Source organism: Labilibaculum euxinicum, assembly GCF_963678175.1.
GTDB lineage: Bacteria > Bacteroidota > Bacteroidia > Bacteroidales > Marinifilaceae > Labilibaculum > Labilibaculum euxinus.
The window spans coordinates 288,357-346,027 of record NZ_OY782756.1; the positions used below are offsets into that span (position 1 = coordinate 288,357).

Here is a 57,671-nt window from a genome sequence, read left to right on the forward strand (position 1 = left end):
GGCTCCACTGGTGCCATCTAAAATTTACAAGCAGAGAATTTACTTGTTCTTCAATAACATCTTCGAAAGAAATAGGGTCAGTTCCACTCAATCCAGATTTTAGATTACTTTTTAAGTTTGATACTTCGTGAAATTCATCGTATTTTACAGCAAACTGGTCTATAACATTAGTTAAAACCGGATTAAAATTGCTTTTATTTAGTTTATTGTCAGAATAAAACAAAACAGCAGGCGTAGAAACATCCTCCAGTGTATGCAATAAAACATAGCCCTTAGGTTTAAAACATATTAATTTTAAAACCGTTTCGTCATCAGCATTTTTAATTTGATAAATTGTATCTATATTTTGCAATGACAATATACTTCTTGTATTTTTTGTTTTAGAACTGTTTTCAACAAAGGTTTCATTAACAAAACCAATAGCATTTTCTATTCTCTGGTCGTTACCAGAATCTAATTTTTCATTTACAACAGTAGTATCCATTTCTTTTTCGCAGGAAAAAAGAAAAAATAATAACGAAATAAATAATGTAATTTTTCTCATAATCATTTAATTTGTAGTTTTTATTTACAGTTAGCAATATAATTTATACGATCATTTAAAATTAACCATAATATCACAATATGAAAACATATATCACTTTTTTATTGGCATTTTTTTTATTCTCACAAGCAAATCTCTTTGCTCAGAAAAACAGGCTTAATAAAGAGGGAGAAAAGGAAGGCAGATGGGAAGAATATTTCAAAGATGGAAAGCTAGCTGCCACTGGAGCATATAAAAATGGAAAAAAAAAAGGAAAGTGGACAGAATACACGAATTGGGATAGAAGCTTCTGCAAGCTAAAGTATAAAGACGGAAAAAAACAAGGAGAGCAAATTTGGTACAGGAACCGGGAATTGTATAAAACCCGTTTAAAACTTAAAAAAGTCGGTAAAAGAGCAAGTAAAGTAAGATTTGAAAATGGAAGGAAAGAGGGGAAATGGAAAGATTATTTTATAAGCGGAAAGTTATGGGGCAAAGGGAAGTATAAAAACGGAAAAAAAGAAGGACAAGAGAGCTGGTATTGGGAGAATGGAAACACAAATAGAAAGGGAACATATAAGGATGGCAAACAAGAAGGTGAATGGCACTGGTACTCCAAAAACGGAAAGCTAGAGGAAAAGGGGACTTACAAAAATGGTGTGAGAGAAGGAGAATGGACTACCTATAATGAAGATGGAAGTGTGAATCAAAAAGCCATGTTTAAAAATGGTCGTACAAAAGATGAATATCCTATAGAGGTCATTAATACAGATAACACAAACCCCTAAAATGTAAAATGGGAGAGTGTTCACGAAATAGTTTGATGTTTTTTTAGTAGAATGGCCTTCCCTTGCTGCAGAAAAGTGCATCCGGTTTGTCAAACGGACATTTCCAGTACAAGAAAAGCCCGTACTGTTGATCGAAGGGGGTTTTCTACAATTGGAAAATAACATTTGAATGGTCGTACGCTGTTTTTTACCAAATGAAAAGCTCACCGGATGAGTGGAACGGCATTTTACTGCACCCGAAAAGCCTTCTTTTTAGTCGAACGGCATTTCCCGGATTCTGGAAGTACGAACCGATCAGACGAGTATAATTTTTCAGACTACGAAAAGGGGGCTTGTGTGCCCTTACAAATAATCTGACAACAGGAAGTAAGCCGGTTTCAAATTTTCAGTCATCTAAAGCCAGGGATTGCAATAAATAGGTGAATATCTTCAAATCTGTCTTTCCATTATCTGTAAAGCCGTATATTTGTATCACTTATTAAATAGTAAATCAGAAATAAAAATGTTGAAAATCTATCACAATCCGCGTTGTTCCAAAAGTAGAGCAGGTTTAAAATATTTACAAGACAAAGGCTTGGAACCTGAAATTCGTTTGTATCTAAAAGATGAGTTTACCGAAGCCGAACTTGCTGATGTATTGATGAGAATGGCTAAACAACCTTGGGAAATTATCCGCACTCACGAAAAATTATACAAAACCGATTTTAAAGGGAAAAATTTTAACGCCGATGAGTGGATCAAAATCTTAATTGAATATCCAAACCTGATTCAACGCCCTATTGTTGTAAAAGACCACAAAGCAATATTCGCTGTGCCTGCTGAAAATGTAGAAGAGATTTTGTAGTTGCTTTCTTATGATTTCTGATTCATTAGTCAAATTTAGATCATGAAATACCGGATAGAGTCCGACACAATGGGAGAAGTTAAAGTTCCTGCCGACAAATACTGGGGAGCGCAAACGCAGCGTTCTCTTGAGAATTTTCAGATAGGCCCCATAGCTTCTATGCCTATTGAGCTGATCAGAGCCTATGCTTATCTGAAAAAAGCGGCAGCCTTTACAAATCACCAGTTGGGAGTGTTAAATGCTGATAAGAAGGAAATTATTCAAGAGTATGTGATGAAATCTGCAGGGGCGAACTCGATGAACATTTTCCTTTGGTTATTTGGCAAACCGGATCCGGCACACAAACCCACATGAATGTAAACGAAGTAATTTCCAATAGAGCTCAGGTACTTATGGGCTTACAAATAGGAACAGAAAGTGCATTCGTTCACCCCAATGATGATGTCAACAAATCACAATCATCCAATGATACATTTCCAACGGCAATGAATATTGCCGGTCTTAAAAAATTACAGGAGCACACCATTCCTTCCATTGAAAATCTTAGAAATGCTTTGGCCCGCCATTCCCATGCAATGAAAGATGTTGTGAAAATAGGAAGAACTCACTTAATGGATGCAACGCCATTAAGTCTTGGACAAGAGTTTTCCGGATATGTTTCGCAATTAGATCATGCAGCAAAGGCAATCCGAAACAGTCTGGAGCATTTAAGCGAAATTGCTCTTGGAGGTTCTGCGGTGGGCACAGGCATCAATACCCCGCACATGTATGCTGAAGTAGTGGCTGATTATATTTCTGAATTTACCAATTTACCTTTTACATCAGCAAAAAATAAATTTGAGGCCATCGCCTCTCACGATGCAATTGTTGAATCGCATGGTGCATTAAAACAAGCGGCTGTTTCGCTGCTGAAAATTGCCAACGATATTCGCTTGATGGCATCAGGACCGCGTTCGGGAATTGGTGAACTCATTCTCCCTGCCAACGAACCCGGATCTTCAATCATGCCGGGAAAAGTAAATCCCACACAGGTGGAAGCACTAAGCATGGTTTGTGCACAGGTAATGGGTAACGATACAACAATTACCATTGCTGGATCAAGCGGCCATTTCGAGCTAAATGTTTTTAAACCGGTAATCATTTACAACTTTTTACAATCGGCTCAATTGCTGGGCGATGCCTGTAATTCCTTTGCCAAAAACTGCGTGGAAGGAATTCTCTCCAACAAGGAACGAATCAGACAACATTTAGACAATTCACTAATGTTGGTAACCGCTCTAAACACTCATATAGGATATAAAAAATCAGCCGAAATTGCTAAAAAAGCCTATTCTGAAAACAAAAGTCTGCGCCAGGCTGCTCTTGAACTTGGCTACGTAAGCAATGAGGAATTTGACAAGTGGGTGGATCCAAACAAAATGATTCACCCTGATAAAGAATAATTAACAAAAGAAATTTTTCACCCCATGCTAATTTCAACAATCACTAATAAGATGAAGTTTTTAGGAAAAATATATTTGATCGTAGTATCCCTGATATCCAGTGCCTGCGATCCTTTTCAAACCGAAATCGGAACCGAAGTATCCTTATACGAAAGCTTGGAAAAACAAGAATTCGCCTTTCCGGATACCTTAAAAGTAATGACCTGGAACATTAAATTTGGTGGTGGAAGAATCGATTTCTTTTTCGATTGTCATGGCGACCGGGTTATTATGGAAAAATCAGAAGTGCTGGATAATATGAGCGTTCTTTCTGAAAAAATCCGTGAAGTAAACCCCGATATCCTGTTTATTCAGGAAGCCGATGTGAATGCAAAACGAAGTGCTTTTGTTGATCAGGTTCAATATCTGCTTGACAATACCGATTTTAATTATGCAGCTTACGCCTCACAATGGAAAGCCAAGTACATCCCCAGCGACGGCATCGGAAAAATGGATTCGGGCAATGCCATTTTATCCAAATGGAAATTTACCAATGCAAAACGAACTCCTCTGCCTCTTATTCAATCGCAAAATTTCATTGTTCGTTATTTTTATCTCAAACGAAATATTCTGGAAATAAATCTGGAGCACAAGGGTGAAGAAATTAAACTTTTAACAACTCATCTGTCGGCCTATGCCAAAGATGACACCAAGAAAATACAATTGAAAGTTTTGAAGACTTACGTCGATTCTATTAACCTGAAAGGACAAACATTCATTTTAGGCGGCGATTTTAACTCTCTTCCTCCGTTTAGTAAGCAAACCAGCAATTTCGACGATTCTGCATGCACCGACGGCGATTTTGAAGCGGATAATTACAGCTCCGAAACAGAATGGATGATGCCTTTTTACGAAAGTTATAAAGCGGCAATTCCTTTGGAAGAATTTAAACAGAACAATTCGAAACATTTTTCGCACACAACAGATAAAAACGGGTACTGGAACCGAAAGGTAGATTACTTGTTTACCAATGGTCACTTTGTTCAAAATAGCGGAAATACACTTCAACAATGGATGCAAGTATCCGATCATGCCCCTATTGTTGTGAATTATAAATTATGAGTCAGAAATTATTAATGGGTAAGTCATAAGATCTTAACTCATTATTTACTTCCAGCTTTTTCCATTTTTACTTGACCGGAAATCCTATTTTATTAATAATTCCTAATTCGAACGTGTTTTAAAAGTATGATTAAGAACATTTTTAAAACCTTCCTTAAATGATAAAAAGGCCTTATTTTTAGGCTCTAATTTTTAAACAGTTACAGTTATGGCAGATAATAAACTTTTTAGTGACTTTGCTCCTCAATCTACACAAGAGTGGATTGACAAAATCACTAAAGATCTTAAAGGTGCTGACTTTGATAGAAAGTTGGTTTGGAGAACTAATGAAGGATTCAATGTGCAGCCTTTCTACAGACTGGAGAACATGGAAGACAAAGCCTTCATGAATACCTATCCTGGAGATTTTCCTTATGTTCGTGGTAATAAAAAAGACAATAACGACTGGTTGGTTCGTCAGGATATTATTGTAGAAAACGTAAAAGCAGCTAACGAAAAAGCTCTTGATGTTCTGAACAAAGGTATCGACTCAATTGGATTCGTATTGAATTGGAAAGACCTAAGCAAAGATGAATTAGCAACTTTGTTGGATGGTATTTTTCTGGATTGTGTTGAAATCAACTTCGAAAAATCTCACGGTTCTGTTGAATTAATTAAAAACCTACAGGCAATTGCAACTGAAAAAGGTATCGCTCTTGATAAATTAAATGGCGGGGTTTCTATCGATATTCTTTCAGGATTCAGTACTGTTGGTAACTTCTGTCAGTCAGAAGAAAGTTCTTTTAATTATTTAAAAGAAGCTATCGAAGCAGCAAAAACTCTTCCTAACTATAAAGTTGTTGCAGTAGGCGGAAGTCTTTTCAACAACTCAGGATCTTCAATTGTTGAAGAATTAGGTTTCTCTTTAGCTGCTGGAGCTGAATATCTAAGCAAAATGATTGATGCAGGTCTTTCAGTTGATGAGGTAGCTCCAAAAATCCGTTTCAATTTTGCAACCAGCTCTAAATATTTTATGGAGATTGCCAAATTGAGAGCCGGACGTATGGTATGGGCAAACATCGTGAAAGCATTTGGTGCTTCAAACGAAGAAGTTTGCAAAATGAATGTTCATGGTGAAACTTCAGAATGGAACAAAACTGTTTACGATCCTTATGTGAACATGCTGCGTACTCAAACAGAATCAATGTCGGCTGTTTTAGGTGGTCTTGATTCATTTACAGTAAAACCTTTCGATTCTGCATTTGCTGAATCTTCTGTTTTCTCTGAGAGAATTGCCCGCAACCAACAATTATTACTAAAAGAAGAATCGCACCTGGCTAAGATTGCTGATCCGGCTGCAGGTTCATACTATATTGAATCATTAACTGAATCAATTGCTGACGAAGCCTGGAAACTATTCCTGACTGTTGAAGACAAAGGTGGATACCTGGAAGCCTTCAAAGCAGGATTCGTTCAATCTACAATCAAAGCAACTGCACAGAAACGTGATTTCCAAATTGCTACACGCCAGGAGAATTTCTTAGGAACCAACCAATTCCCAAATTTTGGAGAAGTATTGGACGCTCTTCCTGAAGCTGTTCTTGCTCCTGCAGATAAAACTGCAGCGAATGCTGTTTGCGAAACTCTTAAACCATATCGTGGTGCTCAGGCTTTCGAAACTCTTCGTAACAAAACAGATATTTACAGCAAAACAAATGGTCGTCCTAAAGTGATGATGTTCCCTATCGGAAACTTAAACATGCGTAAAGCCCGTGCTCAGTTTGCTTGTAACTTCTTTGCTTGTGCCGGATTTGATGTTGAAGATCACAACGGTTTTAAATCAGTAGAAGAAGGTGTAAAATTCGTAACAGAAAAAGGCGCGAAGATTGTTGTTGTTTGCAGCTCTGATGATGAGTATGCAACTATCGTTCCTGAAGTTTACGAAGCTCTTAAAGGAAAAGCTGTTACCGTTGTTGCAGGTGCTCCGGCATGTGCTGATGAACTAAAAGCTAAGGGTGTTGAGAACTTTATTAACGTGAAGTCGAACGTTCTTGAAACTTTGAAACAATACCAAGCCAAGTTAGGAATTAAATAGATTTGAGATATGAGACGTGAGATCTTAGATCTCACAAAATATTAAAAATCAATATTAGATTACTAAAAATTGATTCAGGATTCTAAATCTAAGGTGTAAATCATCTCATATATAAAATCTTGTATCTAAAATCTAAAAAGAAATGAAACCAAATTTTAAAGATATAAATATCAAGTCATCTTCAAGATCAACTGCTACTTCTCAGGAGTGGGAAAAAGAAAACGGCATTGAAAAATCGTGGATGACACCAGAACAAATTCCTGTTAAAACAGCTTTTAACAAGGAAGATTTAGAAGGTATGGAGCACCTTAACTATGTTTCAGGTTTACCTCCATTCCTACGTGGACCTTATTCAGCGATGTATCCTTTACGTCCATGGACAGTTCGTCAGTACGCAGGTTTCTCTACTGCTGAAGAATCAAATGCATTCTACCGTCGTAACCTTGCTGCTGGTCAGAAAGGTCTTTCTGTAGCATTCGATTTAGCTACTCACCGTGGTTATGATTCAGATCATCCACGTGTGATTGGTGATGTGGGTAAAGCAGGGGTTGCTATCGACTCTATTTTGGATATGGAGATCCTTTTCGATCAAATTCCATTGGATCAAATGTCAGTATCAATGACAATGAACGGAGCAGTACTTCCAGTATTGGCTTTTTACATTGTTGCAGGTTTAGAGCAAGGTGCTAAACTGGAAGAACTTTCAGGTACTATCCAAAACGATATCCTAAAAGAATTCATGGTGCGTAACACATACATTTACCCACCAGATTTCTCAATGAAAATTATTGCTGATATTTTCGAATTTACCTCGAATTTCATGCCTAAGTTCAACTCCATTTCTATCTCTGGATACCACATGCAGGAAGCAGGTGCTACCGCTGATATCGAGTTGGCTTATACTCTTGCTGATGGTTTGGAGTACTTGAAAAAAGGTGTTGCTGCAGGTATGGATGTTGATACATTCGCTCCTCGCTTGTCTTTCTTCTGGGCGATCGGAATGAATCACTTCATGGAGATTGCTAAAATGAGAGCTGGTCGTTTACTATGGTCTAAGATTGTAAAACAATTCAATCCTAAGAATCCTAAGTCGATGGCATTGCGTACTCACTCGCAAACTTCAGGTTGGTCGTTAACCGAACAAGATCCATTCAACAATGTTGGACGTACTTGTATCGAAGCAATGGCTGCTGCATTAGGTCACACTCAATCTCTTCATACCAATGCATTGGATGAGGCAATCGCATTGCCAACTGACTTCTCTGCACGTATTGCCCGTAATACTCAGATTTTCATTCAGGATGAAACTACAATCTGTAAAGCTGTTGATCCTTGGGCTGGTTCTTACTACGTTGAGTCATTAACTCAGGAATTAGTAAACAAAGCCTGGTCTCACATCGAAGAAGTTGAGAAATTAGGTGGAATGGCGAAAGCGATCGAATCCGGTATTCCAAAACTTCGTATCGAAGAAGCTGCTGCACGTACTCAAGCTAAAATTGATGCGAACACTCAAACTATTGTAGGTACCAACAAATATCGTTTGGAGAAAGAAGATCCATTGGATATTTTGGAAGTAGATAACACTGCTGTACGTATTGCTCAAATTGAACGTTTGGCTAAGCTTCGTGCTAACCGTGACGATAAAGCTGTTCAAGCTGCTCTTGAAGCCATCACCGCTTGTGCAAACGGAGGTGAAGGTAACTTATTGGATCTTGCTGTTAAAGCGGCACAATTACGTGCTTCTCTTGGTGAGATTTCAGATGCATGTGAAAAAGTTTGTGGTAGGTATAAAGCTGTAATTAGAACCGTGTCAGGAGTATATTCATCAGAATCAGGACAAGATGCTGATTTCGCTATAGCGAAAGAAAAAGCAAATCAATTTGCAGAAATGACAGGACGCCGTCCTCGTATCATGATTGCAAAAATGGGACAAGATGGTCATGACCGTGGTGGTAAAGTTGTTGCTACCGGTTTTGCAGATATAGGATTCGACGTTGATATGGGACCTTTGTTCCAGACTCCGGAAGAATCTGCTAAGCAAGCTGTAGAAAATGATGTACACATCGTTGGTGTTTCTTCATTAGCTGCTGGTCACAAAACTTTAGTTCCTGCAGTTATCGCGGAATTGAAAAAATTGGGCCGCGAAGATATCATGGTTACTGCAGGTGGTGTTATTCCAGCTCAGGATTACGATTTCTTATACGAAGCTGGTGTTGTTGGTGTATTTGGTCCTGGTACCAAAGTATCAAAATGTGCTATCCAAATGTTGGATATCCTAATTGAGCAATACAAAGACTAGTTCTTTTATTATCATTATATTTAAAGACAGGAATCATGTTCCTGTCTTTTTTTTGTGCTAAATTTTAGCTTAAATTAAAACTTCAAACTTTATGAAAAGACCAGCCATTCTTCTTTTTCTCTCATTAATAATTTTGAATATTTCTGCACAAAACCAAACCAAAGAAGATTCCCGAATCAAGATGAAGATTCTTTTCGGACAACTGACTTTAGATGCATTTAACATAGATATTTGTTCCCCTTGGTACACTCCGGAGCACGATTCTTATCTGCCGGACACAACGATTCTAAATGAGCTTCGGGAACAAAATCTAACAGATATATCAATTCACCTGATTATCGGTTCATGGTGTCACGACAGTCATAGAGAAGTACCTCGTTTCATCAAAATACTGGAAGAAATAAATTTTCCGTTCGATCAATTAAATATGAATGCTTTAGACTCCGGCAAATCTTCACCGGATTTTGATGCAAAAGCCAATAAGGTTACCAATGTTCCAACGGCTATCATCTACCGAAATAGCAAGGAAATTGGTAGGATTATCGAAAGTCCGAAAAAATCTTTGGAAAAAGATCTTTTACTAATAATCTCAAAAAATTAGTACCTTTATGCTTTAGACTAATCAACTCAATCATGGAACAAGAGCGCACAAATGCCGGACAAACGTTAGGAATAATTGGATTAATACTTGGTATTATAACTTTCATGATAGGATTTATTCCCTGTGTAGGAATTATTGCAATTGTACCTGGAATTATTGCGATCGTCTTAAGTGCAGTCGGACTAAGTCAGGCAAACAAAGATAATGGTGCTCGTGGAATTAATATTGCGGCTTTAATCGTTTCTATTATCGGGGTTTTAGTTGCATCGCTTTGGCTGATATTTGTTGTTGGTATTGCTAACCTAAGCGAAGATCAAATAGAAGGTTTTGTAGAAGACGCAATCGAAGAAGTGATTGATGAGTCTACTCAAAATGCTGACTTACAAGATGCCCTGCAAGAGCTGGAAGAACAACTTGATGAAGTTTGTGTGGATTCAATTCATATTAAAACAGACAGCATCAACATCGAAATAAAAATTGATAATGAGTAATTCTCAATATTCGGCTAAACAGAATTACAAAATAATTAACCTCTCTTTAGCCGGAATTATTCTTTGCATTTTTATTTATTCTGCTCTGTTTTCTCCTAAAGAATGCAATCATCCCATACCTTCTTTTTACACCCAAATTACAAACGAAATAAGTCCGTCTACCGGTCTGTCACGAAGCTTCTCTGCAATTGTGCGAGGTGATCTTCCACTGGCTAAGACATTCAATCCTTACGGCTTACATATTTTTCTTTTTTTTGCCTTTCAGTTTATTTTTAGAGTCTTATCATTTTCTTTGATTAACGATAAATTTCCGTTGATAAAACCTACTATTTTAATGGATATCACACTGTCCCTAATAGGCTTTTATCTGGCCTTCAGACCATTAATCCTTTTCACTTTAAAACTTTTTCAAAAGTCCATCGTAAACTACGGGTGAGTTAATCTTTATTAAACAAATCCTTACACTATGTCAGCACTACTTGTGATTGTATTCCTCGCACTTCTGACCAGTATTATGGTTTTACATATCCACAATGAACTCAATCTTTCCAAAAGGATTAATCGAGCCGGATATTTTGTGCAGGAATTAATGGATCAACATGGCATTAAGCATCTTGATCTGGAAAAGAAATTTGAAACTTCGACTCTTACCACACAGCTTCGTGTACTGGAGTATTATTTGCACTCACTCAATTCATCCTACAAGGATTTTGGAACCAAAAAAACGATCTTTCAAAGGATAATAACTATCGAGCAGACTTTGGCAAATTACGGATACCAAAGCGAATTCAGTGTTATATAATATCAGTAAGCGAAAAACATTTGTCAACTTTTACACCTTTTGGAGTTTGCACCAAACTGCAACACTCGTTTATTATATCGTGCTGAAAAAATAAGATATAATTATTCTCCACTGCCTCCTTCAGAAAAACCTCCTTCTCATGCAAAGATGCCTTTGGATTTAAATCGTAGCTGGCCAACCATTTTACAGGAACATTAGCCGTTGTAGGAATAAAATCTCCGGCAAACACAATGGTAAAGTTTTCATTTTTAATAATAGAAACCATCAGACCTGGGGTATGACCATTAACCAACCTCACTTCGAAATTAGGAAACAACTCTCCTTCTTTCTCTACAAACTTCAATTTTCCAGCCTCCTTTATTGGAACAATATTTTCCTGAAAATAGGCATCTGCTTCACGAATATTTGGATTTCTGAGATTGTCCCATTGTAATTTACTCACCCAATGTGTGGCATTCGGAAAAACCAGTTCGAAACCATCTCCCTTTTCATTATGCTTTACGGCACCACCACAATGATCGAAATGCAAATGAGTAAAAACCACATCTGTAATATCTGTTGGCTGAAAACCAATATTCGCAAGAGAAGACAATAAATCAGCCTCTCCATTCAAATGATGATGTTTAAAAAATTCAGCACTTTGCTTATCTCCGGTACCATTATCGATTAGTATTTTTCGCTCCCCATCAACAACAAGCATGCTTCTCATTGCACAATTGCACAAATTATCTTCATCGCTTGGGTATTTTCGACTCCAAAGAAGTTTTGGAACCACACTGAACATAGCACCTCCATCGCACTTAAAATTGCCTGTTTCTATATTATATATTTCCATTATTTTTAAGTAAATATGTTATCTTTAATCTTGAATTGCACTGTAAATACAGCTTTACAGACCTATTCATTCAATACAGATCAAAAATACAATTTTTAAAAGCGAATACCAATGAGAGTACATTTTATAGCAATTGGCGGCAGCGCCATGCACAATCTTGCAATAGCATTGCATTTAAAAGGTTTTACTGTTTCAGGTTCTGATGACGAAATTTTTAACCCCTCAAAATCACGTTTGGAAAAACACAATATACTGCCAAAAGAATGGGGCTGGTTTCCTGAAAAAATAAATACTGATCTCGACGCTATTATTCTTGGAATGCACGCCCGTATTGATAATCCGGAACTTTTAAAAGCTCAGGAATTAGGCTTAAAAATCTTCTCTTATCCGGAATACATTTACGAACAAACAAAAGACAAAACCAGAATTGTAATTGGTGGCAGCCATGGAAAAACAACTACAACATCAATGGTTATGCATGTTCTTAAAGAAAATGATATTGATTTTGATTATATGGTAGGTGCTCAAATTGAAGGCTTCGAAACCATGGTTAAGTTGACCAAAGAAGCTAAAATCGCAATCTTCGAAGGTGATGAGTATTTGTCTTCTCCAATTGACCGAAGACCAAAATTTCATCTGTACCATCCACATATCGCATTAATTACCGGCGTAGCCTGGGATCACATCAATGTTTTTCCAACTTTTGAAAACTATGTTGAGCAGTTCGAGATATTCACAAATCTTATTCAGCCCAATGGGAGTTTAATCTATTTTGAAGAGGACGAGCACATTCAAAAAATTCTCACTAAAAGAAGAGATGATGTAAACTACATTCCATACAATACACATCCATTCAGACTGGAAAACAACCAAACCATTTTAACTACAGATGATAACGAATTTGCTCTTGAAATATTTGGGGAGCATAATTTACAAAACCTTATGGGTGCTTATCATATCTGTAAAAGTATTGGAATAAAAGACCTTGATTTTTACCAATCGATTCAAAATTTTTCCGGAGCCGCCCGTCGCCTGCAAAAGTTGGCTGAAAGCGATAACTGCAGTGTGTTTCAGGATTTTGCTCATTCTCCTTCTAAATTAAAGGCAACAACCGAAGCTGTAAAAAAGCAATATCAGAATAGAAAATTGATTGCTTGTATGGAACTTCATACTTTCAGTAGCCTGAAGAAAGAATTTCTACCTCATTATAAAAATACAATGAGTATGGCTGATCAGGCTTTTGTGTATTTTGATCCGAAAACAATTGAACACAAAAAACTGGAACCAATAACCAGCAAACAGGTAGAAGAAGCGTTTGGAGGAACTAATCTTAAAGTATATATTAATTCAGATCAACTAATCTCAGATTTACTTTCAATAGATTTTAAGAATACAAATGTTTTATTGATGAGTTCGGGAAACTTTACAGGTGTAAACCTCCCTCATCTTGCCGAAAACATTATAGTAAATACATAATAAGCTAAAGTGCACTATTTCAAATCTCTTTATGTTGCCGAAAGATAAATTAATACTATTTTTACGGTATGATGAACCCCAAAGTCAGGACTGTTATGCTTTGTAAGCTTAAATATTTTTTTTTAATTCTTCTGATTTTCCCAACAACTGCTGTGTTGGGCGAAACTCAGGTTCAAATTCAGAAGGCCGAAGAGTTATTAAAAAGTACTGAAGGTGGTAAAAGAATTGGTTTACTTAAAGAACTATCGCGTTTATATATTGATATAGATCCTGACAAAAGTATCGACTACGCAAAAGAAGTTGTCATTCTCAACTCTGCAGATCCTGCTGAAAAATCAGCTTCATTATATGATCTGGGAAATTTATATCGTCGGATTAACAATTTTAGACTGGCGCTCGATTGCCACAAACAGGCTCTGGAAATCCGAAAAACGATTAATGACCTGAAAGGAACTGCCAGTTCGTTGAATAACATTGGAGAAATATATAAAATACTCTATAAATACGACGAAGCCCTGATTCATCTTAACCGGTCGCTTGAAATAAGGGAGAAAAATGGAACTCAAAAAGAAGTTGCTTACACTTTAAATAATATCGGAAGTGTTTTTTGGCTAAAAAAGGATTACGCCAACTCCTTAGAATTTTATCTTAAATCTCTGGAAATAAGATCTGATTTAGGCGACAAATCGGACATCTCATCCTCTCTCAACAATCTCGGGAATGTGTATAAGAATCTTAATAAACCAAACAAAGCACTCGATTATTACACCAAAGCTCTTGAAATTAGAGAAGAAATAGGCGACAAAACCCTTATTGCATTTTCGCTAAATGATATTGGAGGAATATATTGGAGATTAAGCAATTTCAATGAATCTTTGGCCAACTACAACAGATCTCTTGAAATAAGAAAAGAAATAGGAAATAAAATATTTATTGCCGCTACTCTCAAAAATATAGGAACGGTATACAAGGATCTAAATGAATTGGATTTTTCTTTAAAGAACTACAATGAAGCCTTAAAAATTTACGATGAGATTAATGATCAAAAGGAACAGGCAAATGTCTTTTCGTTAATTGGGAATCTATACGAAAGCTATAATAATTTCGACAAGAGTCTGGAATATCATAAAATATCACTTAGTCTTCACCGCAGAATAGGAAATAACAAAGGAATAGCATATTCCTCGAACAGCATTGGAGAAATATTAATGAAATATTACCAAAGCGAGGAAGCCAAAGACTATTTGCTTTCAGCATTTGATCATGCTAATCTGTGCAAAGACAGAAGCCTGCAAAAAATTGCATCGGAGAATTTGTTCGAGTATTTCTCGAACCAAGGAGATTATAAGAAAGCATTGGAATACTTCCGTGAATACTCGAGTACCCAATACGACAGTATTATAGATCAGATTGATAAAGATAAAATATCTGAATTTGAGGCTAATTATCAGATTTCGAAAAATAAAGATGAAATCAAGAGCTTAAAAGCTTACAATCGTCAGCAAACCATCGTAATCTATCTTTTTATAGCCTTAATAATACTTGCAGGAATAATAGGTTATGTCGCAAACAAGAACATCAAAATTAGAAAGGAAGCTACGCAAGCCTTAACAGAAAAGAATGATGAACTGGAAGAAATGAACTCCAGATTAAAAGAGACTGAAGTGACACTTAAAGATTTGAATCTTACTAAGGACAAAATATTCAATATTATTTCTAACGATTTACGAACCCCTTTTATTGATATGAAGCTTATGAGTTCAAAACTTCTTGATAGTTTTGATCAGGCTAAAATTGAAGAACAAAAGCATTTATCGAAAAATATCAGAGACTTGTCTTTCCAAACTTATGATCTTGTTGAAAATATTTTACTATGGTCAGCCTCTCAGTCCGGAAAAACAAAATTTTCACCTCGCCTTTTTAATGTGAAAGAACTTTTAGATTATAGTTTAACAAAGCTTTCAGAACAACTTGTTGAGAAAAATGTTAAGATTATTTTTAATTTAGACAGTACCTCCAAAGCATACGCAGACACAGCAGCTATCTGCGAAGTATTTAAAAATCTGCTCTCCAATGCAATAAAATTCTCCTATCGTGAAGGGAAAATTACGATTTCGGCCCGGGAAAAGAAATATTGGGTAGAATTGGATATTTCTGATGAAGGAGTGGGAATGAGTAAAACCAATCTTCACAAAATATTCCGTTTGGATAATAATTACCTTGCATTAGGAACTGCCCAGGAAAAAGGTGCTGGAATTGGCTTGTTGCTTTGTAAAGAATACGTTGAGAAAAATGGCGGAAAGATATGGGCAGATAGTGAAGAAGGAAAAGGAAGTAGTTTTTACATTACCATTCCTAAATCAGATAAATTAATGGGCTCCGTTCCTAAAATAGAAGATCAATAAGCGAAGTACAACTCCACCAATACAAACCTGTATTTCTTAAATCCCTAAGGTCTAATTTGTAATTTACCGACCGAACTTCAATTAATTAAATGTTGATTTATTTTTTAAGAACGAACAAAATGCAAAACGAGACCTCATGTGAAGCCTCGTTTATTTTAATCAGAATATCTGAACTATATTAGTATTTTTTAGCAACAAAATGGTAGTGACTACCAAATCTTTCGAAAGCTGCCTGATCCAATTCTTCTCTAAAATTAGGATGTGCAACAGAAATAATAGCTTTAGCTCTTTGTTGTAATGTTTTTCCAAACAAATTAACTGCTCCATGCTCAGTTACAAACCATCTCATGTTGTTACGGGTAGTTACAACACCAGATCCCTGAAGTAGAGTTGGAGTGATTTTTGAAACTCCTTTTCCAGTAACAGAAGGCATTGCAATAATTGGCACACCACCTTCTGAAGCAGAAGCACCACGTGTAAAGTCAATCTGTCCGCCAACACCAGAGTAGTGTCTTGTTCCAATTGAATCGGCACAAACCTGACCTGTAATATCAATAGATAATGCAGAATTAATTGCACATACTTTAGGATTTTGCTTGATGATACCAACACCATTAGTATAAGCAACATCCATCATTAAAACTCCGGGATTATCATCAACAAAATCGTAAAGCTCCTTTGTTCCCATTAAGAAACCAGCAACAATCTTACCCTTATCTAATTTCTTGTTCATTCCGTTAACAACACCGCTGTAAACCAAAGGAAGAAGACCATCAGCAAACATTTCAGTGTGCACACCAAGATTCTTGTGATTGCCTAATTGAGCTAAAACCGCATTTGGAATACCACCAATACCCATCTGAAGACAAGCTCCATCAGGAATTAAACCTGCAACATTTTTACCAATCTGAATATCCATATCACATAATGGTGCATTATGGTGCTCTATTAGTGGAGTATTATCCTCACAAAACACATCAAAATACCTCAAAGGCATCAAGGCATCACCGAATGCACGAGGCACATTAGGATTGATTACCGCAACAACAGTATCTGCTGTTTCAACAGCTGCTTTTGTAGCATCAACAGAGGTACCCAATGATACATATCCATGCTTATCCGGCACACTTACCTGAACCACGGCTACGTTCACTTTCAAAATCCCTTCACGAATCAACTGCTGCGTTTCGCTCAAAAACACAGGGATATAATCGGCATAACCTGCCTGTGTTTGCTTCCGTACGTTGGCACCAACAAACAATGACTCCAAATTAAAGATACCTTCAAATTCTGCGTCTGCATAAGGAGCCGGACCTTCTGTATGGAGGTGCTGTATTGCCACATCGTAAATTTCGCCATTACGACCCCTTTCACACATTGCATTTATAAACTTCTGCGGAGCCAAAGCTACGGAATGTAAATGTACTCTATCCCCAGATTTAATCACCTTCGCTGCTTCCTCAAAAGAAACTATTTTGATCTCTTTGTGCATCTTTTAATCGATTTTATGATGTTTTTTAATAATTCCTAAATCGCCGACTAAAGTAGTATATTTTTTGAGTCCAATTTCTGCTATTCAGCATTAATGCTACAAAACATATCTGCATTATCGGTTCATAACTAAGCTTTTGCGATTCAATTTCCAGAAATAATTGAGAATAAAATCAGTACCACTTAAATGGAATTTAAAAATGTATCTTGGAACAGGTGACAAATTCTTACAGGAGTAGTTAAAACGCAGAATCACATAAAAAAAGAAGCCGGAAATAAATTTCCGGCTGCAAAACCCAAACATCTAATAAAACTTAAATAACAAAAACTATCAAACTATTATTTTTGTAACCCTATTATTTCGCAAAGTATGCTACTTTAGCTCTTTATAACTTTCTGCCGAAATAAAAAATAACTGTTGTTTTATATTAGTACTACCAAATGTAGTGTACTTTTCATCATCTATCAAATCAATAATGCTTATAATCCGATAGATAATCTTTATATTTGAGCTTAAATCCAAATTCAATAAACATGATTACAATTACCCAGTTGGAATATATCGTTGCAGTTGATACATACCGTCATTTTGCCACTGCTGCTGATAAGTGCTTTATTACACAGCCTACGCTTAGTATGCAAATTAAAAAATTAGAAGAATTTCTGGACATTACTATATTTGACCGCAGCAAACAACCAATCATCCCAACTGATGTTGGTAAATCTATTATAGAGCAAGCCCGAATCATTTTAGGGGATACAAAAAAAATCAACGACATTATACATGATCATAAAAATACAATTGTAGGAAGTCTTAAAATAGGTATCATTCCAACCCTTGCTCCATTCCTCCTACCCATGTTTATTGGAGACTATATCCGAAATTACCCTGCTCTTAAAGTGGAAGTGGAAGAAATGGTATCTGAAGATATAATAATGAGTTTAAAAAAAGACAAAATAGATGTCGGCATATTTGTGACTCCAGCCAAGGAAGATAAAATAAATGAAAAGCCACTGTTTTACGAAGAGATGATGATTTATGCACACAAAGATCATGAGCTTCTTAAAAAATCAGTTATTGAGGTAAAAGATATTGCCACTCCGGAAATATGGATGCTTGGTGATGGTCACTGTTTTCGAAATCAGGTCATCAACCTTTGTGAAATGCACGATTTGCAGCATCAGGAATTGCCTTTCGAATTTGAGAGTAATTCTTTAGAAACTTTAATGAAAATTGTGGATAAAGAAGGTGGTTTTACATTGATTCCTGAATTAGCCACTCAATATTTACCCAAAGACAAGTTAAATCAAGTTAAGAGATTCACAAATCTACACCCTTTACGAGAAGTTAGTTTGGTGTATTCCCGTCATTATTCAAAGAATAAATTACTCGATCTTTTGGCCGTAAGTATCCAAAACATCATCCCTAAAGACCTTTTAAATAGTACAAGAGGAACAATTGTTGAATGGCGCTGATTACTCTTTATTCTAAGAAAGAAGCAGTTAGGAATTTTAGATAAAAAAAGTCTTGTTTTTTTTCAAATAAAGTATTGCCAATTCAAAGAATTATCTCTTTCTTTGCATCGCTAAAGAAAAAAATAGTGATCACGATTGCTCCTTTTAGTTCTTCAGCTTTTAAAAAGAAAAAACACAAAAATGTATTTGCAAAATTAAATTTTTGATTTACCTTTGCATCTCTTTAAAATAAATGGTCCGTTCGTCTAGGGGTTAGGACGCCAGGTTTTCATCCTGGTAACAGGGGTTCGATTCCCCTACGGACTACGAAAAGTTTGTAGCAAGTTATTTTTTAACTTACCTTTGCTACGCAAAAATAAAGATAATGGTCCGTTCGTCTAGGGGTTAGGACGCCAGGTTTTCATCCTGGTAACAGGGGTTCGATTCCCCTACGGACTACCAAGATAAATAAATTTAGATAACTTTAAGAGATGGCAAATCATCAATCTGCAATTAAAAGAATAAGACAGTCTGAAGCAAAACGAGTACACAACAAGTTTTACGCTAAGACTACTAGAAATGCTGTAAGAAAGTTACGTGCTACTACTGATAAAGAAGCTGCTAACGAATTATTACCAACGGTTACTGCAATGTTAGATAAACTTGCAAAAATCAATGTAATTCATAAAAACAAAGCGGCTAACTTAAAATCTAAATTAGCTTTACACGTTAACAAACTGTAGGTAAGAAATTACTACTCTATAATAGAGGGTTCTCACTGAGAACCCTTTTTGTCATGCAATAAATTTTCATTTGATTATTTCGCATATTTTCATAACTTTAATTAAGTTATAACATATCGCGAAATGGACGAATACAAGAAATTAAGCATTAAGGACTGGGCTATTGAAGATCGCCCCAGAGAAAAATTAATGTATAAAGGCGTTAAGAGTTTATCTTCTGCCGAGCTTCTGGCAATTATTATTGGAAGTGGTAACCGAAAGCAATCTGCGGTTGAATTATCCAAATCAATTCTATCTGATTGCGACAATGATCTTAATCTGCTCGCAAAAAAAAACATTCATGATTTAGTGAAAATCCCAGGTATTGGGGAAGCAAAAGCTATAAGTATCATCTCAGCTTTAGAATTAGGCCGAAGACAAAAAGCTTTTCCCTCCAAACAAAAACAAAAAATAACCTGCAGTCAGGATGCTTTTGAACTCATATCTCCCTATGTTGAAGATTTAGGCCATGAGGAGTTTTGGGTCATTTTTCTTAATCAAGCAAATAAAATAGTCGAAATTAAAAACGTTTCATCAGGAGGTATCACCGGAACTGTTTTTGATGTAAGATTAGTATTTAAAGATGCCCTGCTTTTAGGTGCAACCAACTTAATTCTTTGCCACAATCATCCGTCAGGCAATCTTCAACCTTCCAATGCAGACAAGGATGTAACCTCAAAAGCCAGTGAGGCAGGTAAACTAATGAATATTTCGGTATTGGATCATTTAATAATTGCAGACAATCAATTCTTTAGCTTTGCAGATGAAGGACTAATTTAGAATGAATTAGTCTTATCAATTTTTTAAGGAATTCCTTGTTTAATATTTTTGAAATATGGCTATATTTGCGCTCAGCTAAATTTTAAATAAATAATCATGGTGGTCAATACTTTAGGAGAAAAAAACTCTCTTTTTAATCAATTCATAGCTGAAATCAGAGATATAAATATTCAAAAAGATCCTCTTCGCTTTAGAAGAAATCTGGAAAGAGTGGGCGAGATTTTTGCGTACGAAATCAGTAAGGAATTGGATTTCACTGAAAGCTCAATACAAACTCCTCTTGGAGAATCACTTACAAGTCTTCCATCCTGCGAAGTTGTAGTAGCTTCCATTCTTAGGGCAGGCTTACCTTTACACACTGGTCTTTTAAATTACTTCGACAGATCGGAAAATGCCTTTATTTCTGCTTACAGAAAATATTCTGATGATGGCGAGTTCAAAATCAATTTTGAATACATTTCATCTCCATCGATAGATGGCAAAGTTGTTATTCTTGCCGATCCGATGCTGGCTACAGGTTCTTCAATGGAATTAGCGTATAAAGCAATGCTAACAAAAGGAACACCTAAACACGTTCACATTGTTGCGGTTATTGGTAGTGAAGAAGGTGTTGAGTTTATAAAAAGTAAACTTTCTAATGAAAATATCACTATTTGGATGGGTGCTGTTGATAAAGATTTAAATTCGAAATCATATATTGTTCCGGGATGCGGCGATGCAGGTGATCTTGCATTTGGTGCTAAACTGGGATAAATAAAATATTTATCAGAAGAGGGTTGTTTTTTGAAACAACCCTTTTTTTAGTGCTTGAATTTTTTCACTTCCATTTTATCCGGACAGACCGCGTGCAATTCTCTTATGCTTTTCATTTCGATCGGATGAATTAATTCGGGTGCAACATCGAGCATTGGAATCAGTGCAAATAATCGTTCCTGAACTCTGGGATGCGGAACAACCAAACGGTCGGTAGAAATAATCTGATCCCCGTAAAAAAGAATATCAATATCGATTGTTCTTTCACTGTACTGATCTTTCTTACGAACCCGTCCTAAATCTTTCTCAATTTGCTGGGTTACATCCAATATTTCTTTCGCCTCAAGCTCGGTTTCAATTACGACAACCTGATTTAAAAAGTTCAATTCATGTTCAAAACCCCATGGTTCAGTTTCGTAAATAGAAGAACAATCCACCAACTCCCCTATTTCCAACTTCATCTTCGAAATTGCTTCAGAAAGGATTCTTTCTCGGTCATCTAAGTTACCTCCCAATAAAAAATATACTCTCTCCATGTAAAATTCTCTTTTTATCGGTAAAAGAAACAAAGAAAACCCCGATATCAAAATGTATATCGAAAATAAGGCATTACACCAAGCCCATCTCAACTAAATTAAATATATTTGTTTGTGTCTAAATTTACCATAATTTACAATTATTAGTTATTAATTGATTATCAACAAAACATATATAGTATGAAGAGTTTTTTCAAATTTACTTTCGCCTCAATTCTTGGAGTTATAATAGGAGGTTTTATATTACTATTTCTCGGAATAATGATCATTGCTGCAATTGCATCAAGTAGTGATAAACCTGTCGACATAAAAGACAAAAGTATTCTGGAAATAAAATTAAATAAACAATTAGTAGATCGAGGTTCAGACAACCCAATGTCTAACTTCAATTTTTTCACCATGAGTGCTGATGCCAACATCGGACTAAACACCGTTCTTGAAAATATTGAGAAAGCCAAAACAGATGAAAAAATAAAAGGAATTTACCTTAATGTAACTGATATCCCTGCCAATTTTGGAGGCATGGCATCTATCGAAGAAATCAGAAATAAACTAAAGGAATTTAAAACAACAGGTAAGTTCATAGTTAGCTATAATAATTTTGGTCATTCCCAGAAAGCATATTATCTAACTTCTATTGCTGATAGTGTTTTCCTTAACCCTGAAGCTGGTTTATTTCTATTAGGTATGGGAGGTGAAAGAACCTTTTACAGGAAATTTCTTGAGAAAATCGGCGTTGAAGCTCAGGTAATTAGAGTTGGTAAATACAAATCGGCAACCGAACAATATTTCCGAGACGATATGAGTGATGAAAGTCGAGAACAAACCATGGCTTATGTTGGAGCTATGTGGAATCAACTTCTTGAAGGAATATCGGAAGAGAGAAATATTACTGTTAAAAAACTGAATCAACTGATTGATGAAGTAGCCGTTAGAAAAGCTGCCGATGCTGAAAAATATGGCTTAATCGACGGAGTTATCTACGAAGATGAAATGGAGGATAAGCTAAGAAAACTATCTGATATTAAAGAAAATAAAAAACTAAGATTGGTTAGCACTTCTGATTATGCAAATGCGCCAGATGCAAACTATAAATTTTCGAAAAATAAAATCGCTGTTATTTATGCCAGTGGTGCAATAGGTTTAAAACAAAACGAAAGCTCAATTGGACCCGGATTAGCTAAAACCATTCGTGAGGCTCGTCTTGATTCTACAATTAAAGCAATTGTATTAAGAGTTAACTCTCCGGGAGGATATGCAAATGTATCAGATTTTATATGGAGAGAAGTTAAACTAGCTTCGAATGCAAAACCTGTAATTGCATCAATGGGAAATGTTGCGGCTTCTGGTGGGTATTATATTGCATGTACTGCTGATACAATCGTTGCTGATAAAAATACGATTACCGGTTCGATTGGAATTTATGGTTTGTTCTTTTCGGGAGAAGAGCTAATAAAGGAGAAATTTGGCTTGACAACCGATTCTTACGGAACCAATGAACATGCTGCTTTTGGTGGCAGCTATCCATTGATGCTTCCTATTTCATCCAGAAAATTTACTCCAACAGAGAAAGAAATTGTTCAGAGTATCATTAATAACGGTTACGATACATTCGTAAGTAGAGTTGCTGAAGGACGTAACATGACTGTTGAACAGGTGCACGAAGTTGCTCAAGGCAGAGTTTGGAATGCAATGGATGCACAGAAAAATGGTTTGGTTGATGTTTTGGGAGGATTGGAAACAGCCATTCAAATAGCCAAAGAAAAAGCCGGAATCGAAGATTATCGAATCGTTTCTCTTCCAAAATTAAAAGATCCTTTCGAAGCAATCATAGAAGAATTAACTGGCAAGGCAAAAATCAAAATTCTTAAAAACGAATTGGGAAGCTTTTACAGTACCTATGAAAAAACACAAGACCTTATACAACTTGGTGGAATTCAAGCCCGTATTCCCTATGAAATTGACTGCACTAGGAAAAATTAACTGTAAACAATTAAGATCCTCATGAATAACATGAGGATCTTTTTTTTCTCATGAATCGATATATTTCAGTAAAACACCATTTAATTATTAATTCAATTACTGATTCCTTATCTTAAGGATCTAGCAGAAATGATTTTTATTGGCTGGAGCAAGAAAATTATTATCATTTGAATTATTTCAGTAATTTTAGCAAAATAATCTACTAACCAAAAAACATGTCTGGGAAAGGTTCATTTCCTTTTTCAAATCTAACATCCAATGAAGAAACTATCTCCCATCCTGAAAAGTCTGCTTTTTCCTTTTAGTTTACTATATGGGCTGATTGTATCTGTACGGAATCTACTTTTCGATTTTAATATATTACCAAGTACCGAGTTTAAAATTCCCATTATATCTGTTGGCAATATTACTGTAGGTGGAACCGGTAAAACTCCTCATATCGAATACCTGATTACCTTACTAAAAGATGATTATAAAATAGCCACATTAAGTCGGGGTTATAAACGAAAATCAAAAGGATATATCCTTGCTGATGGAGCATCAACATCATATCAGATTGGTGATGAACCAATGCAGATTAAAAGAAAATTCCCAGATATTTTAGTCTCAGTTGATAAAAAAAGAGTGAACGGCGTAAAGAATCTGCTTCAATCGGAACATGGTACCGATTTAGCTGCAGTACTGCTTGATGATGCTTTTCAACACCGATCTATAAAAGCCGGTTTATCGATTTTATTAATAGACTACAACCGGCCAATTACTCAGGATTATATTATGCCATATGGCAGACTGCGCGAAAGTGCAGGCGAAAAAGACCGGGCCAACATTATCATTGTAAGTAAATCGCCGGAAAATATGACTCCTATCGATAGAAGAATAATTGTTAAAGAACTTGATCTTCTTCCCTTTCAGTCCTTATATTTCACAAGCCTTGATTACGGAAATTTAGAACCCGTTTTTAGAGATAACGCTATCAATATTATTAACGAAGATTGGGATAAAGATAATTTTTCTATTCTTTTGGTAACTGGAATTGCCAATCCTAAACCTTTAAGAGAGTACCTTGAGAATTTCTCTGATTTGGTAGAAGAATTGAAGTTTCCGGATCATTATTCATTTGGAACAAAAGATATTGATTTAATTCATTCGAAATTTGAACACCTGAAGGGTGAAAATAAAATAATTGTTACAACGGAAAAAGATGCGACTCGATTTTACGATATGGATATCAATCATGAATCGATAAAAAAGCATTTATTCTATATTCCCTTACGGATAAAATTTTTGAATGAAGACAAGTCAAAATTCGATGTGCAGATTATGAACTATGTGCAGAAAAATAAGCGTTCAAGCAATCTGCATAACATCAAGACCGACTCAATATAAAATAAAAGAGGAATCAAATTGATTCCTCTTTACTTTACCATTAAATTAACCACTACATTAATTAACAGCTATCACTAAAAGCAGTTTGAGATACATTTAATTTCAAAAGCATTCAAACACCCTATGCATCATTAAGTTACAAAAACAAACATAAATAATCAACAGTTAATTTCTTTTTTTTGGAAAAACTCTATTGCCGTTCAATTAAATGCTGTTTTAATTGAATTTTCCACCCAAAACACAGGACTCTTTAAAAATTTTACGTTTTCCATCCGGACTAAATAATTCGATATACACCAAATAGATTCCTATTGAAGCTCTCTCTTTTTGTGAAGTTAGTCCATCCCAAAATAAAGAATCCTCATTGGCTAAGTTCAAATTGTTCGCTAATTTCCTAATTTCAATCCCCATCGAATTATAAATTCTTACCGAAGCGAGGTAACCATCCATTTCCAAATTAAAAGTAATCAGCAGGCGATCATCAAAACCATCATTGTCCGGAGTGAATATTTTAGGAGACAGACTTATTTCAGAATTTGAACTGCTGAGATCATTGTAAACTGAATTTTGAATTCCCGGAGTACCAAATCCGATATTTTGAGCCGCCGATTGCCAATTTGATTTACTATTCGTTTCACCTTTTGGATTTATCCTTTCCAAAGATACACCTTCAACCGAAGCCAATAATTCGAAATGCATATTTTCATTGTATGCAAAGTCATCAATAAGTTCATTATTGGAAATAAGAACGACTCTTCCTGCATCATCTGAAAAAGATGGTAGAGATTTAACTTGACAAAAAACATCAGGATTGGATGTAAAATAGTTTTGTTGAACATTAAGAGTATCTTCTGTCACTAATATATATTCATTGGGAAGCAGGTATTTGTCTGAAATTGAAACTTCATTGTCTAATTCAAAATTATCTGTTCGCGCAGCCAATTTTATGCTTGACAAATCAATTACTTTTTCCGATACATTTACAATTTCCACATAATCCGATCCATCGGGATAAGGATTGAACAATACTTCATTTATCACCAGATCACCTTTCGTGACAATTCCCGGTACCCAGAACTCAAATTCTTTGGTTATCATGGAATTGCCTGCTAAATCTTTAATTTCATAAGATGAGTTGACATTGACTGTTCCTAACAAAATCCTCATTGAAAATCAATTGAAACTCTTTACCTGCTAAATCAGACTGAATCACTTCCTTAGGATAAACTAAATCAGGAGAAAGTTGAAAATTTGATAAAACAAGACCTCTATTTTCAATTGGCTCGCTAAAAACAAGCTTTAAACAGTTAGATGAAATACATCTACAGGATTCAATACCTGGAGCAATCAGATCCTGATTTACTGAGTAAATTGAATTCACTTTACCCGGAGTTCCTCCCAATTCGTTTTCAGAAGCCTTCCAGTTATTTGCCTGCCAAGATGTATTTGCCGGATCGATTCGTTCCAATGACCAACCTCCGTTCGATTTTTCATCAGATTTGTACCATGAATCAGAATAAAAAACCTGATCAATCACGATCTTCTCTGCAGATTGTATTTCAATTGTTCCTCCTGAATTTTTTAATCCAGGGAAGCTACTTACTCCAAGCACATCGCCAAACGAAGTAAATTCTTCTACTGCAGAATTTGAACACAAAATTAAATATGCTTTGGCGGGAATTGTGCCCGCAGCTAAAACAGTCTCCTTCTCTCCTGCTTTTAAAATCCAATTCTCAATGGATATCGGATATTCACTGGAATTGTACAATTCAATAAATTCATATTCCGGCAACCCAACCGAAGGTGTTTCGTCGACCATGATTTCATTTATCACAACATCGTTGGAATGAACCTCATACCAAATAAAACCCACAACTGTATCCAACACATTGCCACACTCATCCTGCAAACTGGTAATATTTAGCTGCTGTTCATGACCATCTTCAAAAGAATTGGCAAACTCAAGGTGAACAATCATTGGCGTTTCCACCGTAATTGTAGAAACAGGATTATCAGCCAACGAATAATTCTGGAAACTAAGCAAGGAGAATGTGTCAATTTGCTCACTCAACTCTATTGACAGGTGATTTTTGGACAAAACTCTTAAATGAGAAACAGCCGGAGCTAAATTGTCAATATTATTTCCATGAATGGAATTTTCTTTCCCCGGTGTTCCTCCTGTTTCACTCTTCGACGCTGACCAATTGCCATTGGTACTGCAGGCATTCAAAGGATCAATTCTTTCAAAAGACCAACCTCTGTTCGATTTTTCATCAGATTTGTACCATGAATCAGAATAAAAAACCTGATCAATAACGATCTTCTCTGCAGATTGTATTTCAATTGTTCCTCCTGAATTTGTTAATCCAGGGAAGCTACTTACTCCAAGCACATCACCAAACGAAGTAAATTCTTCTACTGCAGAATTTGAACACAAAATTAAATATGCTTTGGCGGGAATTGTGTCCGCTGCTAAAACAGTCTCCTTCTCTCCTGCTTTTAAAATCCAATTCTCAATGGATATCGGATATTCACTGGAATTGTACAATTCAATAAATTCATATTCCGGCAACCCGACAGAAGGTGTTTCGTCAACCATGATTTCGTTAATGACCAAATCATTACTTTTTGCAGGAGCAAAATATCCGAAATTAATTGACTCCTTTTCCTGCACTGCCCCCTTAGCATCAGTAATATTATACAGATCTAATAAATAACTCCCTGTTTTTAATTCATCATCCAAAACAAGAAGTAAGCAATTATCTTCAACTCCAGGCAAAACTTTCATTCCCAAATATTCACCATTGGTTCTTGTCAATTTAAAATTTTCGATTTCAGCTGATTTTGAAAAATCAAGCTTCTCCGAATATTCCAAAAGCAAAGAATCCGTTGCTAAAATCTCGTAAGATTTAAAAAATGGCGGTGTATTAATGGATTTTATTTCCAAATCATCAAACCAAAGATTTCCTGCTCGGGAGGCTGTTTCATAGGTAAAATCCAAACCCGCAAACCATTCCTTTGCGTCTGGCATAATTTCAGATTGAATTTCTCCTGCAACTAACCAATTTTCTTTTTTCCCCAATCGGTTGTATTCCATTTTCCATAGACCATTTGGGTAATAAGTGATCTGAATTGCAACGGCCTCATTTTCATTCCAGTTAAATTCTGATTCTAATAAAACTTTCAATTTCTGATCTTTATTCAAAGTACACAAACTCAAAATATCGTTTGATCCACTTTGATTTACACCAACAGAATATTTAGTAGTGGCTGTACTCGGATCAGAATCATCCATGAGCAAATGAAAGACAAATTTATTTCCCGAGGATGGATCCCAATCACCATTTTGAACAATAAAACGCCAATTTATTGCACCCGCTTTGGGGTTAAATCCTTTCAAAGGAGTACAAATACAGCTTGAACCTAATTCTTCTGACAAATTGTGTTTCAATGAATATTCCCCAGCTATTGGCCGATAAGACGAAACACACCAATCCTTCGTATTTATCCAATTTTCAATACTTTTTGATTCAAAATTTTCATCAATAGCTAATTCATCTTCTCCCAAAAGAATTTGAATTGAATCAGATGCTAAACTGGATTCAATCTTCAGACTAAAATCGTCAGTTCCATTGTATTGAATAGAATCGAAATCAACAATCCCATTTACTAATTCCAGTTTCTCATCCATAACAATTAACTCTCCATTCCCATCCAACAAACTGAGATTCACAGCTCCAATTGCATCTTTATCTATACTCTTAAAATAATCACAGGCTGCAATTTTTAAAGAAAATTTCTCATCAGAATTATTAATCCCGAAAGGGTACGAAGAAAAAGAGAGTTGACTAGCTTCAACGTTAATAAAATGGATTTCAGATATAATGTCGTCCGGTAAGATCAGCTGTATCTTCGAGCCACTTTCCAAACACTTCCATTCATGAAACTTTGGTATTTCAACCTGAAAAGTCGCATTATCAGGAAGCTGTCCCTTGCGAAAAAAAATCGCCAAAGATAAGTTCATCTCCGAATTGTTTGGCAGTTCCAATATGCCTTTCGATGAATTAAACTCAATCCGATTGTCACTAATTTTTGATGCTGCAGCAATCATCTCTCCTTTTGATAATAGAACCGCTCCGGAAATATGTTTTGCCCAGGAAAAGGAATGCTCAGGATATTTGTTGTAAAACTTCAAATTTGAAATTATTGTTGGCAACTGATCGTGTGTAGCTAAATCTGATATTTTAAAATTGAGAACAGATATGGCATCATCTTGAGTGATTGCCAATGAACTAAGTGGTTTTGCTAAAATTGGACCCGCGGAGCCGATTACAGAGGTTTCGTCAGCACCTGATATATTATCACTCAATATTGTTGGGAAGTTGTCGCATTCTGCCTGAAGAGTAAATTTTTCCGCTTCACTATAAATTAAATCCTCCCATAGAAAATCTCCATCCTCACTTGTAAGCTTTATATTTTCGGATGAAAGCCCTCCATTCCCGGAAGCCAGGGAAAGTTCTATTTCAAACTCAGAGTTCGTATCAATGTTTCCCAAACTATCAACAAGCTGAACAACGACAGTAAATTGTTCCTGATAATTTACTGATTCAGGAACTGTTTGAAACAACATTTCTTTGGCCTCTACTTCAAGGGTAAACTCTGTCCCTACCAAATTACCGCCAAAATTAGGACTAAGTCCACTGCTTCTATCAGAAATAATCCAACCCGCATGCAAAGAATCTATTTTCATTTGAAATAATTCTTCATCAATGGTTTTTCCTTCTTTTAAAAAGCAAAAAACAGAATATTCGACACTTTCTTCACTTAATATCTCCTTATTTAGTTCAGACTCTATAAAATGAATATCTACCTGTTTATCTTTTATAGTACATTCAACATCCAATACCTCCCCTTCCACTTTTACAAAGAACTTTTCAATTGATTTCTTCCAATTCACTTGGTTTTTCTCCGATCCGATCAATCTTATCTGCTCAAGAATAGTTGAAGCATTATCATTCCCCGAATCCGTCACCGAAAATCGAAAAACTTCAAACGCATCCTCTTCCCGAATACGAAGCGAAGAGATGATAGAGTCTGAAGAATACGAATCATTCACATTTACAAATGATTCATATGTATTCTCAACCCTTATATTTTCTGAAATTGTCATGGGCAGCACATCATTGCTTACAGCCAATTTTATGAATTCAGGATGGGAATATTTTAATGATTCAAAACTCACCTCACCTTTAACAAATGAATTCTGAAATCCATTCAGCGATTCCAAATTGCCGGTTCCTGTTTCCAAGGATAATATAACCATCTGATTTGCATCAAAATCCTTATTATTAAAATCATCTACAGCATTTACTAAAATGGAAAAATCACTATTGCGAATAAGAGTATCAGGACAGTCAGAGAAGATCATTCTTGTGGCCTCAACCTCAACACTATGAATTGCAGAGAGAAGCTCTTCATTGGCTGGATTAAAACCAGAGCCCGACACAAAAGTTTCGAAGCCTCTCGCTGAATCTTTACAATACAATTGAAATGTTTCACCATCTGTTAAAGGATGATCTGAGTTTAAATAACAGCGCAATTCAAATTCCATTTTTTCTGCATCGGGAATACTTATTTGATTTTCTTCAAAATCCATTAAAATAGAATCTGATTCGATGATGAAATTTTGAGGAATAATCTCCTCATTATTTACAAACAGACAAAGGCCACCCAGGCAATCTTTCCAATTCATCCCATTATTCGGCTTTGAATTGTAAAAGATCATTCTTGATATTTTAGTTGGAAGGCCATCTGCAGCTTCTGCCGTTTCGTCAATAACAAATCGAAAGCAGGTTAATGCCTTTTCTTTTTCATTACAATTTGTGCTGAGAAGTTTCGACTCAACAGGATTGTCAGAAGCCTTAATTTGAGTCAGGTCTTCAGTCTCGGGAACAACAGGACTTCCCTCAACCACCAAATTATCAAAATAAACCAAATCACCCGAATTAGGATTATTCATCCTAACAACGATTTCTAAACTCGATCCGTTTAAATTAGCTTGTGTTGCATTTACACTACCCCAATTGCCGCTATTCTCACCATTCAATTCAAATTGAACCTCATCAGCACCGTCCAATTTATAGAAGACTTTCGCATATTTACTTGAACTTGTTGAACTTCCGGTTTCTGCTAATAAAACGGAAATGGCAACATCGGTAAAACCGAAAATATCAACCGACCTACTCTTCCACACGGCCTCTCCTTCACAATCCCTGGCTTCAAACCTTCCCCCCTTTGTTCCCACCACCATTGCATAATCCTCATCGTCAGAAAGAGAACAGTTGGAAACATCCAAAGACCAATCCGTAATTCCGATTAAATCTGAGTTACTACCCCAATAACCTTTGCCTATGTCACTGGTAAAATCAATTTTCCAAATATCATCGGCATATAAACAATTACTATTCAGTAGAAACAGCAATAAAAACAATTTAATAGAAAGAGTTTTTTTCATGGAAAAATCCTTTTAAATTTGACTTGGCTTTTGAATAAAAAGCTAATTTAACTATAATCTAATTTATAATCAACAATTTAAACCACATTATGTTATGAGAATTGCAGTTGTTGGCGCCACTGGTTTGGTTGGTCAGAAAATACTGGAGGTTCTGGAAGAAAGAAATTTTCAGATTAGTGAGTTGTATCCTGTAGCCAGTGAAAAATCTATAGGAAAAGAAGTTGTATTTAATGGAAAAAAATACAAGGTTATCAGTATGACAGATGCAATTGAATTAAAACCACAAATTGCAATCTTTTCTGCTGGAGGAGACACCTCTTTAAAATGGGCTCCTGAATTCGCAAAAGCAGGTACCACAGTTGTCGATAACTCATCGGCTTGGCGAATGGATAAAAACAAAAAATTGGTTGTTCCGGAAATAAATGCTGTCGATTTAACCACTGAAGACAAAATTATAGCGAATCCGAATTGCTCAACCATACAATTAGTTGTAGCCCTTGCTCCTTTGCATAAGCGATACAAAATGGAACGTTTGGTGATTTCGACCTATCAATCAATCACAGGAACAGGTGTTAAAGCAGTTTCACAATTGGAAAATGAGAGAAATGGGATTGATGGAGAAATGGCTTACCCATACGAAATTGATAAAAACTGTCTGCCTCATTGCGATGTATTTACCGAAAATGGCTACACCAAAGAAGAAATGAAATTGTCCAACGAGACTAAGAAGATCTTGAAAGATGACAGCATTAGGGTAACTGCTACTGCTGTTCGAGTACCTGTAGTTGGGGGGCATTCAGAATCTATAAATATCGAATTTGCCAATGATTTTGATCTTGACGAAGTAAGAAAAATTCTTTCGGAAGCGGAAGGCGTAATTGTTCAGGACAATTTGGATACAAACGAATATCCAATGCCAAAATATGCTCATGGCAAAGATGAAGTATTTGTTGGAAGAATACGTAGAGATTTTTCAAATCCGAATACTTTGAATCTTTGGATTGTTTCAGACAACCTGCGAAAAGGTGCAGCTACAAACGCAGTTCAAATTGCAGAGTACCTTACAAAAAATAATCTTGTATAAGACTATAAATAAGGCCAATGAAAATAATTTCATTGGCCTTCATTTTATTTGCGAACAGCAATCATTTAAATTACATAAGAACAATTCGCATGTTAGCTAAGTATCAATTGCATCTTTATGGATTAATCCATTAAATTAGAATAATCCTGATATAAAAAGTTATTATAAGGGAAACGTGCCGAATGTATTTCCTTTACTGCATTGTAAACCACCTCACGAAACTCCTCAACATTTTGCTTATGCACTGCGGAAATAAACAAACAAGGGGTATCTCCTTTTGCAATCCACATTTGTTTTAATTCCTCCAAACTGTAATTCTCTCTTGTTTTTGGTAAAAGATCGTCCTCATCTTTTTTCACATAAGTAAAAGCATCAATCTTATTAAAAACCAAGAAGGTTGGTTTTTCACGTTTGTCAATTTCAAGCATTGTTTCATTCACAACCTTAATTTGATCCTCAAAATTAGGGTGAGAAATATCAACCACATGCAAAATTATATCTGCCTCACGTACCTCATCCAAAGTTGATTTAAATGATTCGACTAAATTATGAGGCAATTTCCGAATGAATCCAACAGTATCGGCCAATAAAAATGGCACATTTTGAATAACCACTTTGCGAACAGTAGTATCTAATGTTGCAAAGAGCTTATTCTCAGCAAATACTTCAGATTTACTAATCATGTTCATCAAAGTTGATTTGCCAACATTGGTATATCCAACCAGAGCAACGCGAACCATTTTCCCCCGGTTTTTACGCTGGGTTGCTTTTTGCTTATCAATCTTAAGCAAATCTTCTTTAAGCTTAGATATTTTATCAAGTATTATTCTACGGTCGGTCTCAATCTGACTTTCACCCGGACCGCGCATACCGATACCACCACGCTGACGTTCAAGGTGAGTCCACATTCTTGTTAATCGAGGAAGAAGATATTGATATTGAGCCAACTCAACCTGGGTTTTTGCATTAGCCGTTTGAGCACGACTGGCAAATATGTCCAAAATTAAATTTGTTCGATCCAAAATCTTACGCTGCAATGCCCGCTCAATATTTCTAAGCTGTGATGGTGAAAGTTCATCATCGAAAATCACCAATTTAATATCATCATTCCTTTCCAGGTAATCAAGAATCTCCTCAAGCTTTCCCGTCCCAATAAACGTTTTTGGATGAGGATAGTCCATCTTCTGAGTGAAACGCTTAACCGTTTCTGCTCCAGCAGTTAAAGCAAGAAAGTCCAGTTCGTCAAGATACTCCTTAACTAAGCTTTCAGTCATGTTTTTTGATTTATCGATAACACCAATCAAAATTGCTTTTTCTACTTCTCTATCTAATATCAGGTTCTCTCCCATTTAATCAATTTGCAAAAAAACAAAGGCTTAGTTGCCTTTATCAATAATATTTCCTTTTTAGAGGTAGATGTAAGAAGACTACCTTAAAACAAATACCAATAACAAGATACGTAAACTACGGGGCAAAAATAAACAATATTCGAGAAAGCAACAGTGCTTAAGTCATAAAAAAAAGGCTCTGAAAAATCAGAGCCTTTACTATCTAAAAAAATTATAGATTTGTTTTATTGTAATTGGAAGTTAATTGGTACAGTATAAGATACTTTAACAGCTTTACCCCGCTGCTTACCAGGCTTCCATTTAGGCATTTGACTAATTACGCGAACAGCTTCCTTATCCAAAGATGGATCTACTCCACGTACTACACGAATTTGCTCAACCGCTCCAACTTTGTTCACAACGAAAGTTACAAAAACACGACCAGTAATACCATTTTCCTGTGCTATCACAGGATATTTAACCGATTTTGCAATCCACTTTTGTAATTCTAAAGCTCCTCCTGGAAATTCAGGCATATCTTCTACAATTACAAAAACCTGTGCTTCATCTTCTTCTTCCTCTTCCGCTACAACCTGAATTTCAACTTCAGCATCCATGTCAGCATCTGAATCTTCAATCTCTAGTTCATCCTCAATCTCTTCTTCGTTGTCTACGATGTTCAAAACATCAGCAACTTTAGGAGCTGGTGGTGGTGGTGGTGGTGGCTTAATTGGTTCTTGTCTGGTAACAGGAATCATTTCTTCCTCTGCCTCCATTTCTTGTTGATCTTGCAGGCCGGTAGCTTCGCTAGAATCTACACTCCATTCAAATGCAAGAAGTACAAAGGCAAGAGTAAGAGCCAGACCAATCTCAAGAAAAAGACCTCTCTTATTTTCAAGATCTGCTTTTGGTGACTTCTTAACTTCCATAATCTTCTTTTAATTTTCTTTTAATTTCAGCGCTTAAAACTAAGTAATTCAATTTTATAATCAAAATCCTTTTCGATTAGAAAATTAATTCGAGGCATAAAGATATAAAAATTAAAAGCAAACTGATTTTCCTAAGCAATAAATTTGATTCTCAGCCGATAAACGATTGAAAATTCACATTTCAGATAGGAAGTTTGCAGTGATTTAAATTAGGATAAAACCTCTGTGTATAAATGAACTATAAACTTAGTCGATTTTTTCTTTATAGCCAATCTAAATTATAATTTACACATAATAAGAGTGAAGAATCTATTAAGCTCGTACTCATCCTACCTAATACACACACTATACATTGCTACCAATCAATTGTCTATTGACAAACAATTTTCGAACTAAAATAGATTCTCCACTCTATTATCCTTACGTATAAAATTAAAAAATGTTTTAATTTCAAAAAAATCATCCTACTTATATTTTGAGATGTGTAATTTTCATCTATATTTGCACTCCAATTGAGGGGATCAAGTATTTTTCTTTTACTCCTCATAAAAATGATGGGGGATTAGCTCAGTTGGCTAGAGCGTTTGACTGGCAGTCAAAAGGTCACCGGTTCGATTCCGGTATTCTCCACACTAAAGATAAGGCGTTTACGGGCTTCCACCGTGGGCGCTTTTTTTATGCTTCGCAAACATTCCGGTTCTAATTTATAGATGATCTATTAATAAATAGTACTCAGGAAGTTTAAATACATGAGAAAATAGCTCATTCCATCTATAAAAATTTCAAGTATACCGTGAACTTTTCAATGATTTTGGATGATGTTATTCCTTACATGATTTCTACACTATGCAAGTATTGCAATTTTCCGTGTAAACTTGTAAACCCATCACATTATAGACTATAATATCAATATCTTACGGTTTACATCCAAGATTTACAAGGTTCACACCATTTTAAATTATTTGATCTAAAATTCTTACACTTCTCCCTTTATAGTAACAATTTTAAGATATCTGAAACTATTTAAGATTAGATATGTACCAAATACATTTAATAAGAAGATAATTTGCATCGTTCATATAACTTAAAAAGGGTTCCTTACCATAGAAAATACTCTTTCTCACGAGGTGTAATTAACTGATATTGTTGATGAAATTTTCATTTCCGATTTGAAACCAAAGGCAAATATCATATAAAAAACATCTTGGACAAAATGTATATAATGAATTATTGAGAATATTGTTTTACACGCAAAATTCCAATCTTGCTTTCATTTAGAAAAGAATAAATTAATCCTATGCCACAAATACTTTAGTAACCAGAACGATACATTATTTCATTTTCTCCATAACACCATAACAAAAAAGAGATAACACACAACAGTTAAGTATGTTAGATATTTACGTAAAAATTTTCAGCTTAAAAATACCGGTTAAGTTGTTTAACCTTAATTAACATCTTTTAGCATTTTCAATCCAGATAGTTTTCATAAGTTTGTACTATCCTTTCCGAGAGGATTAGGTTTTCATAGATTAAAATGGGTTAGATTAAAGTCCGGGGTGGTTCCCGGACTTTTTATTTTATATGATTTGATTATAAATTATACTTGATACTATTTTCTTTTATTTCTGGCATATTTTGCAATTACCTCGTTTAATTCGGTATTAATTTCCAATGCTTTTTCTTTTGCGGCTTTAACTTTATCCAAGGCTGCAATAAGTTGATCTTGTGAAACAAAACCTGCAACATCGATTAAAGAAGCTTCGATTAAGCTGGTATCACCTTCTTTTCCTTTTGGTGCTTGAGTTGCTAATTCTTTGTTTTGCATTACAATTGAATCAATCTTCAGCTGGAGTCGATTCCTAATACTATTTATCAGGCAATTAAATCACACGGCGAGGTTATGAATGCAATTAAAATTAATTATTCGGACTTGCAAAATTTTGAAATTATTGTTCGTGATCAAAACCTTATCCGCTACTCTTTACTGCTGGATGCTCAGGGAAAAATCCTGGATAAAAAAATTGTTTAGCCCCAAACAACCTGGTCTTAATTGCTCTAAGCAAGAATATTTTCCAATATCATTGGTTGTTTGTTTTCTTGCTACTCGATAAGCTTTCGACTATTTGCATTGATAAAAAGAATATTCCCAAGTTTGTCGTATCCCTTAAAAAGTTCAGCCTTCTCGTGCTTAAGCGATTCACCTCTAAATCCAATTATTGTTATGCCTGCGTCGGCCGAACGCTGATTAATAACTTCTTTCGATGATACATTTTCCTGCTCATGGATGATTTCAATATTAGAGGTTGTAATCGGTAGTCGGCCCGAAACTACCAAATCATCCAATTGCTTTCTGGTTTCATCGGCCTGTTCCTTTTTACAGATGTTGAATATCTTAATATCCGCCTTTTTCCAATCAGAATGACCTGCAATAATGAAACTAAGAAGAATCATTAAATTCGCATTATAAGTATCCGAAGATTTAATCCATACATGGATATTGCTCTTGAAATCTAACGTCCGTGAAGAACTTCCCAAAATACAGAAATCAAAATTACCCGCACGCGCCAACGAATAATTATCAATGATCAAATTCAAACGATCAGGGTTTCCCTTATCATACTCGAATATCACCATATTATTTTCCATTCCTGCAACACCAGGCAACTGAATTGCTTGTGCAATAGCCGAAGTATAGGATGGAGAGATGATGGTATCAACGTAAACGTGATTCTCTATTTTATCAAAACTTTTAATTAATCGATCCAATTCTTCTTTTGATTGCTGATAAGTAGCTTTTGAATAATATCCCTCAATTCTATGTAAATACGTTCCAAACCCATATTTGTAGGATATCCAGTTCAAAAGCTTAAAAGCAGTATCTCTCTCAAAAGATTCTTTTGAGATACAAATAGCACTTGGTCTCCATTCGCGGGCTTTTCCTTTTCCTGTTTTCTGCAAAAATACCTGCATGTTTCTATTTAGCTGATAAAGAGCATTTAGAAAGATTGACTCTATTCCATTCCTATTTTTATGATATCGGTTAATGAACAAATAAATTAGTGACATAACAGCTACGGCAGCAAAAGCGTATAGAAAGCTAATCTTGAACATCACCCAAACTGATGTTACAAATCCTATCAGAGACAATACCCACTTTGATTTAAAAGAAGGGCGATAACTTGGCGATGATCCAAAATGATTTAGAAAAGATATCAGGCACAAAGATCCATAAGTTACCATAAAAAACATAGAAATAATTTGTGCTACCGCATTCACATCACCTAAAACAACAAACACCATTGCGATTATGCATGTAATTAATGACGCATTTATGGGTTCATTATCAGATTTCCGGCCTTTTGCCAACCATCTGTTTACTTTTTTTGACGGAAAAGAACGATCGGCCGATAGTGCCTGAAGAGTTCGTGGAGCCACCATTACCGAACCCAGCGCTGATGAAATTGTTGAAGCCGCAAGTCCTAAAGGAATCACCAGACTTCCGCCTATCGCAATTTTTGCCATTATCAGCTGATTTTCCATCAAATCGGCACTACTGACCGAAAATGCCAGCTTGTAAACTACAAAAAAGTAAACAATCATTCCCAATAACGTTGCAGTGCTGGTACCTAAAGGAATTGATTTAGATGGATTTTTAAGATCTCCCGACAGACCAACACCAGCGGTCATGCCAGTAAAGGCAGGAAATATAATTGCAAATACAATAAAGAACTGATCTGCATTTCTAAATTCTGCATTCATTAGACCAAAATCTGAAACAGATGCGTGATCGGTTGAACCTAAGAAAAACAGTACGAGTGAAACCATTAAAACAGCAACTACAAAATACAAAGCCTTTACCCCCAAATTGGCTCCTTTTTTCAGAATCAATATCGATAAAAAGAGCATTGCAGGAACACTAACTATCTGACGCGGAAACTCATACCCATAGGTACTAAAAGCCAAATTAAATAAGGGTTCAAAGGCCTCAGTAAAAGCAATTACGTAAAATGCAACACTTATTGCCTGTGAAAAAAATAAGGCAATACCTATAGTCGCACCAATATTTAAACCAAACGAACGTGAAATAATAAAATACTCTCCACCACCTTCAACACGTTTATTTGTCGCCAACTCAGAAATAGCCATAGCCGTTGGTATCGTAACCAAATGCCCTAAGAGAATAATTAAAATTACTCCCCAAAAACCCAAACTCCCAACCGCAAAACCAAAGCGGAGAAATAAAATTGCGCCTAAAATGGTAGAAATTGCTGTGAAAAAGACAGGAGCTGTCCCAAATTTTTTAGTAGAAGTAGTTGTAGGCATAGATTCGGTTGTAAAAGTTTGCGTACTAAAAATAGCAAAAAACTACCACTATAAATGTGTATAGTAAGCTGATAAAAGAAATAAAGTTAAGATCTTAGCAGGTATCGACCCTATCCCATTGAAATAAACTCAAATTCTATGTATCTTCTGATATTTGCAATGATACATTATAAACATTAACAGGCATACGATTCATTTTAATGAAAGAAAAAATTGTTTTAATCACCGGAGCTTCTTCGGGAATAGGTAAAGCTTCCGCCTTACTTTTTCTTAAAAAAGGATACACCGTATATGCAACAGCTCCTTCAACCATTGCTATGATAGATTTGGAGGAAAAAGGGGCACAAATTTTACAGCTTGACGTCACTAATTCTGAAAATTGCCGACAAGTTGTAAATCGCATCTATAAAGAATCCAAACGCATTGACATTTTAGTGAATAATGCAGGATTTGGTCTTTATGGTGCAATTGAAGATGTTTCGCCGGAGGATGCCCGCCAACAATTCGAGGTTAATCTTTTTGGTTTGGTACAATTAACTCAGATGGTTCTGCCCATAATGAGAGCAAATTGTGAAGGGAAAATTATTAATATTAGCTCTATTCTTGGCAGAATGACACTTCCCATGGGCGGATGGTATCACGCTTCAAAATATGCATTGGAAGGAATTTCTGATTGCCTGCGCCAAGAAGTAAAACCATTTGGAATAAAAGTAATCCTAATTAATCCCGGTGTTATTGAATCAGATTGGGCAAATATCGCCTTATCTAAGGCGAAAGAAAATTCAAAGAATTCAGTTTATGGCACAATGACTATCCAACTTGAAAATCTTCTTATAAAATCGAAGAAAATTCAAGTAAAAGCAGAAAAAGCTGCAGAGGTAATTGTGAAAGCGAGCCTTTCAAACAATCCAAAAATAAGATATATTGTACCAACGCATGCAAAACTAATTTGGTTCCTCAGGAAACTAATCAGTGAAAAAAGTTTTGATTATTTTAAGGAAAAACTATTTAAATTTCATTCTTAAGATGGAATATAAATGATCCTAATTTGAAATTTCTTCATCTCAATTTTAGAGTATTTTAACAAAATCTTCATTAAAACGTGATCAAACAAACTCTTTAAATCCGTAAGTTTAACATCCTTAAGTGTTAAAAATGAACAAAAACCAACCTGACAGTCAAAAAAAATTACTTAACGGGGTTCGCCCTGGTAGAATTGTATATCCAATTCTGATTGGCGTTGCTGTTGTTGTTTACATGTTGATGAATGAAGTTGATGGCCAAACTCTTTCCTTAATTGAATTTTCGTGGTATTCGTTTTTTTGGATTTTTGTTGCATTAATCATGATGATTGTACGCGATTTAGGTTACATGGCTCGTTTGCGGATTCTTACTGACAATACTTTTTCCTGGATCAAAGCTTTTCGTATTATTATGCTGTGGGAATTTACATCGGCAATAACTCCTTCAGCAATAGGAGGAACATCCGTTGCAATTCTATATCTTAATAAAGAAGGCTTAAAAGTCGGAAAAAGTTCGGCAGTAGTAATGTCCACTTCTTTTCTCGACGAACTGTATTTTATTCTCATGTTCCCAATTCTTATCTTGTTTTTGGATATCCACCAATTATTCATGATAGATATTCAGGAACATTCTATCTGGCTGGATTCTCTTTTATATTTTGCTTTAGTTGGTTACCTTGTAAAAACGGCTTATTTTATTGTTTTAACTTATGGATTGTTTTGGAACCCAAGAGGATTAAAGTGGTTGCTGCTTTGGATATTCAAACTTCCGGTTCTTAGAAAATGGAAACAAGGAGCAAATCAGGCTGGCACCGACATAATTGAAAGTTCCAAGGAACTGCAAAGAAAACCGTTCTGGTTTTGGTTTAAAGCATTCATGGCAACTTTTTGTTCCTGGACAGCCAGATATTGGGTTGTAAATGTGATTCTTCTTGCATTCATGTTTCAAGGATACAGCATTACAGAGCATATCATGATATTTGCAAGGCAATTAGTCATGTGGATCATGATGCTTGTCAGTCCGACTCCTGGCGGAAGTGGATTTTCGGAATGGGTATTCACAAAATATCTAGGTGAATTTCTTCCATCAGTAGGAGTCGCAGCAGCCATGGCATTAATTTGGCGACTAATTTCATACTACCCCTATCTCCTAATTGGAGTCTTTATTCTTCCTAAATGGATCAAAAAGCATTTTAAAAAATAGATACCACACATATTTAAACATGTTTTTGCATTCGAAATAACTTCGGAGAATATCAAATCAAACAGATAACAATAAACCGTAAATTATCGTATAACCCGTATTAATTAACGCGAAAAACAAGAATTACCCAACATTTCAAAGGGATTCAGACAGTATTCACCTACTTATCGAACACAGATAGAATCGTGATTATCAACAGATAGAACATCATCCTGAACAAGTTTTTATAATTATTCACCAATAAAAAGAAGCGATTCATCAAATCTTTAGGTCGCTTAACAATAATTAAACTTATCATTTAAAACAAACAACGTAACTTGCAACAGTAAACTAAATTTGTAATTCAGTAAAAATAAAAAATACTTATGAGAAAATATCTACTATTAATGATTGGGCTTTTCATAATTGTTTCTTCTTGCTCGGACAATAATGATGACAATCATCAAACCGATCAAAAGAAAACAATTCAAGAAGGCATTTCTATCAATAATAACCCTGCGGATCTTTCCAGTAGGGTTAAAACAATGAATGATTTAGTTATTATCAACAATCTTCCAGCTGGAACTACAAAAGAAGGAACAACGGAAATTGAAATTGATTTGACTAAAAACTATGCTTTTAAACTAAAAGCTGAAGTTGAAGCTCCCAAAGTAAAAGGTGAAGCAGTTCAAGCTACTCACGTCAAAATTATCAATAACATGGCATTTGTTTCCTACAATACAAAGGGAAGTAAATATAGTGGTGGTGTTGAATTATTTGACATCTCAGATCAAGACAATCCAGTATTACAAGCTCAGGCGTTATTTCCTGATGTTGACGTTAGTGCTGTTGATTATTATGATGGAGTAATTTATCTGGTAGGTGCAGTGGATCCGGAAAGTGCTGGTTATGTTCTTGCATCTCCTGCTGTTTTAATTAGTTTGGAGTTAAGTAATTCTAAAAAAATCATGTCTGTTTCAGGACTGGTTGATCTTCCTTCTTATGTTGCTACAGATGTTGAAATTGATGAAAATTACATTTATGCAACTAGTGGATCTGATGGAAAATTAAGCATTCTTAAACGCAGCGACTACTCTTTAGTAACTGGAATTGATATTAATGATGCCAGATCTTTAAGTAGTAATGCTGAAAATATTTATGTGCTTAATGCAACCAATGAAAAAATACAGTCTTTCAAAAAAGCTGATTTTACAGAATTAGAGGCAATTGAAGTTCAAGGACCGATTACTGATGAATCAAAAACTGAAATTGATGTTACCGACAACTATATTCTGGCGGCATTAAACGTATCTGGATTAGATATTCGTAATTTGGACGGAACTTTAAAAGAGCGCTTTAACCGTCCTGAAACTCCTGCTGGTGGCCTTGATGAGGATTACGTAACCAACTCGGTATGCTTAAATGAAGAACTATTGCTGATTGGTAATGGTGGTGCTGGTGTATACGTTGGCGCTATGATTCCTGAAAATGATAATAATGTTACTCTGTTAGGAAGTATGGATTTTGGTTCATCGGTGAATTTTGTTGAATCGAGAGGAAACTACATTTTTGTTGCTGCCGGAACCGGCGGACTTAAAATTATTACCATTGAAATGGACGAAGGAGTGCCGGATGATATCATTCCAACAAAACCTTGCGAAACTTTGGTAGATAACATTATTGCCATGTTCCATGAAAATAAGGATAACCGCGCAGCGAATTCTGAATTATTCTCAGATGAGAACAACTTGATTCTAAAATTAACTAAAGAATCTCCTGTTTATCTAACTTTCGTTGATGAAGGCGCTGGATGGAAAAATTCATTGGCATACTACACTTATGATGCTGAAAATCCTCCTGCAAGTGCTGACGAAATAGAACTTCACATGCTTTTCCCTAATGCTTCAAAAGAAGGATCAGGAGGAGGATTAAAGACTGGTGATCGTGTTCAGCTAGGTGATGCTCCTTTTGCGCAAAATACAGTAATTGGATTTTGCTTAATTGCTCAAGGCTGGAAAAACGGTGCTACCGTTGATGGTGTTTATCGTCATTATACCAATATTGAATGGAACAAAGACGCAACGCAACAACATGTATTGTTCAAAGAGAAAAATTGTAAAGATATTGTATTGTGTTTCGAAGATATTCAGCTACCCGCTGGAGACAAAGATTTTAACGACATTATTTTCACAGTTAATGATAACGAGGAAGATGCTAATATAGCAACAGCCTTCGACATGACTAATATTGTAGAAAAATAAAATCGAACTTAATTATATGGAGTGCCATTTCTTTGGAGATGGCACTTTTTTTATCCAATAAAGTGGATAAGAATACTTGAGATCACAAGAATATAAAACAAAAACTCTCCAATCCAAGAGTGTTTTTGAAATACAAAATAGTGGCTTGCAATGTAGGTTACCGGAATAATACTGATAAAGTACTGTTCAACACCTGCCCCTTTAAAAAACACAAAACTAAGAGCCGAAACAAGAAAGAAACTCAACAAAATAATAAAATATTTACGCGAACTAATTTTTTTCTCCTCATAAACATTCAGCATATACAAAGAAGAGAGAATAACCAAAAAGCCAAGTATTCCCCAGTATGAATATTGGAAAACTGATACAACCCCTAAACTATTTTTAGATGAAAAGAGATTCCTAATTGTATTTAAGAGTTCAGTCAAATTATCGTTCCAAATGTACCAGGCAACAACAAAAAAAACAGGAACAATAAAACCTGTTAATCCCGCCAGAATTTCTTTACCCCGCAAATATCCTAAAACCGCAAGAGCCATCCAAAACCAAAAGATATATACTCCTGCAAACAAATAGAACAAACTTGCCAAGCCTACTAAAAACCCGGCATCAAAAGAGTTGGATAGAGTTGCTGTTCCCTGATAAATTTTAAATACCCGATCTACAGAAAGAAATAGTAAAAATGCAGCAAATAATGAAGGATGCATACCTCCTAATGAGACAGTTCCCGTGGCAATAAGAGCAAATACGAATGCAGGCAAATCTGTTCGTTGCCGGATAAAAATATACTGCTCATTTAAGCGCACCATTCCGTAAGCGATCAATATTAAAAGCAGGCAGGCAATTAGATTTAGAACGAAATTATTACCTCCCGTAAGAAATAACAACAATTCATACAATGGCATTTGGTTCTGTCCAGCCGTCAAGGATTCCGAATGCAGTAACGTACCCATCCAAAGCAATACGATAACAACCGGCATTAATATCAGTAAAATAGAATGGCGTCCTTTAATTGTCTTTAAGAGCATGAATTTAAGCTTTTAGCGAACCAGAAGTGCAAAATAACAACTACCACTCAATTTTCAAATAAAAAAAAAGAGCAGTAGTTTTTATAAATCAATTACTTTAAATCGAAACCAATATCTTTTCTGTAATATTTCCCTTCAAAATTAATCAGTTCAGCATTTCTAAAGGATTTATTCAAGGCCGACTGCATCGTATCACCGTATGAGCTTACCGAAATAACACGCCCCCCGTTAGTTACAACATCATTACCCGAAAAAGTTGTTCCCGCATGAAACACAATACTTCCTTCTACCTCATCTAATTTAGTAATAGTTTTGCCTTTTTCATACGCTTCCGGGTAACCTCCCGCAACTAACATTACAGTAGTTACTGTTCTGTCATCCATCTCAAAAGGAGCTTTATCCAATTCCTGCTTCGAAACGGCTTCCATCAATTCCAGTAAATCTGATTTGATTCTCGGAATGATTACCTCTGTTTCCGGATCGCCCATTCTAACATTGTATTCAATTACATATGGATCTCCGCCAATATTCATCAATCCAATGAAAATAAAACCTTTGTAAGGAATATTATCTTTCTGAAGACCTTCAATTGTTGGTACAATCACGCGATCTTCTACTTTTTGCATGAAATCTGCAGTTGCAAAAGGAACCGGAGAAATTGCGCCCATACCACCTGTATTTAAACCGGTATCTCCTACTCCAATTCGCTTATAATCCTTTGCCTCGGCAAGTGTTTTATAGTTTTTGCCATCGGTTAAAACAAAAACCGACAACTCAATACCTGCCAAAAACTCTTCAATAACAACAGTACTGCTTGCGTCGCCAAACATTCCATCGATCATCTCTTTTAGAGATTGTTTTGCCTCCTCTAAATCAGAAATAATTAGAACACCTTTTCCTGCAGCAAGACCGTCTGCTTTTAATACGTATGGAGCTTTTAAGCTTTCCAGAAAAGTTAATCCTTCTTCTAAATTTTCAGAGGTGATACTTTTATATTTTGCGGTAGGAATATTATGTCGGAACATAAATTCCTTTGAAAAATCTTTACTTCCTTCTAATTGAGCACCTAATTTTTCCGGACCAATAACTGGAACACTCTTGATAGCCTCATCGGCAAGAAAGAAATCGTGAATTCCATTTACCAACGGGTCTTCCGGACCAACAACAACCATGTTAATTCCTTTTTCAAGAACAAAATCTTTTATTTTTGTAAAATCGTTAGGATTAATATCTATGTTTTCTGCAATTGCAGCAGTTCCGGCATTTCCCGGAGCAACATACAATTTTTCCAATTTTTCACTTTGAACAAATTTCCATGCAAATGCATGTTCACGGCCTCCGGAACCCAAAAGAAGTACTTTCATCTAATAGTATTAATTAGCAACCAATCCCAATTTGCTGTCTGCAAACGGGAATTATCAAATGGTTTTGGTTATAAAATGGTATTAATAGTTTGATCGAGAGCAAATTTACGTATTCAATTGCAGTTTACCTGATGGAAAAGAAATGTTTTTTTGATTTCTTATTGGCAAACATCAAACTCGTAACCCTGAAGCTTTAATTCATCGATCAGCCGGGGTACTGTAAAACACATATTCGCCTCCGATTTCTGATGATTGTGGAACGATATTATGGAGCCTGGACGAACCGTTTTAAGAACATCTTTCAAACACTCTTCGGGAGTTATATCCTTCCGGTAATCCCCACTCAAAACATCCCACATAACAATCTTATACTCTGGGAGTAAATGTTTTGCCTGAGATCTTTTTATTTGGCCGTAAGGAGGCCGAAATAATTTTGAATTAATTAAATCGGAAGCCATTATTACATTCTCAAGATATAGTTGTGTATCAACAGACCAACCTTTTAAGTGATTGTAAGTATGATTTCCAACGGCGTGACCTGAAGACAGAATTTTCTGAAATAGCTCAGGATATTTATGCACATTCTCGCCTACGCAAAAAAAAGTAGCTTTTACATTCTTCTCCTTCAACATATTCAATGTCCACAAAGTAGATTCCGGAACAGGTCCGTCATCAAATGTCAGATAAACTTTTTTTGCTCCCGAATTATATCGCCAAATAAAGTCCGGAAATAAGATTTTAAATATCCCCGGCGCTCTCATCCATCTCAACTTCATCATCCCTTTTTATAGCTTTCTAATAATCTTTTAAATTTCAATTCAATTTTCCGATTCAATTCCTTCTGATTGTACTGATTTGTAATGCGGTACAATTCCTGCAATAAAGCCAGATCCCTGCTCTTTAACCGAGGAAATTCCGAAGTAGAAACCGGAGTTAGAGTCATATAATAATCTAATTCCTGTACCAATCGATCTGATATGGTTTGAATCATCTGATTGCCTTTTTCATCCTCCGCTGCACGATAGTAGGACTGAGCCATAAGAATGGCTAAATAATCGAAGGGTACCTTCTCATTAGGCACCAATTCAACACATTTATCCAGTACCTGAACTGCAGAATCTCTTTTTCCCTCATCCAGTAAACTTTCTGACAACCGCAGAAAATTATTTCTCATGTTGGTGCACAAACGCGAAGTTGTTTCATCGATATAAACATCCGGATGGTTCATATTTCCCCATTTAAACTTATTCATCAGATTGGTATACATTACATCCGTATTTACACCCCCTATCTGCATTTCCTCATTTTCAAATTTGATCGGTACCAATCGATAAGCAAAACCTTCCAAACGAAAATAGTCTTCTAAGCCATAATATCCGCTCGACGGCACTGTTATGGAAAAATAAACAGGTCGTTTCCAATTGTTTTGCACCAGCATATCGTAAAGAATTAAACCACCTTTATCCACGTAGTTTGTTTTCACTTCCCATTCCATTTGATTCACAATTTTTGCAGAATCTTTTTCGGAAAGAGTATTGGTCTTTACTACTTGCTCCTTATCAATTACAAGGCGAAATTTATTTGCCGGAAAATGATCAATCCGCTCATCGTATCCGTATATTTTTTTGGTACTTTCCTTTTCACTCGCAACATATTCTATCGCGTCTTTCAGATCCAATCCTCCATTCTTCTCAACGTAAGCCTTCAAACGCGGATCATCAAGAACATAAACAACATCGCGCTTACCCGCCAGATATTTTTCTTTACTAAGAGAAATTGGTAAAGGATCGGAATCATAGTTCTTTTGTTTCATCTGATCGATGTACCAATCGGCGGTTAAATACATCAAATTACAAACGCGAACATCAGTTCTTACGCCTTCTACCTCCTGCAAATACCATAATGGAAAAGTATCGTTATCGCCCATTGTGAATAGTATCGCATTTGGGGCACACGAATTCAGATAATCGTAAGCCAAATCTCTTGCCACATATCGATCCGACCGATCATGATCGTCCCAATTTTGTTGCGCCAACAAAGCAGGAACTGCCAAAAGGCAAAGAGTGAATGCTGCAGGAATAGCGACCTTATCTTTTCGAAGCACTTTTTTAGAAACCTGCAGTACTGCAAGAAATCCCAAACCGATCCAAACAGCAAAGGCATAAAATGATCCCACATAGGCATAATCCCTTTCGCGAGGCTGCAATGGAGGCTGATTCAGATACACAACAATGGCTAATCCGGTTAATAAAAACAGCAAGAAAACGACAAAAAAGTCTTTCTTCCCGTTGGTACTTTTTTTGTACTGATAAAGTAATCCTGCCAAGCCCAACAAAAGCGGCAGAAAGTAATATTTATTATTCCCTTTATTATTGGTCATATGGTCTGGCCTCAGACTCTGATCTCCCAAACGATAATTATCTACGAATGGTATTCCGGAAATCCAGTTTCCATCAACAACACCACTATAGGATTGCCGGTCGGATTGACGACCGGAAAAATTCCACATAAAGTAGCGGATGTACATGTAATTAATCTGGTAATTAAAAAAGAAGTCCAGATTCTGCACAAAGCTCGGTTTTGTTTTCTGATCAGCCTTGAGTCCTGTCCACTTGGCATATTCTTCGGGGTTCCTACCTGTCATTCCCTTGGTATACATTCTAGGGAACACTGTTTTATAAGAACTGCTATAGTTTGGTTTCTTTGGCGTGTATGAAACTACATATTTCCCGTCTTTTTTAATGTAAACATCTTTGCCATCTACATAACTCTCCTTTTCATCATACGGAGCATTAAAATATTCGCCATACACCAAAGGATTATCGCCATACTGCTCTCTGTTTAAATAATAAAGTAAAGAAAACAGATCCTCAGGATTATTCTGATCCAAACCAGGATTTGCCGCCGAACGAATCATGATAAGCGAATAGGACGAATATCCAATTAGAACAACTGTTAGTGCAGTAAGCAATGTATTCAAGACCACTTTGCCATGAGAAATTGTATATCGAATACCGAATACAAGACCTGAAATCAGCAGAATAATAAATACATAAGCGCCTGAATTAAAAGGCAAACCAATTACATTTACAAAGAACAAATCAAAAACAAAAGCAAGTTTTACAACGCCTGGAATGATTACATACATTGCACCACCCAAAAGAAGCAAAGCAACACCCAAAGCTTTTAAAACTCCATTTCTGCTTGGTTCATACTTCTTAAAATAGTAAACCATTACAATGGCCGGAATTGCCAATAAATTCAGAAGATGAACTCCAATCGACAAACCCATAAGATAAGCAATCAAAATTAACCACCTGTTTGCATAAGCCTTGCCTTCTTCGTTTTCCCATTTTAAAACGCACCAGAAAACAACTGCAGTAAACAGTGAAGATGTAGCATAAACTTCTCCCTCAACAGCTGAAAACCAAAATGTATCGGTAAAAGCATAAGCCATGGCTCCAATAAATCCGCTGCCAATAATTGTCCATATCTGAGATTCTGATATTTTATCTCCTGCAACAATCAACTTTTTAGCCAAATGGGTGATTGTCCAGAATAAAAACAGAATGGTAAAAGCACTTGCCAAACCAGACATGGAATTTATCATGAGAGCAACATTTTCGGTACCCGAAGCAAACATAGAGAAAAAACGAGCCAACAGCAGAAAAAAAGGAGCTCCCGGAGCGTGTCCAATTTCTAATTTATAAGCAGAAGTTATAAATTCTCCGCAATCCCAAAAACTAACTGTAGGTTCAAGAGTTAAAAAATAGACAACAGCAGCTATTGCAAATGATATCCATCCGACAATAATATTTGTTTTTTGGTACTTACTCATATTATCAAAATAAAGGTTAGATTTTATGATACAGACAGCGAAGTTACCACTTTTGACAAAAAGAATTGATTTGTATTATGTGAAAAAATCTTAACAGACTTTCGATATTTCAAGATCAAGATAGTCGTCAGTATTCTTTTTTACAGATGAACGCTTTGCATTAGTTTGTAGAAAGAAGAATTACTTTGATTTAGGAAATCAAAAAAACGACATAAAAAATGGCTGTTTTTACACGAAGACAGCCATTTAAAGTTTATTATAAATCTTTTACTCCCCTGCAGCAGACTTAAAAAGCAGTTCGAATTTTAATTGTAAATCTTCCCTCAACTTAGTTTGCTCACCCATATCAGCTAAACCTAAAAGCATCTGCACAACCCGCACTTCACGCTCCTGTTCTGATCTAAAAGCATTGGCATGCTGAGGATCCAAACTTAAGAAATAATTCATTTTATCGTATGATTGTTGTGCCACTTCCAACAGTAAAGCATTTGCTTTATCTACTGCATTTGCTCTATAATACTCCTGAATAAATCCAATCAGCGTATTATCAACCGGTATTTTATTGGTTGGCAGTTCTTCCATACATCTATCCAAAATATCAATGGCTTTTTCTTTCTTTCCCTCGTCATTTAAAGCACTGGCCAATCGGCTGTAATTTGCTCTGAACGACATAATATTCACTGTCAAAATATGAAATTGATCAACATACACGTCCGGATCTTTTATCCCGCCAAAAGTGAATTTATTCATGTAATTATCATACAACAATTCTGTATTCACATGGCCAATACCATTTCGTTCCGGTTTTGTTTCAATTGGAACCAAACGATAAGCAGCACCTTCCAACTGAAAATATTTCTCTAAGCCAAGAAAGCTTTCAGTCCCCATTCCTACAGAAAAATAAACAGGGCGTTCCCAATTGTTATTTGCAATGATATCATAAACCATAATGTCATTTTTATACAAATAACTTCTCTTGATCTTCCACTCTAACTTGTCTACAATTAAATGAGCATCTTCGGGCTGAACAGTACCATTTGCAAGCACCTTAGCCGAATCAACAGGAATATAAACGTTTCTTCCAGGGAAATAATTAAGCTTTTTACCCGATTGGGTTTCTACTTTTGCGGCATCATTATCGCTTCCTACGAATTTTATCATTTCACTCAAAAGCTCTTGTCCTTTCAATCGCTCTACAACAGGAACCTGATCGCGAATACCTGGTTCAACTTTATCCGCAGTAAGCGACATAGGAATCAGATCTGAATCGTAGGCTTTTCGTCTCATCTGATTGATGTACCAATCGCCGGCAAGTAAACTCAAATTTACAATCCGGATATCTCTTCGAATCCCTTCCACTTCCTGCGCATACCAAAGCGGAAAGGTATCGTTATCGCCATAGGTAAATAAAATAGCATCAGGTGCACAAGAATTTAGATAATCTTTTGCATAGGCCAAAGTAGCATGTCTTCCCGAACGATCATGATCATCGAAATTCTGCTGAGCCAATAATCCGGGAACGGCAATTAAACAAACTGCAGTAACTGCTCCTGCGGTAACAACAGATGGTCCTTTTTTACTCAACCATTGATACAAACCCATTACCCCAAAACCTATCCAAATGGCAAACGCGTAGAATGAACCGGCATATGCATAATCACGTTCACGTGGTTGATAAGGTGATTGATTCAGGTAAACAACAATTGCCAAACCTGTAAAAATAAAAAGCAACATCACCACAAAGAAATCCTGTTTGCCTTTTTTGCTCGATTTATAATGATAAAACAAACCTATTAAACCAAGTATAAACGGTAAAAAGAAGTAAGTATTTCTTGACTTTTTATTTGCCATTTCAGGATATAACTTATCCTGATTTCCAATTTTCATTTCATCGATAAAAGGAATCCCCGAAATCCAGTTTCCATTCAGGATATCGCCATGCCCCTGAATATCGTTCTGACGGCCTACAAAATTCCACATGAAATACCGCCAATACATGTGATTTACCTGATAGGTCAAGAAAAACCTAAGATTTGATCCAAAACTTGGTTTGTAAAGAGTCTCATCGCCAACCTGAATTGGATTGTTCTTTTTTACATCTCCCCAGTATTCATATTCATGAACATGATTGGCCCGGGAACTATACATTCTTGGAAACAAGGTATTGAAACGTGAATCGAATTTATATTCCTGTTTGTGCGATGCAATAATATATTTATCCTTATTATTTTTATCCTTTTTTTGAATGTAAACAGGACTGGTTTCAATCAGGTCAACTGCAGGAGCATTGTAATACTCTCCGTACACAAGAGGTCTGTCGCCATATTGCTCCCGATTCAAATAGGAAAGCAAAGCAAATACGTTATCCGGATTATTTTCGTCCATTGGGGGATTAGCCGAAGAGCGGATCACGATCATGGCAAAAGAAGAATAGCCAATCATGATCACCACAAAAGCTGTTACAATCGTGTTCAAAACCACCATTCCACGTTTAATGGAGAAGTTGATCAACCAAACTACAAGAGCAATAAGCACTACCGCATAAAACATTACACCAGTGTTGTAAGGCAAACCAAATTGATTTACAAATAACAACTCGAACCACGATGCAATCGTAATTACACCAGGAATAACCCCATACATAACCACTCCCAAAATAAGAACCGAAAGTAAAAATGCTCCTATTATTCCATTTCGGGTAGGTGTATATTTTTTAAAATAGTAAACAAATATAATTGCAGGAATAGCCAAAAGATTCAGCAGGTGAACACCAATCGACAATCCCATTAAATACGCGATTAAAATAATCCATCGGTTTGCATACTTCTCATCCGCAACATTTTCCCATTTCAGAATTGCCCAAAAAACAACTGCCGTAAACAGTGATGACAAAGCATATACTTCCCCTTCAACAGCCGAAAACCAAAATGTATCAGAAAAAGTATAAGCAAGCGCTCCAACCATTCCCGTTCCCATCACGGCAATTAAATTTCCTTTTGAGATTTCACCATTAGTTGTTACCAGTTTTTTGGCAAGATGTGTAATTGTCCAAAACAAAAATAGAATTGTGAAAGCCGATGCTAAAGCTGACATGGAATTCACTAGCAGGGCTACCTGAGACGGATTGGGTGCAAAAAGAGAGAAAAACCTCGCCATAATCATGAACAAAGGTGCTCCCGGCGGATGTCCAACCTCTAATCCGTAGGCGGTAGTAATAAATTCTCCACAATCCCACAAACTGGCTGTAGGCTCAATAGTAAACAAGTAGGTAAGTGCAGCAATGACAAAAGCCATCCAGCCTAACACATTATTAACCACATTGTAATTAGATTTCATCTTGTGTGTATTTTTGTTTATTATATTCGATATGCAGGATAATATTTTGAACGAAAATAGTCAATTTTAACAGTTCCCCCGAATTCTATCTGAAAATTTTACACTTTTTGTTTGAGCAAATAAAAAAAGTATTACATTTGCAGAGTTCTTTGCAAAAAGGACGATTATGATTGTCCCGTGGTGTAATGGTAACACACCTGGTTTTGGTCCAGGCATTTAAGGTTCGAGTCCTTACGGGACAACAATAAAAAAGCTTCGAAATATTTCGAAGCTTTTTTTATTTTATCCTTCATGTTTATTTTTCAACAATCCTCTCAAACTTAAAGCTACCCGAAATTCCCTGATCATCTAAACTATCTCCCTCAATTGTTGTCTCATTAATCAACATGCCATCCCAGGAATCCAATTCGTAACAAATATCAAAATCGGAGTGAATAACATCATACTCTATAGCTTTTAGTTGAATTCGATTAAGATTTATCTCTCCTTCCAATTTTTCCTGGATCATGAACGTCTCCTCATCTTCCACATTTTCAGAAAAAATGATTTTACCACTCAATTTTCTCCCGTTTTGAGTCAATAAAAGCTCTCCTTTAGCACTTCCATAGCCATAATCTTCCTCGTAAAGCCACTTTCCTGTTAATGATTCTATTTTTTTTTGCTCCATCTTTTCTACCCTTTCAAATTGACAATCAGAATAATTACAAATATATAACAACAACAACGAATAAAAGTCTGCAATATTTTTGCATTTTTTGGTTTTGCCTAACAAATATTTCTACTATATTTGCACCGTCTTAGTCAGAAATGACTGAACGGGAATTGACCCGTGGTGTAATGGTAACACACCTGGTTTTGGTCCAGGCATTTAAGGTTCGAGTCCTTACGGGTCAACACAAGCTTCTGATTTCATCAGAAGCTTTTTTTATTTTATGACGAAATCAGTAAAATCCTGATTCGGCAAATTACAAATAAAAACATCCTTCACTTTAGCCCAATCAGGTCCCTTTTTACACCACTCACAGAACAATTCAACACCCAAATCTGTCCCAACAATTTCCGCATAAACCGTGCCATCCGGCTGATTTCGCACAAATCCCTTAACACCAAAACGCTTTGCAGCCTCCTTGGCATGATACCGAAATCCAACATTCTGTACCCTACCCGACACTTGTATGCTTACAGATTTCCATTCCATTTTGTTGCACTTTTAATGCAAGATAGAATTTTAAATGATGAATTTAGAATTAATAATTAAAACACTCCTCAGTCTATCATCTCCAGTAAAAAGGGAGAATTTCATTCTAAAATTTTAAGTCTTGCTTGATATTTCTACTTGGCCCCTTTTACTTTATCCTTAAACCTTGTTACTTTCTCCCCGGCACTTGGAACTTGATACTTGAAACATCTTTTTCTACTTTTGCCCCATGATCAATTATCACGAACCATTATTTAGACCGCCAAGCGAAGCTCATTCCCTAATTATTCAGGTTACATTAGGTTGTGCATGGAACAAATGTGCTTTTTGCGAAATGTACAGCAGTAAACAATTTCAAGCCCGTAAAGAGGAAGACATTTTTGCTGATATCCAAAGCATGTCTCCCTATTCAAACCATTACCGCAAGGTGTTTTTGGCAGATGGAAACGCGATGGTACTTTCTTTCGATAAGCTTTCGCGGATATTGGATCAGCTAAATACGACTTTCCCTCGACTAACCCGTGTTTCGGCCTACGCAATACCAAAAGACATAGAAGTAAAAACAGATAAAGAACTTCAAATTCTTGCTGAAAAAGGACTAAAACTACTTTATGTAGGTATAGAATCAGGAGATGATGAGCTTTTGAAGGCAATTGATAAAGGTGAAAATTTTGAAAGCACCTGTCATGCCCTGCAGCGTGCCCGAAAAGCAGGCATTAAACTTTCGGTAATGATCCTAAATGGTTTGGGTGGCAAAATCTTTTCTCAGCAACATGCCCTTAACTCGGCCAAACTTATCAACAAAATTCAACCTGAATTCCTTTCAACCCTTGTTCTCAGCTACCCTTACGGCGAAGATCATTTCATAAAAAAATTTAAAGGTGACTTTATTCCTCTCAATACCATCGAGCTGATTGCCGAAATGAAAGTCTTTATCGGGAACCTGGAATTAAGCCAGTCTATTTTTCGAAGCGATCATGCTTCCAATTATTTGATTCTGCGCGGAAACTTCCCCTGCGACAAACAAGAAATGCTGAATCGTATCAATGGTGTTTTGGACGATCCGGCCAACGCGCAGTTGAGACCGGAATGGATGAGGGGATTGTAGTTCTCTTCAATTTGCCTCGTAATCAGACTATAAAAAACCTAAGAGAATTAATAAAGCTTGTAGAAATCAATTTCGTTTTACTTATTCGTTCAGTAATATATTTTAAGGGAACTAAAAAGGTTTATAAATGCACACAGAAATACCTTATAAAACACTCTTGCTGTGTTTTATAAAAGAAAGAGTCGGCAATAATTCAAAGATTACTTTATCACCATATAATTCTTCTTATTCTGCAATCTGCCCCAGTCTTTAGTATTCATCGACTGAATCATTTTTGTAGTTAAATCAACCACAACAAAATCCTCATCTCTCGAGAAAGAAAATAACTCTTTAATCATTCTTAAAATCTTCATAATCCAAGTATTATCATTTTTCTGATAACATAAAATTAAGAGGATTAAAGGACAAAATCAAGACCATTCAGGGCAATTTAATAATTACGTAATATGAGTTTCTAATAACGTATTTTCAGTTCACACTTACGTAATGTGAAATTACAATCTGATTCATTTTACTAATCTTTAAACTCTACGGTATCAAAAAAGAGATTCTTTTTATCAACTAAAAACTGCTTCATTCTTGAAGGACCGCCAATAGCGATCTGATAAATAAACTTTCCACGAAAGAAAAATCGTTTGTAGTAGGTATACTCATGCTCACCAACCAATTGTGTATAAACAATTTCCTTCCCTAACATTTTCTGATACGCTACGGAATTTTCCGAAATTAAAATCGCATTTCCGGTTACCAAACTCCCCTCTTTCATTTCCTGATAATATTCCGAGGGATCGGAATAAGTAAAATCCAAACCTACCTCTGAAAAATCGGAAGCTACAACACCAAAAACCGTTGCCGCATCTTTATAACTGAAAACCTCAATCTTTATTCCATTTAACTCCTTATTTTGAACAACTGGTTTTTCAGGCAATTCGAAGCTAATCTTCGATTTTTCCGATCCCGATTTCACCCAATCGCCTTGCGCGAATACTGCTGGTGAAACAAGAATAAACAACACTAGTAAAGCAAATATTTTTCTCATTTTATACATTTTAAGCCAATTTTAGAATACTAGTTTTATGAAAAAAATCAATTAATTCCCGGTAATTCTATCCCTTTTATGGTTCGGTACAAATCCAAAGCAAAAACATCTGTCATTCCTGAAATAAAATCCAAAACAGACATAATTTTCCCGTAGTCTGATTCGCCGTTCAAATTATACTGCTCAGGAATTAATGACAGCAGGTTCTTGGAATAAAAATTTTCGGGTTCCAAAACGGCAGTAACAAACTCATCGAGCAAAGTTCCTAAAATTTTGTAGCCGGCAAGTTCTATTTCCACAACCGAACGATGACGATAGATTCGTGAAACAGCAACCTGAGTGCATTTTTTATAGGCAAACAACGAAATTTCATTGATCTCTTTAATTAGACTTGATTGAAATTTACCTTCCATTATTAATTCATAATGATCAACAAACACACCTACACATTCCGAAATTAATTTCCCAATAACTCCTGCACGTATGTATGCAATTTGCTCATTAATATCGGTAACCTCCTTACAAGTTTCATCAATTCGGTTCAGAATAGTTTTGTCCTTGTCCGGATGGTAAAAACTCAACAACAAATCCTTTGTTTCTTCGGTGCTTAGTATCTTCAGCTTATGAGCATCTTCAATATCCATAATTTGATAGCAAATATCATCAGCAGCCTCAACCAAGTAAACCAATGGGAAACGGGCAAATATTCCTGATGACAATTCAGGAATCCCCAGTTCTTGGGCAATCACAAGGTAATCTGCCTTTTCAGCTTGAAAAAAACCATATTTTTTTTTCTTTACTACCTCAATCTTATTACTTTCCCAGGGATATTTAACAATAGATGCAATACTCGAATAAGTTAATGCAAAACCACCCTTTCGTCTTCCGTGAAATGCATGGGTTAACAATCGCAAAGCATTTGCATTTCCTTCAAAGTTGATCAAATCATGCCACTCATTCTGAGTAAATCTATCTTGCAAATTTTTCCCTTTCCCATCCGAAAAGAAATGAGATAATGCCTTCTCTCCCGAGTGCCCAAATGGTGGATTGCCCAAATCATGAGCCAAACACGCTCCGGCAACAATACTCCCAATTTCTTTAATTAAATGAGATTCATCAACCAAATCAAGCTGAATAAGCTTGTCGGCAAGCGCATTCCCCAATGATCGTCCTACGCTGGAAACCTCAAGGCTGTGAGTTAAACGGTTGTGTACAAAAATACTTCCAGGTAACGGAAATACCTGTGTTTTATTCTGTAAGCGACGA

At 35.9% G+C, this 57,671-nt stretch carries 45 protein-coding genes and 5 tRNA genes (2 of these 50 cut by a window edge); 30 read left to right on the forward strand and 20 right to left on the reverse strand.

Annotated features, from left to right (window positions below; all coding sequences use genetic code 11):
• Positions 1–544, reverse strand: partial view of a C10 family peptidase gene (locus ACY0M5_RS01320; protein ID WP_461630562.1) — the start only. Its footprint begins 626 nt before the window's first position; only the first 544 of its 1,170 coding nucleotides appear in the window; the start codon lies at positions 542–544; its stop codon lies off the left edge, out of view.
• An 80-nt stretch (positions 545–624) separates the two neighbouring features.
• On the opposite strand from ACY0M5_RS01320, the gene ACY0M5_RS01325 reads away from it, so the two are divergent.
• From ACY0M5_RS01325 to ACY0M5_RS01375, 11 genes are all read left to right on the forward strand, one after another.
• The gene (locus ACY0M5_RS01325; protein ID WP_461630563.1) at positions 625–1,311 is read left to right on the forward strand and encodes a toxin-antitoxin system YwqK family antitoxin; all 687 of its coding nucleotides are present in this window, start codon (positions 625–627) and stop codon (positions 1,309–1,311) included.
• 502 nt (positions 1,312–1,813) lie between these two features.
• A complete protein-coding gene (gene arsC / locus ACY0M5_RS01330; protein ID WP_101310007.1) occupies positions 1,814–2,155 on the forward strand; it encodes an arsenate reductase (glutaredoxin) in 342 nt (113 codons plus the stop codon).
• A 42-nt stretch (positions 2,156–2,197) separates the two neighbouring features.
• Entirely contained in the window at positions 2,198–2,509 is a 312-nt protein-coding gene (locus tag ACY0M5_RS01335; protein WP_461630564.1) for a hypothetical protein, read from the forward strand.
• Positions 2,467–3,597 carry a class II fumarate hydratase gene (locus ACY0M5_RS01340; protein WP_461630565.1) on the forward strand — a complete coding sequence of 377 codons (1,131 nt, stop codon included), beginning with the start codon at positions 2,467–2,469 and terminating at the stop codon, positions 3,595–3,597. The genes ACY0M5_RS01335 and ACY0M5_RS01340 overlap by 43 nt, the downstream gene beginning before the upstream one ends.
• 51 nt (positions 3,598–3,648) lie before the next feature.
• Positions 3,649–4,698, forward strand: coding sequence for an endonuclease/exonuclease/phosphatase family protein (locus ACY0M5_RS01345; protein ID WP_461630566.1), 1,050 nt, complete (start codon positions 3,649–3,651; stop codon positions 4,696–4,698).
• Positions 4,699–4,906: 208 nt separating this feature from the next.
• Positions 4,907–6,772, forward strand: a complete 1,866-nt coding sequence (locus ACY0M5_RS01350; RefSeq protein WP_461630567.1) for a methylmalonyl-CoA mutase family protein — start codon at positions 4,907–4,909, stop codon at positions 6,770–6,772.
• 142 nt (positions 6,773–6,914) lie between these two features.
• A complete protein-coding gene (scpA, locus tag ACY0M5_RS01355) occupies positions 6,915–9,071 on the forward strand; it encodes a methylmalonyl-CoA mutase (protein ID WP_124993518.1) in 2,157 nt (718 codons plus the stop codon).
• Positions 9,072–9,162: 91 nt separating this feature from the next.
• Complete coding sequence (locus ACY0M5_RS01360) at positions 9,163–9,672, forward strand: thioredoxin family protein (RefSeq protein WP_461630568.1); 510 nt, start codon at positions 9,163–9,165, stop codon at positions 9,670–9,672.
• A 32-nt stretch (positions 9,673–9,704) separates the two neighbouring features.
• Positions 9,705–10,163: a hypothetical protein gene (locus ACY0M5_RS01365; RefSeq protein WP_124993520.1), complete on the forward strand. Its 459-nt coding sequence runs from the start codon at positions 9,705–9,707 to the stop codon at positions 10,161–10,163.
• Complete coding sequence (locus ACY0M5_RS01370) at positions 10,156–10,599, forward strand: hypothetical protein (protein ID WP_461630569.1); 444 nt, start codon at positions 10,156–10,158, stop codon at positions 10,597–10,599. Before ACY0M5_RS01365 ends, ACY0M5_RS01370 begins: the two co-directional genes overlap by 8 nt.
• 30 nt (positions 10,600–10,629) lie before the next feature.
• Positions 10,630–10,965, forward strand: coding sequence for a hypothetical protein (locus tag ACY0M5_RS01375; protein ID WP_124993522.1), 336 nt, complete (start codon positions 10,630–10,632; stop codon positions 10,963–10,965).
• On the opposite strand, the gene ACY0M5_RS01380 is transcribed toward ACY0M5_RS01375, so the two are convergent.
• A complete protein-coding gene (locus ACY0M5_RS01380) occupies positions 10,958–11,800 on the reverse strand; it encodes an MBL fold metallo-hydrolase (RefSeq protein ID WP_124993523.1) in 843 nt (280 codons plus the stop codon). The genes ACY0M5_RS01375 and ACY0M5_RS01380 overlap by 8 nt on opposite strands.
• 111 nt (positions 11,801–11,911) lie before the next feature.
• Here ACY0M5_RS01380 and ACY0M5_RS01385 point away from each other — a divergent pair, with 111 nt between their 5' ends.
• A complete protein-coding gene (locus ACY0M5_RS01385; RefSeq protein ID WP_461630570.1) occupies positions 11,912–13,276 on the forward strand; it encodes a UDP-N-acetylmuramate--L-alanine ligase in 1,365 nt (454 codons plus the stop codon).
• Between the two features lie 68 nt (positions 13,277–13,344).
• Positions 13,345–15,681, forward strand: a complete 2,337-nt coding sequence (locus ACY0M5_RS01390) for a tetratricopeptide repeat protein (protein ID WP_461630571.1) — start codon at positions 13,345–13,347, stop codon at positions 15,679–15,681.
• 178 nt (positions 15,682–15,859) lie between these two features.
• Here ACY0M5_RS01390 and ACY0M5_RS01395 read toward each other — a convergent pair whose 3' ends face one another.
• A complete protein-coding gene (locus ACY0M5_RS01395; protein WP_124993526.1) occupies positions 15,860–17,173 on the reverse strand; it encodes an acetyl-CoA hydrolase/transferase family protein in 1,314 nt (437 codons plus the stop codon).
• Positions 17,174–17,706: 533 nt separating this feature from the next.
• On the opposite strand from ACY0M5_RS01395, the gene ACY0M5_RS01400 reads away from it, so the two are divergent.
• From ACY0M5_RS01400 to upp, 6 genes are all read left to right on the forward strand, one after another.
• Positions 17,707–18,648 (forward strand): hydrogen peroxide-inducible genes activator, encoded by a 942-nt coding sequence (locus ACY0M5_RS01400; protein ID WP_461630572.1) that lies wholly within the window; start codon positions 17,707–17,709, stop codon positions 18,646–18,648.
• Between the two features lie 234 nt (positions 18,649–18,882).
• Positions 18,883–18,954 (forward strand) — tRNA-Glu (locus tag ACY0M5_RS01405).
• A 60-nt stretch (positions 18,955–19,014) separates the two neighbouring features.
• A tRNA-Glu gene (locus ACY0M5_RS01410) sits at positions 19,015–19,089 on the forward strand.
• Positions 19,090–19,118: 29 nt separating this feature from the next.
• The gene (gene rpsT, locus ACY0M5_RS01415) at positions 19,119–19,370 is read left to right on the forward strand and encodes a 30S ribosomal protein S20 (protein ID WP_101309993.1); all 252 of its coding nucleotides are present in this window, start codon (positions 19,119–19,121) and stop codon (positions 19,368–19,370) included.
• Positions 19,371–19,493: 123 nt separating this feature from the next.
• A complete protein-coding gene (gene radC / locus ACY0M5_RS01420; RefSeq protein WP_124993528.1) occupies positions 19,494–20,189 on the forward strand; it encodes a RadC family protein in 696 nt (231 codons plus the stop codon).
• A 96-nt stretch (positions 20,190–20,285) separates the two neighbouring features.
• Positions 20,286–20,942 (forward strand): uracil phosphoribosyltransferase, encoded by a 657-nt coding sequence (upp, locus tag ACY0M5_RS01425; RefSeq protein ID WP_124993529.1) that lies wholly within the window; start codon positions 20,286–20,288, stop codon positions 20,940–20,942.
• Between the two features lie 47 nt (positions 20,943–20,989).
• On the opposite strand, the gene folK is transcribed toward upp, so the two are convergent.
• Positions 20,990–21,478 carry a 2-amino-4-hydroxy-6-hydroxymethyldihydropteridine diphosphokinase gene (folK, locus tag ACY0M5_RS01430; protein WP_124993530.1) on the reverse strand — a complete coding sequence of 163 codons (489 nt, stop codon included), beginning with the start codon at positions 21,476–21,478 and terminating at the stop codon, positions 20,990–20,992.
• A 180-nt stretch (positions 21,479–21,658) separates the two neighbouring features.
• Between folK and sppA the strand changes: the two genes are divergently transcribed.
• A complete protein-coding gene (gene sppA, locus ACY0M5_RS01435; protein WP_461630573.1) occupies positions 21,659–23,461 on the forward strand; it encodes a signal peptide peptidase SppA in 1,803 nt (600 codons plus the stop codon).
• Between the two features lie 258 nt (positions 23,462–23,719).
• The gene (lpxK, locus tag ACY0M5_RS01440; protein WP_124993532.1) at positions 23,720–24,847 is read left to right on the forward strand and encodes a tetraacyldisaccharide 4'-kinase; all 1,128 of its coding nucleotides are present in this window, start codon (positions 23,720–23,722) and stop codon (positions 24,845–24,847) included.
• A 216-nt stretch (positions 24,848–25,063) separates the two neighbouring features.
• Here lpxK and ACY0M5_RS01445 read toward each other — a convergent pair whose 3' ends face one another.
• On the reverse strand, positions 25,064–26,014 hold the full coding sequence (locus ACY0M5_RS01445; protein ID WP_461630574.1) for a lamin tail domain-containing protein: 951 nt from the start codon (positions 26,012–26,014) through the stop codon (positions 25,064–25,066).
• On the reverse strand, positions 25,971–31,361 hold the full coding sequence (locus ACY0M5_RS01450) for a lamin tail domain-containing protein (protein WP_461630575.1): 5,391 nt from the start codon (positions 31,359–31,361) through the stop codon (positions 25,971–25,973). Before ACY0M5_RS01450 ends, ACY0M5_RS01445 begins: the two co-directional genes overlap by 44 nt.
• A 94-nt stretch (positions 31,362–31,455) precedes the next feature.
• Between ACY0M5_RS01450 and ACY0M5_RS01455 the strand changes: the two genes are divergently transcribed.
• Positions 31,456–32,445, forward strand: a complete 990-nt coding sequence (locus ACY0M5_RS01455) for an aspartate-semialdehyde dehydrogenase (protein WP_124993534.1) — start codon at positions 31,456–31,458, stop codon at positions 32,443–32,445.
• Positions 32,446–32,567: 122 nt separating this feature from the next.
• On the opposite strand, the gene hflX is transcribed toward ACY0M5_RS01455, so the two are convergent.
• Positions 32,568–33,794: a GTPase HflX gene (gene hflX / locus ACY0M5_RS01460; protein WP_124993535.1), complete on the reverse strand. Its 1,227-nt coding sequence runs from the start codon at positions 33,792–33,794 to the stop codon at positions 32,568–32,570.
• A 224-nt stretch (positions 33,795–34,018) separates the two neighbouring features.
• Positions 34,019–34,702 (reverse strand): energy transducer TonB, encoded by a 684-nt coding sequence (locus tag ACY0M5_RS01465; protein ID WP_124993536.1) that lies wholly within the window; start codon positions 34,700–34,702, stop codon positions 34,019–34,021.
• A gap of 556 nt (positions 34,703–35,258) precedes the next feature.
• Between ACY0M5_RS01465 and ACY0M5_RS01470 the strand changes: the two genes are divergently transcribed.
• Positions 35,259–35,332, forward strand: a tRNA-Ala gene (locus tag ACY0M5_RS01470).
• Positions 35,333–36,314: 982 nt separating this feature from the next.
• Here the strand turns inward: ACY0M5_RS01470 and ACY0M5_RS01475 are convergent.
• Complete coding sequence (locus ACY0M5_RS01475) at positions 36,315–36,530, reverse strand: hypothetical protein (protein ID WP_461630576.1); 216 nt, start codon at positions 36,528–36,530, stop codon at positions 36,315–36,317.
• A 75-nt stretch (positions 36,531–36,605) separates the two neighbouring features.
• Between ACY0M5_RS01475 and ACY0M5_RS01480 the strand changes: the two genes are divergently transcribed.
• Positions 36,606–36,734 (forward strand): hypothetical protein, encoded by a 129-nt coding sequence (locus ACY0M5_RS01480; RefSeq protein WP_461630577.1) that lies wholly within the window; start codon positions 36,606–36,608, stop codon positions 36,732–36,734.
• 71 nt (positions 36,735–36,805) lie between these two features.
• Here the strand turns inward: ACY0M5_RS01480 and ACY0M5_RS01485 are convergent, their stop codons facing one another.
• Positions 36,806–39,028, reverse strand: a complete 2,223-nt coding sequence (locus ACY0M5_RS01485) for an APC family permease (RefSeq protein ID WP_461630578.1) — start codon at positions 39,026–39,028, stop codon at positions 36,806–36,808.
• 200 nt (positions 39,029–39,228) lie between these two features.
• Between ACY0M5_RS01485 and ACY0M5_RS01490 the strand changes: the two genes are divergently transcribed.
• The 3 genes from ACY0M5_RS01490 to ACY0M5_RS01500 all read left to right on the forward strand — a co-directional run bounded on the left by ACY0M5_RS01490 (position 39,229) and on the right by ACY0M5_RS01500 (position 43,494).
• The gene (locus ACY0M5_RS01490) at positions 39,229–40,053 is read left to right on the forward strand and encodes an oxidoreductase (protein ID WP_461630579.1); all 825 of its coding nucleotides are present in this window, start codon (positions 39,229–39,231) and stop codon (positions 40,051–40,053) included.
• Positions 40,054–40,183: 130 nt separating this feature from the next.
• Positions 40,184–41,254 (forward strand): lysylphosphatidylglycerol synthase transmembrane domain-containing protein, encoded by a 1,071-nt coding sequence (locus tag ACY0M5_RS01495; RefSeq protein ID WP_461630580.1) that lies wholly within the window; start codon positions 40,184–40,186, stop codon positions 41,252–41,254.
• Between the two features lie 365 nt (positions 41,255–41,619).
• Positions 41,620–43,494 carry a DUF4114 domain-containing protein gene (locus tag ACY0M5_RS01500; RefSeq protein WP_461630581.1) on the forward strand — a complete coding sequence of 625 codons (1,875 nt, stop codon included), beginning with the start codon at positions 41,620–41,622 and terminating at the stop codon, positions 43,492–43,494.
• Between the two features lie 50 nt (positions 43,495–43,544).
• Here ACY0M5_RS01500 and ACY0M5_RS01505 read toward each other — a convergent pair whose 3' ends face one another.
• From ACY0M5_RS01505 to ACY0M5_RS01525, 5 genes are all read right to left on the reverse strand, one after another.
• Positions 43,545–44,522 (reverse strand): DUF6427 family protein, encoded by a 978-nt coding sequence (locus tag ACY0M5_RS01505; RefSeq protein ID WP_124993542.1) that lies wholly within the window; start codon positions 44,520–44,522, stop codon positions 43,545–43,547.
• A gap of 92 nt (positions 44,523–44,614) precedes the next feature.
• Positions 44,615–45,886 carry a phosphoribosylamine--glycine ligase gene (gene purD, locus ACY0M5_RS01510; RefSeq protein ID WP_461630582.1) on the reverse strand — a complete coding sequence of 424 codons (1,272 nt, stop codon included), beginning with the start codon at positions 45,884–45,886 and terminating at the stop codon, positions 44,615–44,617.
• Positions 45,887–46,044: 158 nt separating this feature from the next.
• Complete coding sequence (locus ACY0M5_RS01515) at positions 46,045–46,665, reverse strand: polysaccharide deacetylase family protein (RefSeq protein ID WP_461630583.1); 621 nt, start codon at positions 46,663–46,665, stop codon at positions 46,045–46,047.
• The gene (locus ACY0M5_RS01520) at positions 46,662–49,724 is read right to left on the reverse strand and encodes a glycosyltransferase family 117 protein (RefSeq protein WP_461630584.1); all 3,063 of its coding nucleotides are present in this window, start codon (positions 49,722–49,724) and stop codon (positions 46,662–46,664) included. The genes ACY0M5_RS01515 and ACY0M5_RS01520 overlap by 4 nt, the downstream gene beginning before the upstream one ends.
• A gap of 267 nt (positions 49,725–49,991) precedes the next feature.
• Positions 49,992–53,060 (reverse strand): glycosyltransferase family 117 protein, encoded by a 3,069-nt coding sequence (locus ACY0M5_RS01525; RefSeq protein WP_461630585.1) that lies wholly within the window; start codon positions 53,058–53,060, stop codon positions 49,992–49,994.
• A gap of 171 nt (positions 53,061–53,231) precedes the next feature.
• Here ACY0M5_RS01525 and ACY0M5_RS01530 point away from each other — a divergent pair.
• Positions 53,232–53,302, forward strand: a tRNA-Gln gene (locus ACY0M5_RS01530).
• A 53-nt stretch (positions 53,303–53,355) separates the two neighbouring features.
• Here ACY0M5_RS01530 and ACY0M5_RS01535 read toward each other — a convergent pair.
• A complete protein-coding gene (locus tag ACY0M5_RS01535; RefSeq protein WP_101310255.1) occupies positions 53,356–53,727 on the reverse strand; it encodes a hypothetical protein in 372 nt (123 codons plus the stop codon).
• A 156-nt stretch (positions 53,728–53,883) separates the two neighbouring features.
• Here ACY0M5_RS01535 and ACY0M5_RS01540 point away from each other — a divergent pair.
• Positions 53,884–53,954, forward strand: a tRNA-Gln gene (locus ACY0M5_RS01540).
• A gap of 31 nt (positions 53,955–53,985) precedes the next feature.
• On the opposite strand, the gene ACY0M5_RS01545 is transcribed toward ACY0M5_RS01540, so the two are convergent.
• Positions 53,986–54,258 (reverse strand): acylphosphatase, encoded by a 273-nt coding sequence (locus ACY0M5_RS01545; RefSeq protein WP_156195486.1) that lies wholly within the window; start codon positions 54,256–54,258, stop codon positions 53,986–53,988.
• A gap of 229 nt (positions 54,259–54,487) precedes the next feature.
• On the opposite strand from ACY0M5_RS01545, the gene ACY0M5_RS01550 reads away from it, so the two are divergent.
• On the forward strand, positions 54,488–55,366 hold the full coding sequence (locus ACY0M5_RS01550; protein ID WP_461630586.1) for a radical SAM protein: 879 nt from the start codon (positions 54,488–54,490) through the stop codon (positions 55,364–55,366).
• Between the two features lie 200 nt (positions 55,367–55,566).
• Here the strand turns inward: ACY0M5_RS01550 and ACY0M5_RS01555 are convergent, their stop codons facing one another.
• The 3 genes from ACY0M5_RS01555 to ACY0M5_RS01565 all read right to left on the reverse strand — a co-directional run.
• A complete protein-coding gene (locus tag ACY0M5_RS01555; protein WP_156195472.1) occupies positions 55,567–55,719 on the reverse strand; it encodes a hypothetical protein in 153 nt (50 codons plus the stop codon).
• Between the two features lie 161 nt (positions 55,720–55,880).
• On the reverse strand, positions 55,881–56,405 hold the full coding sequence (locus tag ACY0M5_RS01560) for a hypothetical protein (RefSeq protein WP_461630587.1): 525 nt from the start codon (positions 56,403–56,405) through the stop codon (positions 55,881–55,883).
• 47 nt (positions 56,406–56,452) lie between these two features.
• Positions 56,453–57,671 carry the 3' portion of a deoxyguanosinetriphosphate triphosphohydrolase gene (locus ACY0M5_RS01565; protein WP_461630588.1) on the reverse strand. Its footprint extends 128 nt past the window's final position, so only the last 1,219 of its 1,347 coding nucleotides appear in the window; its start codon lies off the right edge, out of view — the gene reads right to left on this strand; its stop codon occupies positions 56,453–56,455.

Bases quoted from the DNA above. Each gene is read 5' to 3' on its own strand.
- ACY0M5_RS01325 (WP_461630563.1), top strand. From the start codon at position 625: ATGAAAACATATATCACTTTTTTATTGGCATTTTTTTTATTCTCACAA.
- arsC (WP_101310007.1), top strand. From the start codon at position 1,814: ATGTTGAAAATCTATCACAATCCGCGTTGTTCCAAAAGTAGAGCAGGT.
- ACY0M5_RS01335 (WP_461630564.1), top strand. From the start codon at position 2,198: ATGAAATACCGGATAGAGTCCGACACAATGGGAGAAGTTAAAGTTCCT.
- ACY0M5_RS01345 (WP_461630566.1), top strand. From the start codon at position 3,649: ATGAAGTTTTTAGGAAAAATATATTTGATCGTAGTATCCCTGATATCC.
- ACY0M5_RS01350 (WP_461630567.1), top strand. From the start codon at position 4,907: ATGGCAGATAATAAACTTTTTAGTGACTTTGCTCCTCAATCTACACAA.
- scpA (WP_124993518.1), top strand. From the start codon at position 6,915: ATGAAACCAAATTTTAAAGATATAAATATCAAGTCATCTTCAAGATCA.
- ACY0M5_RS01360 (WP_461630568.1), top strand. From the start codon at position 9,163: ATGAAAAGACCAGCCATTCTTCTTTTTCTCTCATTAATAATTTTGAAT.
- ACY0M5_RS01365 (WP_124993520.1), top strand. From the start codon at position 9,705: ATGGAACAAGAGCGCACAAATGCCGGACAAACGTTAGGAATAATTGGA.
- ACY0M5_RS01370 (WP_461630569.1), top strand. From the start codon at position 10,156: ATGAGTAATTCTCAATATTCGGCTAAACAGAATTACAAAATAATTAAC.
- ACY0M5_RS01375 (WP_124993522.1), top strand. From the start codon at position 10,630: ATGTCAGCACTACTTGTGATTGTATTCCTCGCACTTCTGACCAGTATT.
- ACY0M5_RS01380 (WP_124993523.1), bottom strand. From the start codon at position 11,800: ATGGAAATATATAATATAGAAACAGGCAATTTTAAGTGCGATGGAGGT.
- ACY0M5_RS01385 (WP_461630570.1), top strand. From the start codon at position 11,912: ATGAGAGTACATTTTATAGCAATTGGCGGCAGCGCCATGCACAATCTT.
- ACY0M5_RS01390 (WP_461630571.1), top strand. From the start codon at position 13,345: ATGATGAACCCCAAAGTCAGGACTGTTATGCTTTGTAAGCTTAAATAT.
- ACY0M5_RS01395 (WP_124993526.1), bottom strand. From the start codon at position 17,173: ATGCACAAAGAGATCAAAATAGTTTCTTTTGAGGAAGCAGCGAAGGTG.
- ACY0M5_RS01400 (WP_461630572.1), top strand. From the start codon at position 17,707: ATGATTACAATTACCCAGTTGGAATATATCGTTGCAGTTGATACATAC.
- rpsT (WP_101309993.1), top strand. From the start codon at position 19,119: ATGGCAAATCATCAATCTGCAATTAAAAGAATAAGACAGTCTGAAGCA.
- radC (WP_124993528.1), top strand. From the start codon at position 19,494: ATGGACGAATACAAGAAATTAAGCATTAAGGACTGGGCTATTGAAGAT.
- upp (WP_124993529.1), top strand. From the start codon at position 20,286: ATGGTGGTCAATACTTTAGGAGAAAAAAACTCTCTTTTTAATCAATTC.
- folK (WP_124993530.1), bottom strand. From the start codon at position 21,478: ATGGAGAGAGTATATTTTTTATTGGGAGGTAACTTAGATGACCGAGAA.
- sppA (WP_461630573.1), top strand. From the start codon at position 21,659: ATGAAGAGTTTTTTCAAATTTACTTTCGCCTCAATTCTTGGAGTTATA.
- lpxK (WP_124993532.1), top strand. From the start codon at position 23,720: ATGAAGAAACTATCTCCCATCCTGAAAAGTCTGCTTTTTCCTTTTAGT.
- ACY0M5_RS01445 (WP_461630574.1), bottom strand. From the start codon at position 26,014: ATGAGGATTTTGTTAGGAACAGTCAATGTCAACTCATCTTATGAAATT.
- ACY0M5_RS01450 (WP_461630575.1), bottom strand. From the start codon at position 31,361: ATGAAAAAAACTCTTTCTATTAAATTGTTTTTATTGCTGTTTCTACTG.
- ACY0M5_RS01455 (WP_124993534.1), top strand. From the start codon at position 31,456: ATGAGAATTGCAGTTGTTGGCGCCACTGGTTTGGTTGGTCAGAAAATA.
- hflX (WP_124993535.1), bottom strand. From the start codon at position 33,794: ATGGGAGAGAACCTGATATTAGATAGAGAAGTAGAAAAAGCAATTTTG.
- ACY0M5_RS01465 (WP_124993536.1), bottom strand. From the start codon at position 34,702: ATGGAAGTTAAGAAGTCACCAAAAGCAGATCTTGAAAATAAGAGAGGT.
- ACY0M5_RS01475 (WP_461630576.1), bottom strand. From the start codon at position 36,530: ATGCAAAACAAAGAATTAGCAACTCAAGCACCAAAAGGAAAAGAAGGT.
- ACY0M5_RS01480 (WP_461630577.1), top strand. From the start codon at position 36,606: ATGAATGCAATTAAAATTAATTATTCGGACTTGCAAAATTTTGAAATT.
- ACY0M5_RS01485 (WP_461630578.1), bottom strand. From the start codon at position 39,028: ATGCCTACAACTACTTCTACTAAAAAATTTGGGACAGCTCCTGTCTTT.
- ACY0M5_RS01490 (WP_461630579.1), top strand. From the start codon at position 39,229: ATGAAAGAAAAAATTGTTTTAATCACCGGAGCTTCTTCGGGAATAGGT.
- ACY0M5_RS01495 (WP_461630580.1), top strand. From the start codon at position 40,184: ATGAACAAAAACCAACCTGACAGTCAAAAAAAATTACTTAACGGGGTT.
- ACY0M5_RS01500 (WP_461630581.1), top strand. From the start codon at position 41,620: ATGAGAAAATATCTACTATTAATGATTGGGCTTTTCATAATTGTTTCT.
- ACY0M5_RS01505 (WP_124993542.1), bottom strand. From the start codon at position 44,522: ATGCTCTTAAAGACAATTAAAGGACGCCATTCTATTTTACTGATATTA.
- purD (WP_461630582.1), bottom strand. From the start codon at position 45,886: ATGAAAGTACTTCTTTTGGGTTCCGGAGGCCGTGAACATGCATTTGCA.
- ACY0M5_RS01515 (WP_461630583.1), bottom strand. From the start codon at position 46,665: ATGATGAAGTTGAGATGGATGAGAGCGCCGGGGATATTTAAAATCTTA.
- ACY0M5_RS01520 (WP_461630584.1), bottom strand. From the start codon at position 49,724: ATGAGTAAGTACCAAAAAACAAATATTATTGTCGGATGGATATCATTT.
- ACY0M5_RS01525 (WP_461630585.1), bottom strand. From the start codon at position 53,060: ATGAAATCTAATTACAATGTGGTTAATAATGTGTTAGGCTGGATGGCT.
- ACY0M5_RS01535 (WP_101310255.1), bottom strand. From the start codon at position 53,727: ATGGAGCAAAAAAAAATAGAATCATTAACAGGAAAGTGGCTTTACGAG.
- ACY0M5_RS01545 (WP_156195486.1), bottom strand. From the start codon at position 54,258: ATGGAATGGAAATCTGTAAGCATACAAGTGTCGGGTAGGGTACAGAAT.
- ACY0M5_RS01550 (WP_461630586.1), top strand. From the start codon at position 54,488: ATGATCAATTATCACGAACCATTATTTAGACCGCCAAGCGAAGCTCAT.
- ACY0M5_RS01555 (WP_156195472.1), bottom strand. From the start codon at position 55,719: ATGAAGATTTTAAGAATGATTAAAGAGTTATTTTCTTTCTCGAGAGAT.
- ACY0M5_RS01560 (WP_461630587.1), bottom strand. From the start codon at position 56,405: ATGAGAAAAATATTTGCTTTACTAGTGTTGTTTATTCTTGTTTCACCA.